General features: G+C 57.3%; 60 protein-coding genes and 4 tRNA genes (1 of these 64 cut by a window edge). 8 read left to right on the top strand and 56 right to left on the bottom strand.

Translation table 11 applies throughout. From position 1 onward, the window contains the following. The 4 genes from ACVW0Y_RS02675 to ACVW0Y_RS02660 all read right to left on the bottom strand — a co-directional run. Positions 1 to 957, bottom strand: the 5' portion of a protein-coding gene (locus ACVW0Y_RS02675; protein ID WP_457435878.1) for a class 1 fructose-bisphosphatase. 54 nt of this gene lie to the left of the window's left edge; the window shows 957 of its 1,011 coding nt (coding positions 1–957); its start codon is at positions 955 to 957; its stop codon lies beyond the left edge, outside the window. A gap of 101 nt (positions 958 to 1,058) precedes the next feature. Further along, entirely contained in the window at positions 1,059 to 2,726 is a 1,668-nt protein-coding gene (locus ACVW0Y_RS02670) for a histidine kinase N-terminal 7TM domain-containing protein (protein WP_457435877.1), read from the bottom strand. Between the two features lie 288 nt (positions 2,727 to 3,014). Further along, positions 3,015 to 4,394 carry a DUF3999 domain-containing protein gene (locus tag ACVW0Y_RS02665; protein ID WP_457435875.1) on the bottom strand — a complete coding sequence of 460 codons (1,380 nt, stop codon included), beginning with the start codon at positions 4,392 to 4,394 and terminating at the stop codon, positions 3,015 to 3,017. After that, entirely contained in the window at positions 4,391 to 8,032 is a 3,642-nt protein-coding gene (locus ACVW0Y_RS02660) for a DUF2339 domain-containing protein (protein WP_457436312.1), read from the bottom strand. Before ACVW0Y_RS02660 ends, ACVW0Y_RS02665 begins: the two co-directional genes overlap by 4 nt. A 311-nt stretch (positions 8,033 to 8,343) precedes the next feature. Between ACVW0Y_RS02660 and ACVW0Y_RS02655 the strand changes: the two genes are divergently transcribed. Then, entirely contained in the window at positions 8,344 to 8,751 is a 408-nt protein-coding gene (locus ACVW0Y_RS02655) for a YkgJ family cysteine cluster protein (RefSeq protein WP_108096507.1), read from the top strand. Positions 8,752 to 8,920: 169 nt separating this feature from the next. On the opposite strand, the gene typA is transcribed toward ACVW0Y_RS02655, so the two are convergent. After that, positions 8,921 to 10,741, bottom strand: coding sequence for a translational GTPase TypA (gene typA, locus ACVW0Y_RS02650; RefSeq protein ID WP_108096508.1), 1,821 nt, complete (start codon positions 10,739 to 10,741; stop codon positions 8,921 to 8,923). A gap of 129 nt (positions 10,742 to 10,870) precedes the next feature. After that, a complete protein-coding gene (thiI, locus tag ACVW0Y_RS02645) occupies positions 10,871 to 12,325 on the bottom strand; it encodes a tRNA uracil 4-sulfurtransferase ThiI (RefSeq protein ID WP_457435873.1) in 1,455 nt (484 codons plus the stop codon). Positions 12,326 to 12,656: 331 nt separating this feature from the next. On the opposite strand from thiI, the gene glnA reads away from it, so the two are divergent. The 6 genes from glnA to ntrC all read left to right on the top strand — a co-directional run bounded on the left by glnA (position 12,657) and on the right by ntrC (position 18,712). After that, on the top strand, positions 12,657 to 14,063 hold the full coding sequence (glnA, locus tag ACVW0Y_RS02640) for a type I glutamate--ammonia ligase (RefSeq protein ID WP_457435871.1): 1,407 nt from the start codon (positions 12,657 to 12,659) through the stop codon (positions 14,061 to 14,063). 198 nt (positions 14,064 to 14,261) lie between these two features. Further along, positions 14,262 to 14,687, top strand: coding sequence for a cupin domain-containing protein (locus tag ACVW0Y_RS02635; RefSeq protein ID WP_457435870.1), 426 nt, complete (start codon positions 14,262 to 14,264; stop codon positions 14,685 to 14,687). Between the two features lie 138 nt (positions 14,688 to 14,825). After that, positions 14,826 to 15,383: a DUF4124 domain-containing protein gene (locus ACVW0Y_RS02630; RefSeq protein ID WP_457435869.1), complete on the top strand. Its 558-nt coding sequence runs from the start codon at positions 14,826 to 14,828 to the stop codon at positions 15,381 to 15,383. Between the two features lie 3 nt (positions 15,384 to 15,386). Continuing rightward, positions 15,387 to 16,004: a DUF4124 domain-containing protein gene (locus tag ACVW0Y_RS02625; RefSeq protein ID WP_457435868.1), complete on the top strand. Its 618-nt coding sequence runs from the start codon at positions 15,387 to 15,389 to the stop codon at positions 16,002 to 16,004. 192 nt (positions 16,005 to 16,196) lie between these two features. Next, positions 16,197 to 17,282 (top strand): nitrogen regulation protein NR(II), encoded by a 1,086-nt coding sequence (gene glnL / locus ACVW0Y_RS02620; protein WP_457435866.1) that lies wholly within the window; start codon positions 16,197 to 16,199, stop codon positions 17,280 to 17,282. Further along, positions 17,279 to 18,712: a nitrogen regulation protein NR(I) gene (gene ntrC / locus ACVW0Y_RS02615; protein ID WP_457435864.1), complete on the top strand. Its 1,434-nt coding sequence runs from the start codon at positions 17,279 to 17,281 to the stop codon at positions 18,710 to 18,712. Before glnL ends, ntrC begins: the two co-directional genes overlap by 4 nt. 172 nt (positions 18,713 to 18,884) lie before the next feature. On the opposite strand, the gene ACVW0Y_RS02610 is transcribed toward ntrC, so the two are convergent. Then, positions 18,885 to 19,283 carry a hypothetical protein gene (locus ACVW0Y_RS02610; protein ID WP_457436310.1) on the bottom strand — a complete coding sequence of 133 codons (399 nt, stop codon included), beginning with the start codon at positions 19,281 to 19,283 and terminating at the stop codon, positions 18,885 to 18,887. A gap of 42 nt (positions 19,284 to 19,325) precedes the next feature. Here ACVW0Y_RS02610 and ACVW0Y_RS02605 point away from each other — a divergent pair, with 42 nt between their 5' ends. After that, positions 19,326 to 19,787, top strand: coding sequence for a tRNA (cytidine(34)-2'-O)-methyltransferase (locus ACVW0Y_RS02605; protein ID WP_457435863.1), 462 nt, complete (start codon positions 19,326 to 19,328; stop codon positions 19,785 to 19,787). Positions 19,788 to 19,845: 58 nt separating this feature from the next. On the opposite strand, the gene ACVW0Y_RS02600 is transcribed toward ACVW0Y_RS02605, so the two are convergent. The 49 genes from ACVW0Y_RS02600 to birA form a co-directional block, all read right to left on the bottom strand. Continuing rightward, positions 19,846 to 21,294 (bottom strand): catalase, encoded by a 1,449-nt coding sequence (locus ACVW0Y_RS02600; RefSeq protein ID WP_457435861.1) that lies wholly within the window; start codon positions 21,292 to 21,294, stop codon positions 19,846 to 19,848. Positions 21,295 to 21,489: 195 nt separating this feature from the next. Then, positions 21,490 to 21,876, bottom strand: a complete 387-nt coding sequence (gene rplQ / locus ACVW0Y_RS02595) for a 50S ribosomal protein L17 (RefSeq protein WP_108096517.1) — start codon at positions 21,874 to 21,876, stop codon at positions 21,490 to 21,492. 42 nt (positions 21,877 to 21,918) lie between these two features. After that, the gene (locus ACVW0Y_RS02590; RefSeq protein WP_108096518.1) at positions 21,919 to 22,920 is read right to left on the bottom strand and encodes a DNA-directed RNA polymerase subunit alpha; all 1,002 of its coding nucleotides are present in this window, start codon (positions 22,918 to 22,920) and stop codon (positions 21,919 to 21,921) included. Positions 22,921 to 22,942: 22 nt separating this feature from the next. Further along, a complete protein-coding gene (gene rpsD / locus ACVW0Y_RS02585) occupies positions 22,943 to 23,563 on the bottom strand; it encodes a 30S ribosomal protein S4 (protein WP_110618216.1) in 621 nt (206 codons plus the stop codon). 17 nt (positions 23,564 to 23,580) lie between these two features. Continuing rightward, the gene (rpsK, locus tag ACVW0Y_RS02580; RefSeq protein WP_002555466.1) at positions 23,581 to 23,970 is read right to left on the bottom strand and encodes a 30S ribosomal protein S11; all 390 of its coding nucleotides are present in this window, start codon (positions 23,968 to 23,970) and stop codon (positions 23,581 to 23,583) included. A gap of 30 nt (positions 23,971 to 24,000) precedes the next feature. Beyond that, positions 24,001 to 24,357, bottom strand: coding sequence for a 30S ribosomal protein S13 (gene rpsM, locus ACVW0Y_RS02575; RefSeq protein ID WP_108096520.1), 357 nt, complete (start codon positions 24,355 to 24,357; stop codon positions 24,001 to 24,003). A gap of 131 nt (positions 24,358 to 24,488) precedes the next feature. Then, complete coding sequence (gene rpmJ, locus ACVW0Y_RS02570; protein WP_002555468.1) at positions 24,489 to 24,605, bottom strand: 50S ribosomal protein L36; 117 nt, start codon at positions 24,603 to 24,605, stop codon at positions 24,489 to 24,491. 28 nt (positions 24,606 to 24,633) lie between these two features. After that, a complete protein-coding gene (secY, locus tag ACVW0Y_RS02565; protein ID WP_271196084.1) occupies positions 24,634 to 25,962 on the bottom strand; it encodes a preprotein translocase subunit SecY in 1,329 nt (442 codons plus the stop codon). After that, positions 25,963 to 26,397 (bottom strand): 50S ribosomal protein L15, encoded by a 435-nt coding sequence (gene rplO, locus ACVW0Y_RS02560; protein ID WP_457435858.1) that lies wholly within the window; start codon positions 26,395 to 26,397, stop codon positions 25,963 to 25,965. Positions 26,398 to 26,400: 3 nt separating this feature from the next. Next, on the bottom strand, positions 26,401 to 26,577 hold the full coding sequence (gene rpmD / locus ACVW0Y_RS02555; RefSeq protein WP_110618213.1) for a 50S ribosomal protein L30: 177 nt from the start codon (positions 26,575 to 26,577) through the stop codon (positions 26,401 to 26,403). Positions 26,578 to 26,579: 2 nt separating this feature from the next. Next, positions 26,580 to 27,101, bottom strand: coding sequence for a 30S ribosomal protein S5 (gene rpsE, locus ACVW0Y_RS02550; protein ID WP_457435855.1), 522 nt, complete (start codon positions 27,099 to 27,101; stop codon positions 26,580 to 26,582). 3 nt (positions 27,102 to 27,104) lie between these two features. Beyond that, entirely contained in the window at positions 27,105 to 27,455 is a 351-nt protein-coding gene (rplR, locus tag ACVW0Y_RS02545; protein ID WP_108096525.1) for a 50S ribosomal protein L18, read from the bottom strand. A gap of 10 nt (positions 27,456 to 27,465) precedes the next feature. After that, on the bottom strand, positions 27,466 to 27,999 hold the full coding sequence (gene rplF / locus ACVW0Y_RS02540; RefSeq protein ID WP_108096526.1) for a 50S ribosomal protein L6: 534 nt from the start codon (positions 27,997 to 27,999) through the stop codon (positions 27,466 to 27,468). A 12-nt stretch (positions 28,000 to 28,011) separates the two neighbouring features. Next, positions 28,012 to 28,404 (bottom strand): 30S ribosomal protein S8, encoded by a 393-nt coding sequence (gene rpsH / locus ACVW0Y_RS02535; RefSeq protein ID WP_108096527.1) that lies wholly within the window; start codon positions 28,402 to 28,404, stop codon positions 28,012 to 28,014. Positions 28,405 to 28,616: 212 nt separating this feature from the next. Beyond that, on the bottom strand, positions 28,617 to 28,922 hold the full coding sequence (rpsN, locus tag ACVW0Y_RS02530; RefSeq protein ID WP_457435852.1) for a 30S ribosomal protein S14: 306 nt from the start codon (positions 28,920 to 28,922) through the stop codon (positions 28,617 to 28,619). 13 nt (positions 28,923 to 28,935) lie between these two features. After that, complete coding sequence (gene rplE / locus ACVW0Y_RS02525; protein ID WP_108096529.1) at positions 28,936 to 29,475, bottom strand: 50S ribosomal protein L5; 540 nt, start codon at positions 29,473 to 29,475, stop codon at positions 28,936 to 28,938. 20 nt (positions 29,476 to 29,495) lie between these two features. After that, the gene (gene rplX / locus ACVW0Y_RS02520) at positions 29,496 to 29,810 is read right to left on the bottom strand and encodes a 50S ribosomal protein L24 (protein WP_010486994.1); all 315 of its coding nucleotides are present in this window, start codon (positions 29,808 to 29,810) and stop codon (positions 29,496 to 29,498) included. Between the two features lie 11 nt (positions 29,811 to 29,821). Beyond that, positions 29,822 to 30,190: a 50S ribosomal protein L14 gene (gene rplN, locus ACVW0Y_RS02515; protein ID WP_003289207.1), complete on the bottom strand. Its 369-nt coding sequence runs from the start codon at positions 30,188 to 30,190 to the stop codon at positions 29,822 to 29,824. 23 nt (positions 30,191 to 30,213) lie between these two features. Continuing rightward, positions 30,214 to 30,480, bottom strand: a complete 267-nt coding sequence (gene rpsQ / locus ACVW0Y_RS02510; protein WP_108096530.1) for a 30S ribosomal protein S17 — start codon at positions 30,478 to 30,480, stop codon at positions 30,214 to 30,216. 2 nt (positions 30,481 to 30,482) lie between these two features. Then, complete coding sequence (rpmC, locus tag ACVW0Y_RS02505) at positions 30,483 to 30,674, bottom strand: 50S ribosomal protein L29 (RefSeq protein WP_002555481.1); 192 nt, start codon at positions 30,672 to 30,674, stop codon at positions 30,483 to 30,485. Beyond that, entirely contained in the window at positions 30,674 to 31,087 is a 414-nt protein-coding gene (gene rplP, locus ACVW0Y_RS02500; RefSeq protein WP_108096531.1) for a 50S ribosomal protein L16, read from the bottom strand. Before rplP ends, rpmC begins: the two co-directional genes overlap by 1 nt. A 12-nt stretch (positions 31,088 to 31,099) precedes the next feature. Beyond that, a complete protein-coding gene (gene rpsC, locus ACVW0Y_RS02495) occupies positions 31,100 to 31,786 on the bottom strand; it encodes a 30S ribosomal protein S3 (protein ID WP_027982006.1) in 687 nt (228 codons plus the stop codon). 13 nt (positions 31,787 to 31,799) lie between these two features. Then, a complete protein-coding gene (rplV, locus tag ACVW0Y_RS02490) occupies positions 31,800 to 32,132 on the bottom strand; it encodes a 50S ribosomal protein L22 (RefSeq protein WP_003103908.1) in 333 nt (110 codons plus the stop codon). A gap of 11 nt (positions 32,133 to 32,143) precedes the next feature. Continuing rightward, on the bottom strand, positions 32,144 to 32,419 hold the full coding sequence (gene rpsS / locus ACVW0Y_RS02485) for a 30S ribosomal protein S19 (RefSeq protein ID WP_003255482.1): 276 nt from the start codon (positions 32,417 to 32,419) through the stop codon (positions 32,144 to 32,146). A gap of 16 nt (positions 32,420 to 32,435) precedes the next feature. Then, the gene (gene rplB / locus ACVW0Y_RS02480) at positions 32,436 to 33,260 is read right to left on the bottom strand and encodes a 50S ribosomal protein L2 (RefSeq protein WP_457435848.1); all 825 of its coding nucleotides are present in this window, start codon (positions 33,258 to 33,260) and stop codon (positions 32,436 to 32,438) included. Positions 33,261 to 33,274: 14 nt separating this feature from the next. Next, positions 33,275 to 33,574: a 50S ribosomal protein L23 gene (gene rplW / locus ACVW0Y_RS02475; RefSeq protein WP_002555488.1), complete on the bottom strand. Its 300-nt coding sequence runs from the start codon at positions 33,572 to 33,574 to the stop codon at positions 33,275 to 33,277. After that, positions 33,571 to 34,173 (bottom strand): 50S ribosomal protein L4, encoded by a 603-nt coding sequence (gene rplD, locus ACVW0Y_RS02470; RefSeq protein ID WP_108096533.1) that lies wholly within the window; start codon positions 34,171 to 34,173, stop codon positions 33,571 to 33,573. The genes rplW and rplD overlap by 4 nt, the downstream gene beginning before the upstream one ends. Before the next feature lie 12 nt (positions 34,174 to 34,185). Beyond that, the gene (rplC, locus tag ACVW0Y_RS02465) at positions 34,186 to 34,821 is read right to left on the bottom strand and encodes a 50S ribosomal protein L3 (RefSeq protein WP_108096534.1); all 636 of its coding nucleotides are present in this window, start codon (positions 34,819 to 34,821) and stop codon (positions 34,186 to 34,188) included. Between the two features lie 83 nt (positions 34,822 to 34,904). Next, entirely contained in the window at positions 34,905 to 35,216 is a 312-nt protein-coding gene (gene rpsJ / locus ACVW0Y_RS02460; RefSeq protein ID WP_003186070.1) for a 30S ribosomal protein S10, read from the bottom strand. Between the two features lie 139 nt (positions 35,217 to 35,355). Next, positions 35,356 to 36,549, bottom strand: coding sequence for an elongation factor Tu (gene tuf / locus ACVW0Y_RS02455; protein WP_108096535.1), 1,194 nt, complete (start codon positions 36,547 to 36,549; stop codon positions 35,356 to 35,358). 32 nt (positions 36,550 to 36,581) lie between these two features. Further along, positions 36,582 to 38,687 (bottom strand): elongation factor G, encoded by a 2,106-nt coding sequence (gene fusA, locus ACVW0Y_RS02450; RefSeq protein WP_108096536.1) that lies wholly within the window; start codon positions 38,685 to 38,687, stop codon positions 36,582 to 36,584. A gap of 30 nt (positions 38,688 to 38,717) precedes the next feature. Then, positions 38,718 to 39,188 (bottom strand): 30S ribosomal protein S7, encoded by a 471-nt coding sequence (gene rpsG, locus ACVW0Y_RS02445; protein WP_002555493.1) that lies wholly within the window; start codon positions 39,186 to 39,188, stop codon positions 38,718 to 38,720. A 150-nt stretch (positions 39,189 to 39,338) separates the two neighbouring features. Further along, entirely contained in the window at positions 39,339 to 39,710 is a 372-nt protein-coding gene (rpsL, locus tag ACVW0Y_RS02440; protein WP_003186084.1) for a 30S ribosomal protein S12, read from the bottom strand. 181 nt (positions 39,711 to 39,891) lie between these two features. Next, on the bottom strand, positions 39,892 to 44,085 hold the full coding sequence (gene rpoC / locus ACVW0Y_RS02435; protein WP_457435846.1) for a DNA-directed RNA polymerase subunit beta': 4,194 nt from the start codon (positions 44,083 to 44,085) through the stop codon (positions 39,892 to 39,894). Between the two features lie 62 nt (positions 44,086 to 44,147). After that, on the bottom strand, positions 44,148 to 48,221 hold the full coding sequence (gene rpoB / locus ACVW0Y_RS02430; RefSeq protein ID WP_457435844.1) for a DNA-directed RNA polymerase subunit beta: 4,074 nt from the start codon (positions 48,219 to 48,221) through the stop codon (positions 44,148 to 44,150). 221 nt (positions 48,222 to 48,442) lie between these two features. Then, on the bottom strand, positions 48,443 to 48,811 hold the full coding sequence (gene rplL, locus ACVW0Y_RS02425; RefSeq protein WP_457435842.1) for a 50S ribosomal protein L7/L12: 369 nt from the start codon (positions 48,809 to 48,811) through the stop codon (positions 48,443 to 48,445). A 78-nt stretch (positions 48,812 to 48,889) separates the two neighbouring features. After that, the gene (gene rplJ, locus ACVW0Y_RS02420) at positions 48,890 to 49,390 is read right to left on the bottom strand and encodes a 50S ribosomal protein L10 (RefSeq protein ID WP_108096540.1); all 501 of its coding nucleotides are present in this window, start codon (positions 49,388 to 49,390) and stop codon (positions 48,890 to 48,892) included. Between the two features lie 200 nt (positions 49,391 to 49,590). Next, positions 49,591 to 50,286: a 50S ribosomal protein L1 gene (gene rplA, locus ACVW0Y_RS02415; protein ID WP_457435841.1), complete on the bottom strand. Its 696-nt coding sequence runs from the start codon at positions 50,284 to 50,286 to the stop codon at positions 49,591 to 49,593. After that, on the bottom strand, positions 50,286 to 50,717 hold the full coding sequence (gene rplK / locus ACVW0Y_RS02410; protein ID WP_108096542.1) for a 50S ribosomal protein L11: 432 nt from the start codon (positions 50,715 to 50,717) through the stop codon (positions 50,286 to 50,288). The genes rplA and rplK overlap by 1 nt, the downstream gene beginning before the upstream one ends. A gap of 116 nt (positions 50,718 to 50,833) precedes the next feature. After that, a complete protein-coding gene (gene nusG, locus ACVW0Y_RS02405) occupies positions 50,834 to 51,367 on the bottom strand; it encodes a transcription termination/antitermination protein NusG (protein ID WP_108096543.1) in 534 nt (177 codons plus the stop codon). A gap of 9 nt (positions 51,368 to 51,376) precedes the next feature. Beyond that, entirely contained in the window at positions 51,377 to 51,745 is a 369-nt protein-coding gene (gene secE, locus ACVW0Y_RS02400) for a preprotein translocase subunit SecE (RefSeq protein ID WP_457435840.1), read from the bottom strand. A gap of 49 nt (positions 51,746 to 51,794) precedes the next feature. Further along, positions 51,795 to 51,870, bottom strand: a tRNA-Trp gene (locus tag ACVW0Y_RS02395). 52 nt (positions 51,871 to 51,922) lie between these two features. After that, on the bottom strand, positions 51,923 to 53,116 hold the full coding sequence (gene tuf / locus ACVW0Y_RS02390; RefSeq protein WP_108096535.1) for an elongation factor Tu: 1,194 nt from the start codon (positions 53,114 to 53,116) through the stop codon (positions 51,923 to 51,925). Between the two features lie 84 nt (positions 53,117 to 53,200). Further along, positions 53,201 to 53,276: transfer RNA gene (locus tag ACVW0Y_RS02385), tRNA-Thr, on the bottom strand. A gap of 27 nt (positions 53,277 to 53,303) precedes the next feature. After that, positions 53,304 to 53,377, bottom strand: a tRNA-Gly gene (locus ACVW0Y_RS02380). 24 nt (positions 53,378 to 53,401) lie between these two features. Next, positions 53,402 to 53,485, bottom strand: a tRNA-Tyr gene (locus ACVW0Y_RS02375). A gap of 141 nt (positions 53,486 to 53,626) precedes the next feature. Continuing rightward, positions 53,627 to 54,307 (bottom strand): SPOR domain-containing protein, encoded by a 681-nt coding sequence (locus ACVW0Y_RS02370; protein WP_457435839.1) that lies wholly within the window; start codon positions 54,305 to 54,307, stop codon positions 53,627 to 53,629. Between the two features lie 7 nt (positions 54,308 to 54,314). Continuing rightward, on the bottom strand, positions 54,315 to 55,061 hold the full coding sequence (locus ACVW0Y_RS02365) for a pantothenate kinase (protein ID WP_457435838.1): 747 nt from the start codon (positions 55,059 to 55,061) through the stop codon (positions 54,315 to 54,317). Then, complete coding sequence (gene birA / locus ACVW0Y_RS02360; RefSeq protein ID WP_457435837.1) at positions 55,051 to 56,004, bottom strand: bifunctional biotin--[acetyl-CoA-carboxylase] ligase/biotin operon repressor BirA; 954 nt, start codon at positions 56,002 to 56,004, stop codon at positions 55,051 to 55,053. Before birA ends, ACVW0Y_RS02365 begins: the two co-directional genes overlap by 11 nt. Between the last annotated feature and the right edge of the window lie 229 nt (positions 56,005 to 56,233).

Here is a 56,233-nt window from a genome sequence, read left to right as displayed (position 1 = left end):
AACCGCCACACGCTGGTGCAGGGAGGTCGGCTGGATATCGAGAATGCGCTGCAGACCGTTGGTGGAAACACCACCGGCCTGCTCGACGATAAAGGACATCGGGTTGGCTTCGTACATCAGGCGCAGCTTGCCCGGCTTGCTCGGCTCGCGGGAATCACGCGGGTACATAAACAGGCCACCACGGGTAAGGATGCGGTGTACGTCGGCAACCATGGCTGCGACCCAACGCATGTTGTAGTTCTTGCCCAGCGGACCCTCTTCACCGGCCAACAGCTCTTCCACGTAACGGCTGACTGGCGGCTCCCAGTGGCGCGAGTTGGACATGTTGATGGCGAATTCGGCGGTGCTTTCCGGGATGCGGATATCGTCGTGGGTGAGCACAAAGCTGCCCAGTTCGCGGTCCAGGGTGAAACCTTTGACGCCATTACCCAAGGTCAGCACCAGCATGGTCTGCGGGCCGTAGATGGCGTAGCCAGCACACACTTGTTTGGTGCCCGGTTGCAGGAAGGCTTGCTCGTCCAGCGAATCGTTCTGGCTCAGGTATTCGTCCGGGCAACGCAGTACCGAGAAGATGGTGCCGACGGAGACGTTGACGTCGATGTTGGAGGAACCATCCAGCGGGTCGAATACCAGCAGGTAGGCACCTTTCGGGTATTTGCCAGGAATCTGGTAGGCGTTGTCCATTTCTTCGGACGCCATACCGGCCAGGTGGCCGCCCCATTCGTTGGCTTCGAGGAGAATCTCGTTGGAGATCACGTCGAGCTTCTTCTGTACTTCACCCTGCACGTTTTCGGTGCCCATGCTGCCCAGTACGCCACCGAGGGCGCCCTTGGATACCGCATGGCTGATCTCTTTGCAGGCACGCGCGACCACTTCAATCAGGAAGCGCAGATCGGCGGGGGTATTGTTGCTTCGGGTCTGCTCGATCAAGTAGCGGCTGAGGGTAACGCGGGACATGGAGTGCTCCAGAGGGTTTGAAATCCCGCGCAGTTTAGCGCGAGTCTGCCTGCAATTCCTCCTGTCAGACCCGGGGGCCGTCAGGAGAGTTCAGTACACGCCTAGGACAAGTCCTCGGACGACGCAGTATCCATGCCACAAACTCGGTTACGACCGCTACGTTTCGCCTGGTAGAGCGCCGCATCAGCCACTTCCAGTAGCTCATCCAGAAACTCGCCCTGCGCCGGCCAGCAGGCCATGCCGGCAGACAGCGTGACAGTTTGCGGGCCATTGCGAGTGAGCACCGGATTCTCCGCCAGCTGCCGGCAGATGGCTTCCAGGCGCTGACGCGCTTCTTCGGGCGAGAGACCGGGCAGAATCAACAGAAACTCTTCACCACCGATGCGGAACACCGCGTCGGTGCTGCGCAGTGCATCGCTGAGCAACTGCGCCACCAGCACCAGCACGTCATCACCGACCAGATGGCCATGGGCATCATTGAGCGCCTTGAAATGGTCGAGATCGATCAAGGCCAGCGCCAGAGGCTTTTTCTCGCGCTGGGCGCGGGCCAGCTCGCGGTCGAAGAATTCGTCGAGATAGCGGCGGTTATACAGGCCGGTGAGCGGGTCGCGCAGTGCCTGTTCCTGTAAACGCTCATGCAGACTGGAAATGGTCCGCAACCGGTCCTCGCTCACCGCCAGGGCCTCGGCCAACTTGCGCTCACTCAAATGGCGCTGAGTGACGTCGCGCAAATAGAGCATCTGCCCCAGCAGTGAAGAGCCGCTGCGAGTGGCACGCTCAATGGCACGGCAGCTGACCTCAAAATGACGGCTGGGGTTTTCCAGGGTGAGCAGGCGGTCACCCGCGCCGCCATCCGGCTGCTGCAACAAGGCCTGCAGCGCGGTGCCGTACCCCGGCCACTCATCCAGCTGCACACCTTGCAGATTGTCACGGACCCCGGCCAGGCGACAGGCCGCGGGGTTGGCTTCGAGCACACGGTGCTGGGTATCGATCACCAGCACCGGATCAACCAACTCCTGCAGCAACAGATGACGCGCCACCGGCAGCAGATCGAACAGGCGCACGCCCACGATCAGCCAGGAGAACGCCAGCAAGGTAAAGGCAAAACAGAAGGGCGTGGGATCGAAACCAAACAGCTGCACATCCCACACCACATAGGAAACGTTAGCGCCCCAGGGCAGCAGGGTGACCCACACAAACGCCAGATAATGCCGACGGTGCACGCCACGGCTGACCACCGCCGCCTTGACCACCACCGCCAGACAAAACAGCACAAACGCGTATTCGTAGATCGCTGCGGCATAGAACAGCGGGCCATGGTGGTAAATCACCGGCGCGCCGGGCAGATCAGAAGCCGCTGCCGTATCCGGGGTATAGAACAGACCGTGCCAGGGGCTGCTCAGCGCCAGCAGCCAGACCAGCACCGGCACTGCCGCGAACATCGCCACTCGGCTCAACGGCAGCGGCGTGCGCTCACTGTTGACGTACTGCCAAAGAAACACCGCCCAGAACGTCGGTAAACCAACGATGCCGGGCCAGGCCATCGCGGCCCAGAATATCTTGCAACTGCTGCCCTGCGCCGCCATCTCCAGGCTGGCCGCCGCCAGCCACCAGAAACTGGCCATATGCAGCAAAAAGAAACTGTCACGACCAGGGAAACCGCGCTGACGAGTAACCCAATGGGCAAGCATAAGCACGCCAATGCATACCAACAGGGTAAACACCATCGGCATGCTCAACGCCCAACCTGAATTACTGCAAAGGCTCATGACGCTACACCTACCGCGCAATGACCTACCACCCGGAACTCGGAAGCCATTTGCGGAATTTCCAGGAGAGTTGTGCGCTGGTTCAGCCAGAAAGGCCCTGTGCCAGCATCGACGCGCGTGCGCAACGATACGCCATCAGAGCAGAAAAACTAAAGATCTTCCGCGTAACGGCGGGGCAACAGGGTGCTGCTGATTTTGCCGTTTCCAGGAATCGAGGCTGAAGCCTCTCCTACAGGGATCGCACAACCTGTGGGAGGCTTCGGCCTTGAGCTTTTGACGTGCAGGGCGCTACGGCTTTTGCGCGCGCAGCAGACTCAACGCCATTCCCACCAGCAATCCCACCCCCACCAGCAACACGGCCCACAGACCATAGCGCTGCCAGTCGATGCTGGCCGCCGGTGCCGCTGCCTGAGCGGTTGGCGGCATCGCCACCAACGCCCCGGCCTTGGCCACTCCCAGTTTGGCCAGACGCTTATCGTCATAGCCCGGAATCAAGGTGGTCAGCGGCAAGCTGTTGGCCTTGCCGTTGGCATTGCCCAGCGCCAGCACATAGGGCGGCGTGCCGCGGGCGAGGAACACCAGTTGCGTGGCGCGCAGGCCTACGCGTACGGTCGGCGCGTTTTTGCCCAGCCCGCCGCCGCGCGGATCGACCTGCAAACGCAGATGCTGCACCCACTGCCCCGGCAACTGCAGCTCATCGTGAACCACATCCTTGCCATTCTCCGGCAAGCGGTACAGCAGCCCACGCGCCAGCGGCTGCCAGCTGTCCTTGCTGTCCCGCCGAGTGCTGACACTGACCGGCGCAAGGGTATTGGCCTGCGCCAACTCCACCCGCAACAATTCCAACGGCAATGGCACCGGCAGATCAAGGCTGTACTCGCCCTCCTTTACCAGCGTGGTCGGCAAACCCTCCGACCAGGACAGTGGCGCCGGCACACTGCTCCGCGAGGTACTGAACAAGTCCGCGCTGATCAGCACTGGTGCCTTTTGCGGTGCCAGCCAAAGCAGCCGCAGATACCGCGTCCGCTGGCCGGGCAAGGTGGTGTCGCGCTGTTCGAGGCGCTCATCGGCAAAGGCCAGACGGGCAATCTGGCCGTCATCCCAGCGTGTCCAGTTCTGCAGATCGTCACTGGCCTCGATGGAAAAGCGCTGGAAACCGTCCTGTTCCGACGTCCAATCCAGACTCAGCTTGTTTAGCGGCGCATCGATGGCGCTGGCATCCAGCAGCCAACCGCGCAGCACTTGCTGCTTGGCGGTGGCGGTCACGACTTCCGGGCCGACTTCGACGATGGTGCCGCTGGTGCTGCGCTCAACCCGCACGCTCGGTGCCCCGGCCGGTGCGTCGACGGCGCTGTACAGCGGAAACCATTTCACCGCCGTGGCCGTGCTGGTTTCATTTTGCTCGGCGCTGCCCAATGTCAGCGCATAGGCCTGGGCCTCGCCTTCGGCATTGAATACGCGCAAATCGCGCAGGTCACCAAAATGCGCGGCCAGGCGCAGGGCCATGGGCACCTCGAGACGGTACCAAGGGCCCTCTCCACTCAGGGTGAGAGGCACTTGGGTGCGGTAGTCCGCACGCTGCTCTGCCAGTGCGCTGGCAGTTGCCAAAGTGACGGCTGCCGCCACCGCTACGCGGCGCAATGCCGCCAGAGAAAACACCGCACTCATGAACTGGCCTGCTCTTTTTCTGCTTCAGATTCCGTCTGCCGAGGCGGCAGCGGCGCGAAATAACCGACGATCAACAACAGCACGCCGACGCCGATAAACGACACGATACGCTCCAGACCGCCACGATTGCCCAGCTCGACAAAGAACAGCTTGGCCACTACCACGGCGATCAGCGCGGCACCCACCAGCCAGATCTCGCGACGGCTGCGCAGGTGGCCGAAAATCATCAGCGCCAGGGCAATCAGGGTCCAGACAATCGACAACCCGGCCTGCACCAACATCGACTCCAGCAACAGGTCCAGCTGATACGGCACCCCACCCCAATGGTGGGCAGCGCGAAATACCAGCGCGGTAAACAAGGCAAACAAGGAAACGCCCGCCACCGCTTGCGGCAACCAGGCGCGTTGCTCGCCATCAGGGAGATACGGCAAGGCGCTGTGCAGCCAACGGCACACGCCGAACAAGGCAAACAACATGCCCAGCTCCAGCGGATTGATCAGCGGCACATAGGGCAGCGGCTCGGCATTGCCATCGCTGGCGATATTGGCCAGCCAGAACCAGCCGAGCATCAGCACCGCCAGCGGCAGCGCCGCATACAGGCGGTACTCACGGGCATAGGCGCGCACCGGCCACGGCCAGTTGCGTGGCGAGGCCATGGCCAACAGATACACGCTTGGCAGCACCGCCCAACCCAGCCAACGCCAGGCGTTGTAGTGCTCCGAGAGCACATACAGCAGATAGCGCAGCTCCAGCGCCAGCACGCCAAGCATCAGCCAGCAGCCCAGTACATGGGCCGCACTCAGGGCATTGGCCGGCAGCAGATTGGCCAAGCGGCGCAGGGCCCACAGGTGCACGACGAACAGCAGCGCCCATCCCAGCCAACCAAAGTGTGCGGCCGGGTGATAGGCCTGCTGCCAGGCGTACAGCAAGGCAACGCCCGCCGCCGGCACCAGCAGCGGACAGAGCAATGCCAGCGCCTGCCAGTTTTCCCGGGCCGCCAGCCAGGCCCACAGGGCCACACTGGCAGCCGCGACGATCAGCAACAACGGCACCTGCAGCAGCGGGTCGGCAAAGCGCAGCACTTCGCTGACCGCCGCCAACACCCACCAGCCGGCACCCCACACCAGCAGCAATTGCGACAAGCGCTCCAGGCTCAGAGAACCCATGGCATCGGCGTCATTGCGCGCCGCGCGGATCAAACGCCAGGCACCGACCATGGCCGCCAGGGCCAGGGTCGCCGGCGTCCAGAAACCGGCATGGGCCAATGGCCGCAGCCCTTCACTGCTGAGCGGACCGAGCAACAGCGGGCTGGCGGCAAGAAAAGCGATGCCGCCCAGAGCTTGCAGCAACAGACCGAAAACAAAACTGGCGCGCTGCTGCAGGTGCAGGCTCAGCCAGACGATCAGCAAACCGCTGCCCGCCCACACCGCACTGGCAGTTTGCCACGGCAGCACAAACAGCACCGCCAGGTTGATAAACACCAAGCCCACCAGCAGCACCAGCGACAGCCCGCGCATCAGCCGCGCATCGCTACGCACCTGAGTATCACGCGCCGCCACCAGCATGCCGCCGATCAACGCCAGGCCGATCAGGGAGGCCACTACCAGGCCACGCCAGCCGGCACTGAATACGCCGCTCTCATCGCCCGTGGCACCGTGCAGTTGCAGCAGGAACAAGGCCCCGCCAAGCAGCTGCACAGCAAAGGCGGTAAACAGGAAGCTGCGCGAATGTATCCGCAGGCCGGCAAACAGAGTCGCCAGCCCCGCCAGCGCCCAGCAGATGGCGGTAGCTTCGGCTTGCAGATGGAGCGGTGCCAACAGGTACAGAAAGCTCAACCCCAGTACAGCCAGCACCGGCAGCCCATGACGCTCCCAGGCCTTGGCCTGCTCAGGGCCGGCCTTGCGCAGTTGGTAATGACTGAACAGCAGCGCCACACCGAGCATCAGTGCGCCCAGCCAGGCACCATCGAGCAGGCTTTGCTCACCAGAGCGCAGATCACCGAGGAAGGCCAGCGCCGCGCCAAATTGCAGGAGCAAGGCAAAGGCACGCGCCAGGGGGCGCTGTTGACGCAGGCCGAGCCAGAAGATACCGGCACCTTCCACGGCCCAGGCGGCGGAGGTCCAGCGCGCATCCAGGCCCAGGGGAATGGCCAGGGAACCGAAGATCACCCCCAGGGCCATGCAGGTTTCCACCAGCAGCAAGGCCCGTCCTGCTCCACGCCCCACCAGCAGGCGGGCAATCAGCATATACAGCAGGCCCATGGCCAAGGCGCTGAACGCGGCGGCGAATTGAATGTGCTGCACCAGCGCGAACTGCAAACCAAAACCCACCAGCGGCGGGCCAAACAGCAGGGTGCCATCGACATAGTCGCCTTGCTGACGCGACCAGCGCAGCAGCGCTTCACGGCTGTCGTCGTCCGGCGCATCGGCGCGTTCGCGCAACTTGCGCCGGGCAAACAACAGACCGATGACCACGTACATCAGGAAGAACAGCACCAGGAAGGGTTCGGTGCTCCACAACAGCTCCGGCGTATAAGAGCGTGCGCCCCAGGCAAAGCCGATCCCGAAGGTGCCGACAAAGCCGATCAGGTTCAGCGGGCGCCACGCCTTGAACCAGGCGATGGCCAGAATGCCGCTGTTAAGCAGGATGAAATAGGAGAACAGTGCGACATGGTTGCCGCTGCCGGTGGAGGTCAGAATCGGCGCGGCAAAACCGCCGAGCGCGGCGACGGCGGCCAGGGCCATGGCGTTCTGGGTGACCGCGAGAATGGCCGAGCAGACCGTGACGACCACCAGCAGACTCAGGGCCATGCTCGGATCGAGCAGCGGATGCAGGCGGAAGGCGGCGAAGGTGGTCATGTACAGCACGGCAATCCCGGTGCCTTGCAGCATCAAGGCGTAGCTCGGATTGCGCCGGCGCAGCCACCAGCCCAGCGCCAGCAAGGCCACGGCGCTGGCCGCGACTCCGGCATAACGCACCTGGATCGGCACCACCATGCCTTCGGTGGCGTAGCGCAACAGGAAGGCCAGACCGAGAAACAGCAGCACCACGCCAATGCGCAGCACGGTGTTGCCGCCGAACAGCCAGCTCTTCGCCGCGCTGAAGCCGCGCTCGAACAGGTTGGGTTCGCGGGGTGTCGGTGGTGCCGGCGGCTGACGGGGTGGCGGCGCGGCTACGGGCTCGCGGGTCCAGTCGTCGACCACCTGCAGCGGCGCATTGGCCACTGGCGTTGGCGGTGTACTGAGCAATTCGGGAGGCAGCTCGAACACCAGGCCGGGGTCGTCGGAAGAGACGGCAATGATCTCGGGGTCCAGCTCCAGGGTGAAGTCCAGCTCATCGGCAGCGCTGCTGGCGGTGGGCGCTGCGGCGGCCATGGCGGGCGCAACGCTCGGCTCAGCAGGCGGCACGACGCCTTTGGCCAGCCGTTCCTCCACCTGGGTAAGCCTGGCAGTGACCGCCAAGGTACCGCGCTCGAAGCGCTCGGCAAAGCCGCTGAGCTTGTTTTGCAGCTCCTCGTTGCGCTGCTGCAGGCTACGCAGTTGCAGCCATTGGCCGACGGCAAAACCCAGCAGTGCGCCCAGCAAACCTTCGGTGATCGACTCATCCAGCGAAACGCCGATAAGCAGACCGACCAGCATGAAAATCCATTGCATGCAGTGCTTCCTAGTCATGAGGTGCCAGGCCAATGACTTTCCCCGCTGCGGCGACGTCACATCGACCGCTCGGGCATCCCTGTCCAGCGCGCGCAGGCCGTGGCCTGCAATGGTGCCGAGTATATCTGCCCGGGCGACAGACGCCGCCACTACCAGCGCACGCTTTGCGACGATTCGGCGGATGGTTGTTCACAATTTCACCAATATCGCTATGATGCCGCCCCCCACACCGCGTAGCGCTTGCCTAGAGCCCTGCCAGACTGTGGCGAGCCAGCGTTTTTACAGGTGTGCAAGTCATGACAAAGCTATTGGTAGTGGGTGCCGAACTCGATCGCACCGACACCTGGATCAAATACGAACGCAGCATGTGCAGCAGCTGCGTTTCCAGCTGCTGCACCATGCCAGTGGAAGTGAAATTCGCCGACCTGCTGCGCATTGGCCTGGTACAGGAATTCGAACGCAGCGAGCCGCCCAAGCAGATCGCCAAGCGCCTGATGAAAGACGGCGTGGTCGAGCGTTTCAATCAGAAGTACGGCATCTACACGCTGACCCGCATGGGCAACAACGACTGCCTGTACCTGGACCGCAAGACCCGCCTGTGCACCATCTACGAACAGCGCCCCGACACCTGCCGCAATCACCCGAAGATCGGGCCTCGGCCGGGGTATTGCGCGTATAAGCCAAAGGCCGCCGCCAAGGTGTAAGCGCCTCTCCATCCCGTAGGAGCGGCTTTAGTCGCGATTTGCAGCGTGATGACGGACAGTGCTAGCGCGGCTAAAGCCACTCCTACAACAATCAAAAGCTTTTAGGCGGCATAAAAAAACGCCCCCGGTCTCGCGACCGGGGGCGTTTTTATTTAGCCGAAGCTAAGTCTTACTTGGCCGCTTTCTTGGCAGCGCGGGTGCGCTCGCCTTCGTCCAGGATTTTCTTACGCAGGCGAATGGACTTTGGAGTCACTTCGCACAGCTCGTCGTCCTGAATGAATTCCAGCGCCTGTTCCAGGGTGAAACGAACCGGCGGAACCAGGGCGATGGTTTCGTCCTTGCCCGAAGCACGCATGTTGTCGAGCTTCTTGCCTTTGGTTGGGTTTACACCCAGGTCGTTGTCACGGCTGTTCAGACCAACGATCTGACCGTTGTAGATGTCCTGACCGTGCTCGACGAACAGCTTGCCGCGCGCCTGCAGGGTTTCCAGGGAGTAGGTCAGAGCCTTGCCGGTTTCCACCGAAACCAGTACGCCGTTCTGACGGCCAGACATGTGGCCCGACTTCATCACGTCGTAACGGTCGAAGATCGAGGTCAGGATGCCAGCACCGTTGGTGAGGGTCAGGAACTGGTTACGGAAACCGATCAGACCACGGGCTGGAATGTTGTATTCCAAACGTACACGGCCCTTGCCATCCGGGGACATGTTGGTCAGGTCGCCTTTACGCAGACCCATCTCTTCCATGACCTTGCCCTGCGATTCTTCCGGGATGTCGATGGTGACGTTTTCGAACGGCTCGTTCTTCACGCCATCAACTACACGGATGATTACTTCAGGACGACCTACACCCATTTCGAAGCCTTCGCGACGCATGGTTTCGATCAGTACGGACAGGTGCAGCTCACCACGGCCGGATACTTTGAAACGGTCAGCCGAGTCGCCTTCTTCAACGCGCAGTGCCACGTTGTACAGCAGCTCTTTGTCCAGACGCTCTTTGATGTTGCGGCTGGTGACGAACTTGCCTTCCTTACCGCAGAACGGCGAGTCGTTAACCTGGAAGGTCATCGATACGGTCGGTTCGTCAACAGTCAGCGGCTTCATGGCTTCGACGTTGTTGATGTCGCACAGGGTGTCGGAGATGAACAGCTGGTCCATACCGCTGATGCAAACGATGTCGCCGGCAGCAGCTTCTTCCACGTCTACGCGGTGCAGACCGTGGTGACCCATCAGCTTCAGGATACGGCCAGTGCGGCGCTTGCCGTCGGCGTCGATGGCGACAACCGGGGTGTTCGGCTTGACGCGACCACGGGCGATACGGCCAACGCCGATAATGCCGAGGAAGCTGTTGTAGTCCAGTGCCGAGATTTGCATCTGGAACGGACCGTCACGGTCAACGGCCGGAGCCGGAACGTTGTCGACGATCGACTGGTACAGCGGGGTCATGTCTTCAGCCATGTCGGTGTGGTCGAGACCAGCAATACCGTTCAGGGCGGAGGCGTAGACGACTTTGAAGTCCAGCTGTTCTTCGGTGGCACCGAGGTTGTCGAACAGATCGAAGATCTGGTCCAGAACCCAGTCCGGACGTGCGCCTGGACGGTCAACCTTGTTGATCACCACGATTGGGCGCAGGCCGGCTTCGAAGGCTTTCTTGGTTACGAAGCGGGTTTGCGGCATCGGGCCGTCTTGGGCGTCGACCAGCAGCAGAACCGAATCCACCATCGACATTACGCGCTCAACTTCGCCGCCGAAGTCGGCGTGGCCGGGGGTGTCGACGATGTTGATGTGGTAGCCGTTCCAGTTGATCGCGGTGTTCTTCGCGAGAATGGTAATGCCGCGCTCTTTTTCCTGGTCGTTGGAGTCCATCACGCGCTCGTCGTTGAGCTCGTTGCGCTCCAGGGTGCCGGATTGGCGCAGGAGTTTATCAACCAGGGTGGTCTTACCATGGTCAACGTGGGCGATGATGGCGATGTTGCGTAGATTTTCGATCACTTTTGCATCTCGATCAGAGGATTCGGTTCGCCGCTAAGTCTAGGCGGCCAGTATGAAGAATGAGTGGCTCAACTGCCCCGTCGGTCGGGGGGGCGGTGGCGGATACTGCCGCCATTCAGACCCGGCGTTTTATGCCGGACGATAAACGCGCACATTGGCATGCCCCTCGCTGAGCAAGTGGTGGGCATGCAGGCGGCTCATCACGCCTTTGTCGCAATACAACAGGTACTGACGGGTGGGGTCCAGTTCCTTGTAGCGACTGTTGAGCGCGAAGAACGGCAAGGCTCTTACTTCGATGCCGTCCAACTCCAGCGGCAGGTCTTCCTGGGCATCCGGATGACGGATGTCCAGCACGATCTGCCCAGGCAAGGCTTCACTCAATTCCTCAACCTGGATGTCTTGGCTTAACTCGTCGATCACCCGGTCGATCGTCACGGAACGGGCGCGCTCAAGGGCACGCTCGAACACGCTCATGTCGATCTGGGCTTCTTCATAGACGACGCGGTCAGGCTTGGCGCGGGTGGTCGGGTTTACCGAAATCACACCGCAATATTCGGGCATGTGCTTGGCAAATTCGGCGGTACCGATGTGCTCAGCCATGTTGATGATGTCTTGCTTGTGGCTGGCGATCAGCGGGCGCATCACCAGCTTGTCGGTGGCGCGGTCGATGACCGACAGGTTCGGCAGCGTCTGGCTGGACACCTGGGAAATCGCTTCACCGGTGACCAGCGCATCGATATCCAGGCCATCGGCCACACGGGTGGCGGCACGTAGCATCATGCGTTTGAGCACGACGCCCATGTGCGCGTTGTCGACCTTGCCGAGAATTTCGCCGAGCACTTCTTCAAACGGCACGCTGACGAACAGCACGCGGTGCGAGCTGCCGTATTGGCTCCATAGATAGTGGGCAACTTCCATCACCCCCAGTTCATGGGCTCGGCCACCGAGATTGAAGAAGCAGAAGTGGCTGATCAACCCGCGGCGGATCATCTGGTACGCCGCCACGGTGGAGTCGAAACCACCGGACATCAGCACCAGCGTCTGCTCGATGGCACCCAGCGGGTAGCCGCCCAGGCCTTCGTGCTGGCTGTGGATGACATATAGAAGCTGATTGCGGATTTCCATGCGCACCAGCAGCTCGGGCTCTTTCAGCGAGATGCCGGCCGCGCCGCACTGGCGACGCAATTGGCTGCCGACGTAGCGCTCGACATCCATGGAACTGAAGCTATGTTTGCCGGCACGCTTGCAGCGCACGGCGAAAATCTTGCCGGCCAGCTGCTCGCCGAAATGGGCTTTACACTTCTCGACCATATCGTCGAAATCGGCCAGCGGGTACTCATTCACTTCGAGGAACTGGCCGATGCCCGGGATGCGGGTCAGGCGCTCTTTGATCTCGACCAGAACCTTGGGCGCGCTGAGCTGGGTCTCGACGTCGATGTTGTCCCACACGCCGTCCACCACGAGATCCGGATCCAGGTCACGCATCACCGCGCGAATGTTCTTCGCAAGCTGGCGGATGAAGCGCGTACGCACCGGCCGGCTTTTAATGGTGATCTCGGGGAAGACTTTAACGATAAGTTTCATGAAAACAGCGCGCGTGAGCCCGGCCGAAATAAAGGGGCGCGGATTATAGCGGAAATTGCTCAGCTTTTAACCAGGCAATCCTTACAAAGATGCGCCGCGCACCAAAATGCATCGCTCCGCTTTGCGACAGATTCATTTTGGTGCATTGCACGCTTTGATTTTACGGTACAGCCCCCGCAGCGCCTGACTTTCGTGCAACAAACCCACTTCGGGGCACTGGCATGCAATTTGCTCCCTTGTGAGGCAGGTTGCCCTGGCGGACTATGCCGCCCGGCTTCACCGTTTTATTTGGGGCTAAAAAACCACAACGCCCCACCATCTGGAGGACACCATGTCGAAGGCGCTTCAACTAATCAAAGAACACGACGTGAAGTGGGTTGACCTGCGCTTCACCGATACCAAAGGCAAGCAGCACCACGTGACCATGCCGGCCCGTGACGCCCTTGACGACGAATTCTTCGAAGTCGGCAAAATGTTCGACGGCTCCTCGATCCATGGCTGGAAAGGCATCGAAGCCTCCGACATGATCCTGCTGCCAGTAGACAGCACCGCTGTGCTCGACCCGTTCACCGAAGAGCCTACCCTGATCCTGGTTTGCAACATCATCGAACCATCGACCATGCAAGGCTACGACCGCGACCCGCGCTCGATCGCTTCGCGCGCCGAGGAATACCTGAAGACCACCGGTATCGGTGACACCGTATTCGTCGGTCCGGAACCAGAATTCTTCATCTTCGACGAAGTGAAATTCAAATCCGACATCTCCGGCTCCATGTTCAAGATCTACTCCGAACAAGGTTCCTGGATGTCCGACGCTGACATCGAAACTGGCAACAAAGGCCACCGTCCAGGCGTTAAAGGTGGTTACTTCCCAGTTCCGCCATGCGACCACGACCACGAAATCCGTACTGCCATGTGTAATGCCATGGAAGAAATGGGCCTGATCATCGAAGTTCACCACCACGAAGTGGCGACTGCCGGTCAGAACGAAATCGGCGTGAAGTTCAACACCCTGGTTGCCAAGGCTGACGAAGTTCAGACCCTGAAGTACTGCGTACACAACGTGGCTGATGCCTACGGCAAAACCGCTACCTTCATGCCGAAGCCGCTGTACGGCGACAACGGTTCGGGTATGCACGTTCACCTGTCGATCGGCAAAGACGGCAAGAACACCTTTGCTGGCGAAGGCTATGCCGGCCTGTCCGATACCGCCCTGTTCTTCATCGGCGGCATCATCAAGCACGGTAAGGCGCTGAACGGCTTCACCAACCCGTCGACCAACTCCTACAAGCGTCTGGTCCCAGGTTTCGAAGCTCCGGTAATGCTGGCCTACTCGGCTCGCAACCGTTCCGCTTCCATCCGTATCCCGTACGTTTCCAGCCCGAAAGCTCGCCGCATCGAAGCGCGCTTCCCGGATCCGGCTGCCAACCCGTACCTGGCTTTCGCAGCTCTGCTGATGGCCGGTCTGGACGGTATCCAGAACAAGATCCACCCTGGCGACGCAGCGGACAAGAACCTGTACGACCTGCCTCCAGAAGAAGGCAAGCTGATCCCACAAGTGTGCGGCAGCCTGAAAGAAGCTCTGGAAGAACTGGACAAGGGCCGTGCGTTCTTGACCAAAGGCGGCGTGTTCAGCGACGACTTCATCGATGCTTACATCGAGCTGAAGAGCGAAGAAGAAATCAAAGTGCGCACCTTCGTGCACCCTCTGGAATACGACCTGTACTACAGCGTTTAAGTAGAACAGCGTCTACGCCAGACACGCCTGCTGTCCTAGCGGCGTGATCGAGAAGGCCTCCTCCGGGAGGCCTTTTTTATGGTCGTTTCATACGCAACAACGCACCGTTGCCCAGCGCAACAGCGCCCGAGCTGATAGGAGTTGCAATCCCGCCCTGGCAATCATCCGTCTGCCCCCATCGCTAGCCGGATATCCACCATGCCTTTCTACAAAGTTGCCACCTCCGCCCTCGCCTGCCTGTGGCTGGCAGGTTGCGCTCACACCGATACCAGCCAAGGTATCGAGTCTGAAATCCTGTTAAAAAGCACCACGTCCTGGGACGGCACGGCCTACACCAGCTATCCGCGCGGCCAACCGGAGCTCACCGTAGTGAAGATCCGCATCCCGCCCCACAGCACCCTGAATTGGCACACCCATCCGGTGCCGAATGCCGCCTATATGCTCGCCGGAGAGCTGACCGTGGAAAGCCGTAAACCCGGCCAGAAACGGCTGCTCAAGCAAGGCGATACGCTCGCCGAAACGGTCGCCATCATTCATCGCGGCGTCACCGGCGAGCAGGCAGCCGAACTGATCGTGTTTTACGCCGGGGTACCGATGCTTCCGCTCTCGGAAAAAGCCAAATAGCGAGGCGGCGGCGTGCAGCGTCCGCAGAGGGGCTTTTATGGCGTGCAATTTTGCTCTCGTGCACAGCGATAACGGGACAAACTTGCCAGCGCCGCGTTGCAGTGCAAGGCTTAGCACACACCCCACGGGACCCTTGCCATGCGCCTGATCGTTTCCTGCCTGCTAGCTGCCCTGGCCCTGCCGGCCAGCGCCGAGATCTACAAGTACACCGATGCCAATGGCAATACTGTTTTCACCAACCAGCCACCCCAAGGCAGCAAAGCCGAATCGGTCAACCTGCCACCGGTGAACACGGTGCAATCGCCACCTCCGCCCACCATGCCAGGCAATGGCCAAGGCAATACCCCGGCGGGCCAGGTGTACAACGTCCTGGAAATCAGCAATCTGCCGGATGAAGAGGCGCTGCGCAGCAACGACGGCAATCTCACCGTCGGCGTGCATATCGAGCCAGCCCTGCGCATAGGCGACAGCCTGCAACTGCTGCTCGATGGTCAGCCCTATGGCGGCCTGACCAATAGTCTTGAATTCCCCCTGAGTAACGTCGAACGCGGCGAACACAGCGTCTCTGTGCAAGCATTCAGCGGCGATCGCTTGATCCAGCAGAGCTCAACTGTCACCTTCAGCATCCAGCGCGTCAGCACCAATAGCCCGGCGCGCAACCCACCGCCCAAACCCACCCCAAAGCCAGCCAACTAAAACATGCGATTCGTTCTGTTCTGCCTGCTGTTGCTGGGCCTGCCAGCCGTGGCCGATGTGTACACCTACATCGACAGTGAAGGTAACCGGGTCTTCACCGACCAACCTCGGGGCAATGCCAAGAAAGTGGAGATCGCACCCACCAATGGCATGAACCAGTCCACTCCACCAACCCTGCGCGCCGCCACCCCGGTTGCACCTGCTGCGGAATTGCCGGCTTATCAGCTGCTGCGCATTCTCGTCCCGGAGCCCGATGCCACCATTCGTGACGGCTCCTCCGGAGACGTGATTGTCACCCTGACCAGCGACCCAACACTGATGGCCGACCACAGCTACCGCCTGCTACTGGATGGCGTGGTCGCCGGCGCGCCCAGCCGCAGCCCGGTATTTCCGCTAAGCAATCTGGACCGCGGCACCCACCAGCTGGCAGCGGAGATCATCGACGGCCAAGGGCGCATTCTGGAACGCACCCCGAGCCAGCCGATGCATATCGTGCGAACCTCCCTGGAGAGCAAGCGCCGCGCAAACCCGTGCAAGAAAGACGACTACGGCGTACGCCCGGAATGCCCTATCGGCGACAAGCCTGAAGACGACGACGTTTCCATCCTTCCATTCTTCTAGGTCGCACAGACAAAGCACCAACATGGTGCTTTGTAGCGCACCAAATTCTATGCTCTCCCTGTTTTGGTTCGCGCTCGTGAGCTAAGGGTGCAGCGAAACGACCCAAATTCAGCATTCCGCCCCCTATCACGCGTCTTTTCGGGGCTTTGGTTTGCTTTTTGCATTTTCAGTCCCATTCTCGGGATCTCATAGATGACCATCAACGACGCACTGCACCGCTTGCTGCTGGACAACCTGACCACTGCGACTCTGCTGCTCAATGCCGAACTGCGCCTTGAGTACATGAACCCCGCAGCGGAGATGCTTCTGGCCGTCAGTGGCCAACGCAGCCACGGACAATTCATCAGTGAGTTGTTTACCGAGTCGCCCGAAGCCCTGGCCTCGTTGCGCCAGGCGGTCGAAGAAGCCCACCCGTTCAACAAGCGCGAAGCGGTGCTGGTGGCGCTGACCGGGCAGACCCTTACGGTGGACTACGCCGTCACCCCGATTCTCAACCGCGGTGCCACCCTGCTGTTGCTCGAAGTTCATCCCCGTGATCGCCTGCTGCGCATCACCAAGGAAGAAGCTCAGCTATCCAAGCAGGAAACCACCAAGATGCTGGTGCGCGGCCTGGCCCATGAAATAAAGAACCCCCTGGGTGGCATCCGTGGCGCCGCGCAGCTGCTGGCACGCGAGCTGCCTGACGAGAACCTCAAGGACTACACCAACGTCATCATCGAAGAGGCTGACCGCCTGCGTAACCTGGTCGACCGCATGCTCGGCTCCAACAAGCTGCCGTCGTTGGCAATGACCAACGTGCACGAAGTGCTGGAGCGGGTCAGCAGCCTGGTGGAAGCCGAGAGCCAGGGCGGCATCACCTTGGTGCGCGATTACGACCCCAGTATTCCGGACGTAATGATCGACCGCGAACAGATGATTCAGGCGGTGCTCAATATTGTGCGTAACGCTATGCAGGCCATTGGCGGCCAAAACGAATTCCGCCAGGGCCGCATCATGCTGCGTACCCGCACCCTGCGGCAGTTCACCATCGCCCACACCCGGCATCGCCTGGTGACCAAAGTTGAAATCATCGACAACGGCCCGGGCATCCCGGCTGAACTTCAAGAAACCATCTTTTATCCCATGGTCAGTGGTCGTCCGGACGGTACCGGACTGGGCTTGGCTATCACCCAGAACATCATCAGTCAGCATCAGGGACTGATCGAATGCGAAAGCCACCCTGGCCACACCGTGTTTTCGATCTTCCTGCCGTTGGAACAAGGAGCTACTTCGTCATGAGCCGCAGCGAAACCGTCTGGATTGTCGACGACGATCGTTCCATCCGTTGGGTACTGGAAAAAGCCCTGCAGCAAGAAGGCATGACCACCACCAGCTTCGACAGTGCCGATGGCGTGCTCAGCCGCCTCAGCCGTCAGCAGCCGGACGTGATAATTTCCGATATCCGCATGCCCGGTGCCAGTGGCCTGGATCTGCTGGCGCGCATCCGCGAGCTGTACCCGCGACTGCCGGTGATCATCATGACCGCCCATTCCGACCTGGAAAGCGCGGTGGCTTCCTACCAGGGCGGTGCCTTTGAATACTTGCCCAAGCCGTTCGACGTGGACGAGGCTGTTTCGCTGGTAAAACGTGCCTTCCAGCACGCCCAGGAACAGCAAGGTCTGCACGTTCCGGTTGAGCAGACCCGCACCCCGGAAATCATCGGCGAAGCGCCGGCGATGCAGGAAGTGTTTCGCGCCATCGGCCGCCTGAGCCACTCGAACATCACCGTGCTGATTAATGGCGAGTCCGGCACAGGTAAAGAGCTGGTAGCTCACGCCCTACACCGGCATAGCCCGCGCGCGGCGTCGCCGTTTATTGCGTTGAACATGGCAGCGATTCCTAAGGACTTGATGGAATCCGAGCTGTTCGGCCATGAAAAAGGCGCGTTCACCGGCGCCGCCAACCAGCGTCGCGGCCGTTTCGAACAAGCCGATGGCGGCACCCTGTTCCTCGATGAAATCGGCGATATGCCCGCAGACACCCAGACCCGCCTGCTGCGCGTCCTGGCCGATGGTGAGTTCTACCGTGTGGGTGGCCACACCCCGGTGAAGGTCGATGTGCGCATCATCGCCGCCACCCACCAGAACCTGGAGAACCTGGTGCAGGCCGGCAAGTTCCGTGAGGACCTGTTCCACCGCCTGAACGTGATCCGTATTCATATCCCACGCATGTCCGATCGCCGGGAAGATATCCCGACCCTGGCCCGTCACTTCCTCGCCCGAGCAGCCCAAGAGCTCGCCGTCGAACCGAAGCTGCTGAAAACCGAGACAGAGGACTACCTGAAAAACCTGCCATGGCCGGGCAACGTGCGTCAGCTGGAGAACACCTGCCGCTGGATCACGGTAATGGCGTCCGGTCGCGAAGTGCATATCGACGACCTGCCTCCCGAATTGCTCACCCAGCCCCAAGACAGTGCTCCGGCGACCAATTGGGAGCAGGCATTGCGCCAATGGGCCGATCAGGCACTCGCTCGCGGGCAGTCCAGCTTGCTCGATAGCGCCGTGCCGACCTTTGAACGGATCATGATCGAGACCGCCTTGAAGCACACCGCCGGGCGCCGTCGCGACGCCGCCGTATTACTGGGTTGGGGCCGTAACACTTTGACTCGTAAGATAAAAGAGTTGGGCATGAAGATCGACGGCGGCGATGACGACGAGGATGAAGGCTGAGTTCTCACCTCACCCGCCCACAAAAAAGCGAGCCTGGTGCTCGCTTTTTTGTGGGCTGCAATAAAACTGGCACACCACCTGCATAGTGTTAAGTGTAGAAAAGAAACACCCCCAGTTTTCGGGGACCTTGGTACAGGCAGGCCGGGGATTCCCCTTTTTTATTCCGCTGTTGTCATTTCGCAGTAAGGCTGATCGCCAGCCGCCAACGCCCACCTTCCGCTGTGCTGTGCCACTCGGCACGCAGCGGACGGGCAGCGACCACATTCAGCAACAACCCTCCCTTATCCCGCAAAAGCCGCCAGTTGACGCTCTTACCCTCTAACTGCAGTTGCCCCTGGCGCGACCTACCCTCCGCATCGAAGCGCATCACCAACGCACCATTGACGTGCTCGGCAGCCATTTTTGGCTCAGCATCGAACACCAGCTGCAGGCCATCGGTCGTTATCTGCACATCGGCCAGCGTCACCGGCTGCGGGTCACCAAGGCGACCGAGCATCATCCCCACCAAAAAGCCGAATAGCGCCAACGACGCCAGAACCCGGAGAAATAATTTCGGCCGCGGATCCGGCACTTCGAGGGTAAAATCCTCGTCGCCCTCAAGTCGGAGTCGTGCATGTTTCACGTGATTCTGTTTCAACCGGAAATCCCCCCCAATACCGGCAACATTATCAGGCTCTGCGCCAACAGCGGATGCAGTCTGCACCTGATCGAGCCGATCGGCTTCGAACTGGACGACAAACGCCTGCGCCGCGCCGGCCTGGACTACCATGAATACGCCACCCTGACGCGCCACACGGACCTCGCCAGCTGTCTGGAAAGCCTCGGACAGCCGCGGCTGTTTGCGTTCACCACCAAGGCGTCCCGACCATTCCATGAAGCCACATTTACCCACGGCGATGCGCTGCTGTTTGGTCCGGAAAGCCGAGGTTTGCCGGGCGATGTGCTGGACGCCCTGTCTGCCGAGCAACGCCTGCGCCTACCGATGCGCCCGGGCTGCCGCAGCCTGAACCTGTCCAATACGGTGGCGGTCGCCGTGTACGAAGGATGGCGCCAGCTGGGCTTTAGTCTCGAATGACGCTCTTTCCAGCATAAAAAAGACGCCCATAGGGGCGTCTTTTTTTGTTCAACCGCAGTTACTCCAGATTAAAACCTAGCGCCTTGGCGATTCCGCGCCCATACGCCGCATCGGCCTGACTGAAGTGAGCCAGCTGACGGCGTTGCACATCCTCACTGACCCCTTGCATCGCACCGGCGATATTGCTGATCAACAAGGCCTGCTGCTCAGCGCTCATCAAGCGGAACAGCGCGCCGGCCTGGCTGTAATAGTCGCTGTCAGTGCGGTGATCGTAACGATCTGCCGCCCCTTCCAGTGCCAAGGCAGGCTCGCGATATTGCGGCGCTTGTTTCGGCGCGCTCGCGTAGCTGTTTGGCTCGTAGTTAGGCGTCGCACCACCATTGCCGTCAAACCGCATGGAGCCGTCGCGCTGATAGTTTTGCACCGGCGATTTCGCCGCGTTTACCGGCAGTTGCTGGTGGTTGGTACCGATACGATAGCGATGCGCATCGGCGTAAGCGAACACACGGCCCTGCAGCATGCGGTCAGGCGACAACCCTACACCCGGCACCAGGTTGCTCGGCGCAAACGCAGCCTGTTCCACCTCGGCGAAGTAATTCTGTGGATTACGATTGAGCTCGATCTCGCCGACCTCGATCAAGGGAAACTCCTTTTGCGACCAGGTCTTGGTAACGTCGAAGGGGTTTTCGCGATGAGCCGCCGCCTGCGCCTTGGTCATTACCTGGATACAGACCTTCCACTTGGGGAAATCACCACGCTCGATGGCACCAAACAGATCGCGCTGCGCGTAATCAGGATCAGTACCCGCCAGGTGCGCAGCAAGGGTCGGCGAAAGGTTTTTGATGCCCTGCTGACTCTTGTAATGCCACTTCACCCAGTGACGCTCGCCGGCGGCATTGATCAGACTGAAGGTGTGGCTACCAAAACCGTGCATAAAGCGATAGCCGTCCGGTATGCCGCGGTCGGAAAACAGAATCGTGACCTGGTGCAGCGACTCAGGCGACAGTGACCAGAAGTCCCACATCATCTGCGGGCTTTTCAGGTTGCTTTGCGGCAGACGTTTTTGCGTATGGATGAAATCGGGGAATTTCAGCGGGTCGCGGATAAAGAACACCGGGGTGTTATTGCCCACGACGTCCCAGTTACCTTCTTCGGTGTAGAACTTAACCGCAAACCCACGTGGATCACGCTCCGTATCAGCGGAACCTCGTTCGCCGCCCACAGTGGAGAAGCGCAGAAACATCGGGGTTTGTTTGCCCATCGATTCGAACAGCTTGGCATGGGTGAGTGCGGTGATATCGCGAGTAACGGTGAACGTACCGTAGGCACCCGAGCCTTTGGCGTGCACTCGACGCTCCGGAATCACTTCGCGGTTGAAGTGGGCCAGCTTCTCCACCAGATGGAAGTCGTCCAACAGCAACGGGCCATGGGCACCGGCCGAACGAGAATTCTGGTTGTCCGCAACCGGTGCACCGCTTGCAGTAGTGAGGATGGGGGACTGGCTCATTTCGCTCTCCTGATCATATTCATCCGGTGTTTCCCGGCACTGGAGGAGAGGTTAAAGAGCGGTATCGATTAGAACTAATTTATTAAATACAACCTATCGATAGGTAAATACTTTGATATTCAAGAATCAATAGAGTCGGATATTTCAGGCATAAAAAAACCGGGCCAAGGCCCGGTTTTTCTTACAACCTACGACTTACTCAGCGTCTACAGCTGCGCCGCCGACCGGACGGTCAACCAGCTCAACATAAGCCATTGGAGCATTGTCGCCAGCGCGGAAACCGCACTTGAGGATACGCAGGTAACCGCCCTGACGGGTGGCGTAGCGCTTGCCCAGGTCGTTGAACAGCTTACCCACGATGGCTTTCGAACGAGTACGGTCGAAGGCCAAACGGCGGTTTGCCAAACTATCTTCTTTAGCCAGGGTGATCAGCGGCTCGGCTACGCGACGCAGTTCCTTGGCCTTAGGCAGGGTCGTTTTGATCAGCTCGTGCTCAAACAGCGACACCGCCATGTTTTGAAACATGGCCTTGCGGTGAGCGCTAGTGCGGCTCAGGTGACGACCACTCTTACGATGACGCATGGTTCAATTCCTTACCAAACTTACGTTCGGTGATTACGACGATCAGGCAGTCGCCTTGTCGTCCTTCTTAAGACTTGCCGGTGGCCAGTTGTCGAGGCGCATACCGAGAGAAAGACCACGAGAGGCCAGCACGTCCTTGATCTCAGTCAGGGACTTCTTGCCCAAGTTCGGAGTTTTCAACAGTTCTACTTCGGTGCGCTGAATCAGATCGCCGATGTAGTAGATGTTCTCCGCCTTGAGGCAGTTGGCCGAACGAACGGTCAGTTCCAGATCATCAACCGGACGCAGCAGGATCGGATCGATCTCGTCTTCCTGCTCGATTACCACTGGCTCACTGTCACCTTTGAGGTCGACGAACGCAGCCAACTGCTGTTGCAGAATGGTTGCAGCACGGCGGATGGCCTCTTCAGGATCCAGGGTACCGTTGGTTTCCAGGTCAATAACCAGCTTGTCAAGGTTAGTACGCTGCTCAACACGGGCGTTTTCAACGACGTACGCAACACGGCGTACGGGGCTGAAAGAAGAGTCCAGCTGCAAGCGACCGATGCTGCGGCTTTCGTCTTCATCACTCTGACGCGAATCAGCAGGCTCATAGCCGCGACCACGAGCCACAGTGAGCTTCATGTTCAGTGCGCCGTTAGAAGCCAGGTTGGCAATAACGTGATCACCATTGACGATCTCGACATCATGATCCAGCTGAATATCGGCAGCGGTAACTACGCCCGAGCCCTTCTTCGCCAGTGTCAGAGTCACTTCGTCACGACCGTGCAACTTAATAGCCAGACCTTTCAGGTTGAGCAGGATTTCAATTACGTCTTCCTGTACACCTTCGATGGCGCTGTACTCGTGGAGCACACCGTCAATCTCGGCCTCGACTACTGCACAGCCAGGCATTGAGGACAACAAAATGCGACGAAGCGCGTTGCCCAAAGTGTGGCCAAAACCACGCTCGAGAGGCTCGAGAGTGATCTTAGCGCGGGTCGGACTGACCACCTGCACATCAATGTGGCGGGGGGTCAGGAACTCATTTACCGAAATCTGCATGGATGCACCTATTTTCTAGCCCTTACTTGGAGTAGAGCTCGACAATCAGGCTTTCGTTGATGTCGGCGGAGAGGTCACTGCGAGCTGGTACGCTTTTGAAAACGCCCGATTTCTTCTCAGTGTCTACATCTACCCATTCAACGCGGCCACGCTGGGCACACAGCTCAAGAGCTTGAACAATGCGCAGCTGATTCTTCGATTTCTCGCGAACTGCAACAACGTCACCAGCACGAACCTGGTAGGACGGGATGTTTACAGTTTTACCGTTGATGCTGATCGCTTTATGCGAAACCAGCTGACGGGATTCAGCACGGGTAGCGCCGAAGCCCATACGGTATACAACGTTATCCAGACGGCATTCGAGCAGTTGCAGCAGGTTCTCACCAGTAGCGCCTTTCTTGCCGGCAGCTTCTTTGTAGTAACCGCTGAATTGACGCTCAAGCACGCCATAGATACGACGGACCTTCTGCTTTTCACGCAGTTGGGTACCGTAGTCGGATTGGCGACCGCGGCGCTGACCGTGGATACCAGGGGCAGCTTCAATGTTGCACTTCGATTCCAGGGCGCGAACGCCGCTTTTCAGGAACAGATCAGTGCCTTCACGACGCGCCAGTTTGCATTTCGGACCAATGTAACGAGCCATTATCTATCGTCTCCTGATTACACGCGGCGCTTCTTCGGCGGACGGCACCCGTTATGCGGGATTGGCGTCACGTCGGTGATGCTGGCGATCTTGTAACCGCAGCCGTTCAAAGCACGGACAGCGGACTCACGACCTGGACCTGGGCCCTTGACGTTAACGTCGAGGTTTTTCAGGCCATATTCCAGCGCAGCTTGACCAGCACGTTCAGCAGCTACTTGAGCAGCGAACGGGGTGGACTTGCGTGAACCGCGGAAACCCGAACCACCAGAGGTAGCCCAGGACAGGGCGTTACCTTGACGATCGGTAATGGTCACAATGGTGTTGTTGAAAGACGCGTGGATGTGGGCGATGCCATCAACCACTGTCTTTTTGACTTTTTTACGAGGACGAGCAGCAGGTTTTGCCATGACTAGATTCCTGTCGATTCGCGGGCGCGATTACTTGCGGATCGGCTTACGCGGACCCTTACGGGTACGTGCGTTGGTCTTGGTACGCTGGCCACGGACCGGAAGGCCGCGACGGTGACGCAGGCCGCGGTAGCAACCCAGGTCCATCAAGCGCTTGATTTTCATGTTGACTTCACGGCGCAGGTCACCCTCGGTGTTTACCTTTGCCACTTCGCCACGCAGAAGCTCAATCTGCTCATCGCTCAGATCTTTGATCTTTGCCGCCGGGTTAACCCCGGTGGTTGCGCAAATTTTCTGCGCAGTTGTGCGACCAACACCGAAGATGTAGGTCAGCGAGATAACAGTATGCTTGTTATCTGGAATGTTGACGCCTGCAATACGGGCCATTCAATGAAACTCCAATTGACAGCTACCTACGCCCCGGAAGCCAAGAAAAGGGCGCGAGATATTAACGCTGTAATAACAAATAAGCAACCCGACAGCGCACTAGCTGCCGGGCTTATAGCTTTTGATCACACTCAGCCTTGGCGCTGCTTGTGACGCGGTTCTGCACTGCAGATGACTCGCACGACACCTTCACGGCGAATAATCTTGCAGTTGCGGCACAGCTTTTTCACCGATGCACGAACTTTCATCACCAACTCCTCGAACCTTATGGACACATTAACGGAGCATGCCGTTGCCGTAGCCCTTCAGGTTGGCTTTCTTCATCAGGGATTCGTACTGGTGTGAAACGAGGTGCGATTGTACTTGCGACATAAAGTCCATCACAACCACTACCACGATCAGCAACGAGGTCCCGCCAAGGTAGAACGGCACGTTTGCGGCAACCACCAGGAACTGGGGCAGCAAGCAAACAGCCATCATGTACAAAGCACCGAACATGGTTAAGCGAGTCAACACGCCATCGATATAGCGCGCCGATTGCTCACCTGGACGGATGCCAGGAATAAAGGCACCAGACTTCTTCAGGTTTTCCGCTACGTCTTTCGGGTTGAACATCAACGCTGTGTAGAAGAAGCAGAAGAACACGATCCCTGCACTAAACAGCAAGATATTCAACGGCTGACCAGGAGCGATAGCCTGTGAAACATCCTGAAGCCAGCCCAAACCTGCAGACTGGCCAAACCAGGCGCCCAGCGAAGCCGGGAACAACAGAAGGCTACTGGCGAAAATAGCCGGGATAACGCCGGCCATGTTCACCTTCAACGGCAAGTGGCTAGTCTGCGCAGCGAAGACCTTGCGGCCCTGCTGACGCTTGGCGTAGTGAACGGCGATACGACGCTGACCACGCTCAATGAACACCACAAAACCGATGATCGCTACCGCGAGCAAGCCGATTGCAACCAGGGCGAAGATATTGATATCACCCTGACGCGCAGACTCGAAAGACTGCCCAATTGCACGCGGCAAACCAGCGACAATACCTGAGAAGATCAACATCGAGATGCCGTTACCGACACCGCGCTCAGTGATCTGCTCACCCAGCCACATCATGAACATGGCACCAGCAACAAAGGTGCTGACTGCCACGAAGTGAAAGCCGAAATCGCCCGAGAACGCTACACCTTGACCAGCCAGGCCAACGGACATGCCGGTTGCCTGCACAAACGCCAGAATCAAGGTGCCGTAGCGGGTGTACTGGCTGATCTTGCGACGGCCAGATTCACCTTCCTTCTTCAACTGCTCCAGCTGCGGACTGACAGCGGTCATGAGCTGCATGATGATCGACGCCGAGATGTACGGCATGATCCCCAGTGCAAAAATGCTCATACGCTCCAGCGCGCCGCCGGAAAACATGTTGAACAAGCTAAGAATGGTCCCCTCATTCTGCCGAAACAGATCCGCCAACCGGTCCGGGTTGATACCAGGAACTGGGATGTGCGCACCTACTCGATAGACGATGATCGCCATAAGGAGAAAGCGCAGACGAGCCCAGAGCTCGGATAACCCGCCATTGCTGAGCGCTGAGAGAGCACCTTGCTTAGCCATTTATTCCTCGAATTTGCCGCCAGCTGCTTCGATAGCCGCGCGCGCACCTTTGGTGGCCGCGATACCTTTGAGGATCACCGCACGAGTAATCTCACCGGACAGCATTACTTTCACGCGCTGTACGTTTTGATTAATCAGGTTGGCATCCTTAAGTGACTGCAAAGTCACAACATCGCCTTCCACTTTATTCAGCTCGGAGGTGCGAACTTCTGCACGATCCATAGCCTTCAGGGAGACGAAGCCGAACTTCGGCAGACGACGATGCAGCGGCTGTTGACCGCCTTCAAAGCCCGGAGCGATGGTGCCACCGGAGCGGGAGGTCTGACCTTTGTGGCCACGGCCACCAGTCTTACCCAAACCGCTACCGATACCACGGCCCGGACGGTGCTTCTCGCGACGGGAACCCGGCGCAGGACTCAGATCGTTCAGGTGCATGTGTTAACCCTCAACTCGCAGCATGTAGTAAGCCTTGTTGATCATCCCGCGGTTAGCCGGAGTATCCAGGACTTCTACAGTGTGACCGATGCGACGCAGACCCAAACCCTTAACGCACAATTTGTGGTTAGGGATACGACCGGTCATGCTCTTGATCAGCGTTACTTTTACGGTAGCCATGATCAGCGGATCTCCTCAACGCTCTTGCCGCGCTTGGCAGAAATAGAACCTGGGGATTGCATAGCTTTCAAACCTTTGAAAGTGGCGTGAACCACGTTTACCGGGTTAGTCGAGCCGTAGCACTTGGCCAACACGTTCTGCACGCCAGCAACCTCGAGGACAGCACGCATAGCGCCGCCAGCGATGATACCGGTACCTTCAGAAGCAGGCTGCATGTACACCTTGGAGGCGCCATGAGCAGACTTCATTGCGTACTGCAGAGTGGTGCCGTTCAGGTCCACTTGAATCATATTGCGACGAGCAGCTTCCATAGCTTTCTGGATAGCGGCTGGCACTTCGCGGGATTTACCGCGACCGAAACCAACACGGCCCTTGCCATCACCCACCACGGTCAACGCGGTGAAAGTGAAGATACGGCCGCCTTTTACGGTCTTGGCTACGCGATTAACTTGTACCAGTTTCTCGATGTAGCCTTCGTCGTTGCCGTTGTCGCGGCTGTCGCGTCTTTGATCGTTATTTGCCATAACTTAGAACTCCAGCCCGCCTTCACGAGCAGCATCAGCCAGCGCCTTAACGCGGCCGTGGTACTTGAAGCCAGAACGGTCGAATGCCACCTGAGTGACGCCAGCGGCTTTCGCACGCTCAGCAACCAGTTGGCCAACTTTCGTGGCCGCGTCGATGTTGCCAGTGGCACCAGCACGCAGATCCTTGTCCAAAGTCGAAGCGCTTGCCAGGACTTTGCTGCCGTCGGCCGAGATGACCTGGGCGTAAATGTGCTGCGAAGAGCGGTACACGCAGAGACGCACGGCTTCTAGCTCGTGCATTTTCAGGCGTGCTTTGCGAGCGCGACGCAGTCGAGTAACTTTTTTGTCGGTCATTTGCTATGCCCTACTTCTTCTTCGCTTCTTTACGGCGGACGACTTCGTCTGCGTAACGCACACCTTTACCTTTGTAAGGTTCTGGCGGACGGAAGTCACGGATCTCAGCGGCCACTTGACCCACCAGTTGCTTATCGATGCCCTTGATCAGGATATCGGTTTGGCTAGGAGTTTCTGCGGTAACGCCTTGTGGCAGTTCGTAGTCCACCGGGTGCGAGAAGCCAAGCGCCAGGGAAAGGATTTCGCCTTTGGCCTGAGCTTTGTAACCAACACCAACCAGCTGCAGCTTGCGCTCGAAGCCTTGGCTGACGCCGATTACCATGTTATTCACCAACGCACGGGTGGTACCGGCCATTGCACGAGTTTGTTGGTCGCCATTGCGAGCCGCGAAACGCAGCTCACCAGCCTCCTCAACAATTTCAACGGACGAATGAACGTTCAGTTCGAGAGCGCCTTTGGCACCCTTCACCGAGAGCTGTTGACCGGCGAGTTTGATCTCTACACCAGCTGGCAGCTTAACGGGGTTTTTAGCAACGCGAGACATGCTTATCCCCCCTTAGAACACGGTGCAGAGCACTTCGCCACCGACACCGGCAGCGCGCGCAGCACGATCCGTCATCACACCTTTGTTGGTGGAGACGATGGAAACGCCGAGACCGCCACGAACTTTCGGCAGGTCATCAACGGACTTGTACTGGCGCAGGCCTGGACGGCTGACGCGCTTCACTTCTTCGATGACCGGACGGCCTTCGAAGTATTTCAGCTCGATGGACAGCTGCGGCTTAACATCGCTGCTGATCTGAAAACCCGCGATATAACCTTCGTCCTTCAGGACTTTGGCTACAGCCACCTTCAACGTGGAAGACGGCATGCTTACGACGGACTTTTCAGCCATCTGGGCATTACGGATACGAGTTAGCATGTCCGCTAACGGGTCCTGCATACTCATGGGCTAGGTGCTCCTGAAACAAAAGAATTAGCCATACGGCTACTGCATATCGCTAGAAATATGCCAGGCATATAAAAGCCAGGCTCAGGCGAGCCGAGCATTCTAGAGACTGATTAAAAATGAATCAAGCCCCAAAAGGGGCTTGATTCATTTTTGCTCACTGCCAGGGCTGAACGGTTAAAGGCTCAGCCTTGGCATGTCGAGACTTTGACTTACCAGCTAGCTTTCACCAGACCTGGTACATCACCGCGCATTGCAGCTTCGCGCAGCTTGTTACGGCCGAGGCCGAACTTGCGGTACACGCCGTGCGGACGACCGGTGATGCGGCAACGGTTGCGCAGGCGCGAAGCGCTGGCGTCACGTGGTTGCTTTTGCAGGGCGATCTGCGCTTCCCAACGAGCTTCCGGACTGGTGTTCGGATTCTGGATGGTAGCTTTCAGCTCAGCACGCTTTTTGGCGTACTTGGCAACCGTTTGCTGACGCTTCAGCTCGCGGTTTTTCATGCTTGTCTTGGCCATGTTCCTACTCCGATCAGTTGCGGAACGGGAATTTGAAAGCACGCAGCAGAGCGCGGCCTTCATCATCCGTACGAGCAGTAGTGGTCAGGGTGATGTCCAGACCGCGCAGAGCATCGATCTTGTCGTAATCGATTTCCGGGAAAATGATCTGCTCTTTAACGCCCATGCTGTAGTTGCCACGACCATCGAAGGACTTGGCATTCAGGCCGCGGAAGTCACGCACCCGCGGCAGGGAGATCGAAAGCAGACGATCCAGGAATTCGTACATACGATCGCGACGCAGAGTAACTTTAACGCCGATCGGCCAACCTTCACGGACTTTAAAGCCTGCGATGGATTTCCGAGCGTAAGTCACAACGACTTTCTGACCGGTAATTTTTTCCAAATCCGCTACCGCGTGCTCGATGATTTTCTTATCACCGATCGCTTCGCCGAGACCCATGTTCAGGGTGATTTTGGTAACGCGCGGAACTTCCATCACGTTCGACAGCTTAAGTTCTTCCTTAAGCTTCGGAGCGATTTCTTTCCGATAAATCTCTTTTAGTCGTGCCATGGTCTTCTACCTAGCAGTGTTCAAGCATCAACCGCTTTTTGGGTCGACTTGAAGACACGAATTTTTTTGCCGTCTTCTACTTTAAAACCAACGCGATCAGCCTTGCTGGTTTCAGAGTTGAAAATGGCGACGTTGGAAGCGTGCAGAGGCGCTTCTTTCTCGACGATACCGCCTTGAACGCCCGACATCGGGTTCGGCTTGGTATGGCGCTTCACCAGGTTGATCCCACCAACGACCAAACGGTCGTCAGCGAGAACCTTGAGCACCTTGCCACGCTTACCTTTGTCTTTGCCGGCGATCACGATGATCTCGTCGTCACGACGAATCTTTTGCATGTCGGATCTCCTTACAGCACTTCAGGGGCGAGCGAGACGATCTTCATGAACTTCTCAGAGCGAAGTTCACGGGTCACGGGCCCAAAGATACGGGTGCCGATCGGCTCTTGCTTGTTGTTCAGCAGAACAGCAGCGTTGCCATCAAAGCGGATAATCGAGCCGTCTGGGCGACGAACGCCGTGACGAGTGCGGACTACAACAGCAGTCATCACTTGGCCCTTTTTCACTTTACCGCGGGGAATTGCTTCCTTAACGGTAACCTTGATGATGTCGCCGATGCCGGCATAACGACGATGCGAACCGCCCAACACCTTGATGCACATAACACGACGAGCGCCGCTGTTATCAGCTACATCGAGCATGGATTGAGTCTGAATCATATAATTTCTCCGACCCCTAGTCCTTAGACTTCCACTGCGCGTTCAACGACTTCAACCAGTGCCCAATTTTTGGTCTTGGCCATCGGACGAGTTTCACGAATAGTGACTTTGTCGCCGATGTGGCACTGGTTGGTTTCGTCGTGGGCGTGCAATTTGGTCGAACGCTTCACGTATTTACCGTAGATCGGGTGCTTAACGCGACGCTCGATCAGTACGGTGATGGTCTTGTCCATCTTGTCGCTGACGACACGGCCAGTCAGCGTACGGACAGTTTTTTCAGCTTCAGCCATGATTACTTACCTGCCTGCTGGTTAAGCACAGTCTTCACGCGAGCGATGTCGCGCTTAACTTGCGAGAGCAGGTGAGACTGCCCCAACTGGCCAGTTGCTTTCTGCATACGCAGATTGAACTGGTCGCGCAGCAGGCCGAGCAGTTGCTCGTTCAGCTGCTGTGCTGATTTTTCACGAAGTTCATTCGCTTTCATCACATCACCGTCCGCTTAACAAAGGAGGTGGCGAGCGGCAGCTTTGCAGCAGCCAGGGCGAAAGCCTCACGCGCCAGCTCTTCGGAAACGCCTTCGATCTCATACAGGACTTTGCCTGGCTGGATCTGGGCTACCCAATATTCAACGCTACCCTTCCCTTTACCCATCCGCACTTCGAGAGGCTTCTTGGTTACAGGCTTGTCTGGGAACACGCGAATCCAGATTTTCCCGCCACGCTTTACGTGACGAGTCAGAGCACGACGGGCGGACTCAATCTGACGGGCGGTGAGACGACCGCGGGCAACAGACTTCAGCGCGAACTCGCCGAAGCTGACTTTGCTACCGCGCTGAGCCAGACCACGGTTGTGGCCTGTCATCATCTTGCGGAACTTCGTACGCTTTGGTTGCAACATTTGGCGTACCCCTTACTTAGCAGCTTTTTTACGAGGCGCTGGTGCTTGTGGTTTCAGTTCTTCTTGGCGACCACCAATTACTTCGCCTTTGAAGATCCAAACCTTCACACCGATCACACCGTAAGTGGTGTGCGCTTCGTACGTGGCATAGTCGATATCGGCACGCAGGGTGTGCAACGGCACACGACCTTCGCGATACCACTCGGTACGGGCAATTTCTGCACCGCCCAAACGACCGCTCACTTGGATTTTGATGCCCTTGGCACCAATACGCATGGCGTTCTGTACAGCACGCTTCATAGCGCGACGGAACATCACACGACGCTCCAGCTGCTGAGCTACGCTCTGCGCAACCAGCATACCGTCGAGCTCCGGCTTGCGGATCTCTTCGATATTGATGTGCACAGGCACACCCATTTGCTTGGTCAGGTCCTGACGCAGCTTCTCAACATCTTCACCTTTCTTCCCGATAACGATACCTGGACGAGCGGTGTGAATGGTGATGCGTGCAGTCTGAGCCGGACGATGGATGTCGATACGGCTTACGGACGCGCTTTTTAGTTTGTCTTGGAGGTATTCACGCACCTTCAGATCTGCGAACAAATAGTCCGCATAAGTCCGACCGTCGGCGTACCAGACGGAGGTGTGCTCCTTGACGATTCCCAGGCGAATGCCAATGGGATGTACTTTCTGACCCATCTCTTCGACTCCGTTACTTGTCAGCAACCTTGACAGTGATATGGCAAGACCGCTTGACGATGCGATCAGCACGGCCTTTGGCACGTGGCATGATGCGCTTCAGCGAACGCCCTTCGTTGACGAAAACAGTAGAGACTTTGAGGTCATCTACGTCAGCGCCTTCGTTGTGCTCGGCGTTGGCTACAGCCGACTCCAGCACTTTCTTCATGATTTCCGCGGCTTTCTTACTGCTAAAAGCCAGCAGGTTGAGCGCTTCGCCCACCTTCTTCCCGCGGATTTGGTCGGCGACCAAGCGGGCTTTCTGGGCGGAGATTCGAGCGCCCGACAACTTAGCGGCTACTTCCATTTCCTTACCCCTTAACGCTTGGCTTTCTTGTCAGCCACGTGCCCGCGATATGTACGGGTACCGGCGAACTCGCCCAGTTTGTGACCGACCATGTCTTCGTTCACGAGAACTGGAACATGTTGACGACCGTTATGCACAGCGATGGTCAGACCGACCATTTGTGGCAGGATCATCGAACGACGCGACCAGGTTTTCACCGGCTTGCGATCGTTCTTTTCCACCGCCACTTCGACCTTCTTCAGTAGGTGAAGATCAATAAAAGGACCTTTTTTCAGAGAACGTGGCACTGTCGTATCCCTCTATTTACTTGCGACGACGGACGATCATGTTATCGGTGCGTTTGTTACCACGAGTCTTCGCGCCCTTAGTCGGGAAGCCCCATGGAGACACCGGATGACGACCACCAGAGGTACGACCTTCACCACCACCATGTGGGTGGTCAACCGGGTTCATGGCAACACCACGAACGGTTGGGCGAACGCCACGCCAGCGTTTGGCACCAGCTTTACCCAGCGAACGCAGGCTGTGCTCGGAGTTCGAGACTTCGCCCAGGGTCGCACGGCATTCGGCCAGTACTTTACGCATTTCACCGGAACGCAGACGCAGGGTCACGTAAGCGCCTTCACGAGCGATCAACTGAGCCGAAGCACCAGCGGAACGAGCGATCTGAGCACCTTTACCCGGCTTCAACTCAACACCATGAATGGTGCTACCGACTGGGATGTTACGCAGTTGCAGCGAGTTGCCCGGCTTGATCGGAGCGAGAGCACCCGAGATCAGCTGGTCGCCAGCGCTCACGCCTTTAGGGGCGATGATGTAACGGCGTTCGCCGTCTGCGTAAAGCAACAGTGCGATGTGAGCGGTACGGTTTGGATCGTATTCAATACGCTCGACAGTGGCAGCGATGCCATCTTTGTCATTGCGACGGAAATCGACCAGACGGTAATGCTGCTTATGACCACCACCGATGTGACGAGTGGTAATACGGCCATTGTTGTTACGACCACCAGACTTCGACTTCTTCTCGAGCAGCGGTGCGTAAGGAGCGCCTTTATGCAGCTCCTGGTTGACCACCTTGACCACAAAACGGCGGCCAGCGGAGGTCGGTTTGCATTTAACGATTGCCATGATGCTCCCCTTCCTTACTCAGCACTGCTGCTGAAGTCGAGATCTTGACCCGGCTGAAGGGAGATAACTGCCTTCTTCCAGTCGTTACGCTTGCCCAGACCGCGAGCGGTGCGCTTGCTCTTACCCAGAACGTTCAGGGTAGTAACACGCTCAACTTTCACGCTGAACAGGCTTTCGACGGCCTTTTTGATTTCCAGCTTGGTTGCATCGGTAGCAACCTTGAAAACGAACTGGCCTTTTTTGTCAGCCAAAACCGTGGCTTTCTCAGAGACGTGCGGGCCAAGTAGCACTTTAAATACGCGTTCCTGGTTCATCCCAGCAGCTCCTCGAATTTCTTCACGGCCGACACAGTGATCAACACTTTGTCGTATGCGATCAGACTGACCGGATCGGAACCCTGTACGTCACGAACATCGACGTGCGGTAGGTTGCGAGCAGCCAGGTACAGATTCTGATCAACAGCATCAGACACGATCAGAACATCAGTCAGACCCATGCCATTCAGCTTATTCAGCAGAGTTTTGGTTTTTGGTGCGTCGACCGCGAAGTCTTCAACCACAACCAGACGATCACTACGCACCAGCTCAGCAAGGATGGAGCGCAAAGCTGCGCGATACATCTTCTTGTTCAGCTTTTGGCTATGATCCTGAGGACGAGCTGCGAAAGTGGTACCGCCGCCACGCCAGATTGGGCTACGGATAGTACCGGCACGAGCGCGGCCAGTACCCTTTTGACGCCATGGACGCTTACCGCCACCGGACACGTCAGAACGGGTCTTTTGCTGCTTGGTACCCTGACGACCGCCAGCCATGTAGGCCACGACTGCCTGGTGAACCAGAGTCTCGTTGAATTCGCCGCCGAAGGTCAGTTCGGAAACTTCGATCGCCTGAGCGCCATTTACATTTAATTGCATGTCAGCTTCCCCTTAACCGCGAGCCTTGGCTGCCGGACGCACAACCAGGTTGCCACCGGTAGCGCCAGGAACAGCGCCCTTAACCAGCAGCAGATTGCGTTCAGCGTCGACGCGCACAACTTCGAGGGACTGCACGGTCACGCGCTCAGCGCCCATATGACCGGACATTTTTTTGCCCTTGAATACACGACCAGGAGTCTGGCACTGGCCGATAGAGCCAGGGACGCGGTGGGAGACGGAGTTACCGTGGGTGTTATCTTGACCGCGGAAGTTCCAGCGCTTGATGGTACCGGCGAAGCCTTTACCTTTGGACTGACCGGTGACATCCACCAGCTGACCTGCTTGGAAAATTTCTGCATTGATCAGATCGCCAGCCTGGTAGTCGCCTTCTTCAAGACGGAATTCCCAGACGCCGCGACCGGCAGCTACGTTAGCTTTAGCGAAGTGACCTGCTTGAGCAGCAGTCACGCGCGAAGCACGACGCTCACCGACAGTGACTTGCACTGCACGATAGCCATCGCTTTCTTCAGTCTTAAACTGGGTGACGCGATTCGGCTCGATCTCAATGACCGTAACCGGAATGGAGACACCTTCTTCGGTGAAAATACGGGTCATACCGCATTTACGACCGACTACACCAATAGTCATGTTGTAAACCTCATGAGTGTACGGGGCTTTCACCCGCTATGGCCGCCCATTTCAGAGCGTTACACGACTAAAACCAGACGGTTTTAGCCGAGGCTGATCTGAACTTCTACACCAGCTGCAAGATCAAGCTTCATAAGAGCGTCAACGGTTTTATCCGTCGGCTGGACGATGTCCAGAACGCGCTTGTGAGTGCGAATCTCGTACTGGTCACGCGCGTCTTTGTTGACGTGCGGGGAAACCAGAACAGTGAAACGCTCTTTGCGAGTGGGCAGAGGAATCGGACCACGCACTTGAGCACCAGTACGTTTCGCGGTTTCCACGATTTCCTGGGTGGATTGGTCAATAAGGCGATGATCAAAAGCCTTCAACCGAATCCGGATTTGTTGATTTTGCATTGTCCACAGACTCCCAGTTGCTATTCCCAACGGACGCAATACGCCCGTTAAAAGGAGGCGCAATTCTATAGACGCCCCCTACAGGTGTCAACCCAATAAAAAAACCCCCGCAAGCGGGGGCTTTTTCACAAATCAACGATTACTCGATGATTTTGGCAACAACGCCGGCACCAACGGTACGGCCGCCTTCGCGAATCGCGAAACGCAGACCATCTTCCATGGCGATCGACTTGATCAAGGTAACAACCATCTTGATGTTGTCGCCCGGCATTACCATCTCAACGCCTTCCGGCAGTTCGCAGCTACCAGTTACGTCGGTAGTGCGGAAGTAGAACTGAGGACGGTAGCCTTTGAAGAACGGGGTGTGACGACCACCTTCGTCTTTGCTCAGGATGTAAACCTCAGCTTCGAACTTGGTGTGCGGCTTAACCGAACCCGGCTTGGCCAGTACCTGACCACGCTCAACGTCTTCACGCTTGGTACCACGCAGCAGAACGCCGCAGTTCTCGCCAGCACGACCTTCGTCGAGCAGCTTGCGGAACATTTCAACGCCGGTGCAGGTAGTCTGAGTAGTATCACGCAGACCTACGATTTCCAGAGCCTCTTGAACCTTGACGATACCGCGCTCGATACGACCGGTAACCACAGTACCGCGACCGGAGATCGAGAATACGTCTTCGATTGGCATCAGGAATGGCTTGTCGATAACGCGAACCGGCTCAGGAATGTAGCTATCCAGAGTCTCTACCAGCTTCTTAACAGCGGTAGTGCCCATTTCGTTGTCGTCTTGGCCGTTCAGAGCCATCAGAGCCGAACCGATGATGATCGGGGTGTCGTCGCCTGGGAACTCGTAAGTGCTCAGCAGGTCGCGAACTTCCATCTCAACCAGTTCCAGCAGCTCTGCGTCATCCACCATGTCAGCCTTGTTCAGGAAGACAACGATGTAAGGAACGCCAACCTGACGGGACAGCAGGATGTGCTCACGAGTTTGCGGCATCGGACCATCAGCGGCCGAGCAAACCAGGATAGCGCCGTCCATCTGAGCAGCACCGGTGATCATGTTTTTTACGTAGTCGGCGTGACCTGGGCAGTCAACGTGCGCGTAGTGACGCACAGCCGAATCGTATTCAACGTGAGCGGTGTTGATGGTGATACCACGAGCTTTTTCTTCCGGGGCGCTATCGATCTTGTCGAAGTCAACGCGAGCCGAACCGAAAACCTCGGAGCAAACACGGGTCAGAGCAGCGGTCAGAGTGGTTTTACCGTGGTCAACGTGACCGATGGTGCCAACGTTGACGTGCGGTTTGTTACGTTCAAATTTTTCTTTAGCCACGACAATAAACTCCTTGCCTAAAGGGGCTGATATCAGCCTTGTTTTTTGATCAGAGCTTCGACGATGTTCGACGGAGCTTCGGAGTATTTGGAGAATTCCATGGAGTAGCTTGCGCGACCCTGAGACATGGAACGGACGTCGGTCGCATAACCGAACATCTCGCCCAACGGCACTTCGGCACGGATAACCTTGCCCGAAACCGTATCTTCCATACCCTGGATCAAACCACGGCGACGGTTCAGGTCACCCATCACGTCACCCATGTAATCTTCCGGGGTTACCACTTCAACTTTCATGATCGGCTCAAGCACAACACCGCCACCCTTCTGGGCCAGCTGCTTGGTCGCCATGGAAGCTGCGATTTTGAACGCCATCTCGTTGGAGTCGACGTCGTGGTAGGAACCATCAAACACGGTAGCCTTCAGGCCGATCAGCGGATAACCGGCAACAACGCCGTTCTTCATCTGCTCTTCGATACCCTTCTGGATCGCCGGGATGTATTCCTTCGGAACCACACCACCCACAACTTCGTTGACGAACTCCAGACCTTCCTGACCTTCGTCAGCCGGTGCGAAGCGAATCCAGCAGTGACCGAACTGGCCACGACCGCCGGACTGGCGAACGAACTTGCCTTCGATCTCACAGCTCTTGGAGATCTTCTCGCGGTAGGAAACCTGAGGCTTACCGATGTTGGCTTCTACACCGAACTCGCGCTTCATGCGGTCGACGAGAATATCCAGGTGCAACTCGCCCATACCGGAGATGATGGTCTGACCAGTCTCTTCGTCGGTCTTGACGCGGAACGACGGGTCTTCCTGAGCAAGTTTGCCCAGAGCGATACCCATTTTTTCCTGGTCATCCTTGGTCTTAGGCTCAACGGCTACGGAAATTACCGGCTCCGGGAAGTCCATACGAACCAGAATGATCGGCTTGTCAGCAGAGCAGAGGGTGTCACCAGTGGTGACGTCCTTCATACCGATCAGAGCAGCGATGTCGCCAGCGCGTACTTCTTTGATCTCTTCGCGGGTGTTTGCGTGCATTTGCACCATACGGCCCACGCGCTCTTTCTTGCCTTTAACCGAGTTGATCACGCCGTCGCCGGAGCTCAACACACCCGAGTAAACGCGAGCAAAGGTCAAAGTACCCACGAATGGGTCAGTAGCGATCTTGAACGCCAGAGCCGAGAACGGCTCGCTGTCGTCTGCGTGACGCTCCATCTCAACAGTCTCGTCATCCGGGTCGGAACCCTTGATGGCAGGAATGTCGACCGGGGCCGGCAGGTAATCAACAACGGCGTCGAGAACCAGGGGAACACCCTTGTTCTTGAACGAAGAACCGCAAACAGCCAGGACGATTTCGCCAGCGATGGTACGCTGACGCAGAGCGGCCTTGATTTCCTCGTTGGTGAGCTCTTCACCTTCGAGGTACTTGTTCATCAGCTCTTCGTTAGCTTCGGCGGCAGCTTCAATCATGTTGCTGCGCCACTCGTTAGCCAACTCTTGCAACTCGGCCGGGATTGCTTCGCGACGAGGAGCCATGCCCTTGTCGGCGTCATCCCAGTAAACAGCTTCCATGGTCATCAGATCGATCTGACCCTGGAAGTTGTCTTCAGCACCGATAGCCAATTGGATTGGCACCGGAGTGTGACCCAGACGCTGCTTGATCTGACCAACTACGCGCAGGAAGTTTGCGCCAGCACGGTCCATCTTGTTCACGTACACAAGACGCGGAACGCCGTATTTGTTGGCTTGACGCCATACGGTTTCCGACTGCGGCTCAACACCCGAAGTACCACAGAACACCACAACCGCGCCGTCGAGTACGCGCAGCGAGCGCTCTACTTCGATGGTGAAGTCAACGTGCCCGGGGGTATCGATGATGTTGAAGCGGTAGCTGTCTTTGTGCTGCTTGACGGAACCAGACCAGAACGCAGTAGTAGCCGCGGAGGTAATGGTAATACCGCGCTCCTGCTCCTGAACCATCCAGTCCATGGTCGCGGCGCCATCATGCACCTCGCCCATTTTGTGGTTCACGCCAGTGTAAAAAAGCACGCGCTCAGTGGTGGTGGTTTTGCCAGCATCCACGTGCGCGACGATACCGATGTTACGGTAGCGGGAAATCGGTGTAAGACGAGCCATAAAGCCCTCGCAATATTAGAAGCGCTGAATTTAGAAGCGGTAGTGCGAAAACGCTTTGTTGGCTTCAGCCATACGGTGCACGTCTTCACGCTTCTTAACTGCAGCACCTTTGCCTTCAGCAGCATCCAACAGCTCGCCAGCCAAACGCAGGGCCATGGATTTCTCGCCACGCTTACGGGCGAAATCCACCAACCAGCGCATAGCCAGGGCGTTACGACGGGACGGACGAACTTCGACCGGAACCTGGTAAGTAGCACCACCTACACGGCGCGACTTCACTTCGACCAGCGGAGCGATGGCGTCGAGAGCTTTCTCGAAGATTTCCAGGGGATCGCTGTTCTTACGCTCTTTAACCTTTTCCAGGGCACCATAAACGATACGCTCGGCAACGGCTTTCTTGCCGCTTTCCATTACGTGGTTCATGAACTTGGCCAGGATCTGGCTACCGTATTTTGGATCGTCAAGCACTTCGCGCTTGGCTGCTACACGTCTTCTTGGCATGGATAAGCCCTCAAACGGTCTTCAGGTTAGCCCGGGAACAATAAAACCCCTGGATGACAATCCTGGGTTGAACGCCCGACCTTACTCTTATCGACTCAGAAAAATGAAAATCTATTTTGGGTGAAACGACCGATTACTCGGGCGCTGCACTTACTTCGGACGCTTGGTACCGTATTTCGAACGGCCTTGGTTACGACCTTTAACACCGGAAGTATCCAGGGAACCGCGAACGGTGTGGTAACGAACACCTGGCAAGTCTTTTACACGACCGCCGCGGATCAGTACCACGCTGTGCTCTTGCAGGTTGTGGCCTTCACCGCCGATGTACGAGGAAACCTCGAAACCGTTGGTCAGACGCACACGGCATACTTTACGCAGTGCCGAGTTAGGTTTTTTCGGCGTGGTGGTATACACACGGGTGCATACGCCACGACGTTGCGGGCAGTTCTGCAGCGCAGGAACGTCGGATTTCTCGACGATACGCTTACGCGGCTGACGTACCAGCTGGTTGATAGTTGCCATCTACTAGCTCCACTGTTGTCTTTCGACGCTATTGTCTTACAAGAAAAACAAAATGGCAGGACAAGAGTCCCGCCAAATTTAGGGGTACAAGAGTCTAAAGAGCTTCTGACACCCCGTCAAGACAAGGCCCGGTGACGCTTACGCTTCACCGGGCCCCGACTCGATTGGCAACCCGTAGTAATTACAGGTTGTTCAATGCTTCCGACAGTTGAGCTTCAGCTTCGCTGGCGCTCACTTGAACCGGCTTGCCGGCATCACGACGACGCTTACGCTCGCTGTGATAAGCCAGACCAGTACCGGCCGGAATCAGACGACCGACCACCACGTTCTCTTTCAGGCCGCGCAGGAAGTCACGCTTGCCGGTAACCGCAGCCTCAGTGAGGACACGGGTGGTTTCCTGGAAGGAAGCCGCCGAGATGAACGATTCGGTGGACAACGACGCCTTGGTGATACCCAACAGAACGCGGTCGAACTTGGAGATGAACTTATCTTCCGTGCTCAGACGCTCGTTCTCGCCCAGGACGTGGGTCAGCTCCATCTGGTCGCCCTTGATGAAACTGGAGTCGCCGGATTCGGTGATCTCAACTTTACGCAGCATCTGACGCAGGATGGTCTCGATGTGCTTGTCGTTGATCTTCACGCCCTGCAGGCGGTAAACGTCCTGGATCTCGTTGACGATGTACTTGGCCAGCGCGCTAACACCCAACAGACGCAGGATGTCGTGCGGATCGCTTGGACCGTCGGAGATAACTTCGCCGCGGTTCACTTGTTCGCCTTCGAAGACGTTCAGGTGACGCCACTTCGGAATCAGCTCCTCGTACGGATCGCTACCGTCGTTCGGGGTAATGACCAAACGGCGCTTGCCTTTGGTTTCTTTACCGAACGCGATGGTGCCGCTGACTTCAGCCAGGATCGAGGCTTCTTTCGGACGACGCGCTTCGAACAGGTCGGCAACACGCGGCAGACCACCGGTGATGTCGCGAGTTTTCGAAGTTTCTTGTGGAATACGAGCGATAACATCACCCACACCCACTTGCGCACCATCCGCCACACCGACCAGAGCGTTCGCCGGCAGGAAGTACTGAGCCGGTACGTCGGTACCTGGCAGCAGCAAGTCTTTGCCATCCACGCCAACCATCTTCACGGCAGGACGGATGTCTTTGCCGGCAGCAGGACGGTCTTTCGGATCCAGTACTTCAATGTTGGTCAAACCCGTCAATTCGTCAGTCTGACGCTTGATGGTGATGCCTTCTTCCATGCCCACGTAGGTCACGGTACCTTTCATTTCGGTAACGATCGGGTGGGTGTGCGGATCCCACTTGGCGACGATTGCGCCGGCATCCACTTTGTCGCCTTCCTTGACGGAAATAACGGCACCGTACGGCAGCTTGTAACGCTCACGCTCACGCCCGAATTCGTCGGCCAGCGCCAACTCACCGGAACGCGATACTGCAACCAGGTTGCCGTCAGCACGCTCAACGTGTTTCAGGTTATGCAGGCGGATTGTGCCGCCATTTTTAACCTGAATACTGTCAGCAGCGGAGGTCCGGCTTGCCGCACCACCGATGTGGAACGTACGCATGGTCAGCTGGGTACCTGGCTCACCGATCGACTGAGCAGCGATTACGCCGACAGCTTCACCGATGTTCACCTGGTGACCACGGGCCAGATCGCGGCCGTAGCACTTGGCGCAGATGCCATAACGGGTTTCGCAGCTGATTGGCGAGCGAACGATCACTTCGTCAATGCTGTTCAGTTCGATGAACTCAACCCACTGCTCGTCAACCAGAGTACCGGCCGGCACGATCACTTCTTCAGTGCCTGGCTTGAATACGTCACGGGCAATAACTCGACCCAGTACGCGCTCACCCAACGGCTCAACCACGTCACCGCCTTCAATGTGCGGTGTCATCAACAGACCGTGTTCAGTGCCGCAATCGACCTCGGTAACCACCAAGTCTTGCGCCACGTCTACCAGACGGCGAGTCAGATAACCGGAGTTCGCAGTTTTCAACGCGGTATCCGCGAGACCTTTACGAGCACCGTGAGTGGAGATGAAGTACTGCAGTACGCTCAGGCCTTCACGGAAGTTCGCGGTGATCGGCGTCTCAATGATCGAGCCGTCCGGCTTGGCCATCAGACCACGCATACCAGCCAGCTGACGAATCTGAGCTGCCGAACCCCGGGCACCGGAGTCAGCCATCATGTACATGGAGTTGAAGGACTCCTGATCCACTTCTTTGCCGTGACGGTCGATCACTTTCTCTTTCGAGAGGTTCGCCATCATCGCCTTCGACACTTCGTCGTTGGCCTTGGACCAGAGGTCGATCACCTTGTTGTACTTCTCGCCCTGGGTTACCAGGCCGGACGCGTACTGACTTTCGATTTCCTTAACTTCTTCGGTGGCCGCGTCAATGATGCGAGCCTTTTCATCAGGGATGACGAAGTCATTCACGCCGATGGAAACGCCGGAGATAGTCGAGTAGGCGAAGCCGGTGTACATCAGTTGGTCAGCGAAGATCACGGTGTCTTTCAAGCCAACGGTGCGATAGCACTGGTTGATCAGCTTGGAGATCGCTTTCTTCTTCATGGACTGGTTGACCACGTCATACGACAGACCGGCCGGTACCACTTGGAACAGCAGCGCGCGGCCGACAGTGGTGTCGACGATGCGGGTGTTCTTGGTGATGCTGCCATCGCGGTCTTTGATGACCTCGTTGATACGCACCTTAACTTTAGCGTGCAGCGCTGCTTCGCCGGCGCGGAATACGCGGTCGACTTCCTGCAGATCAGCAAACACACGACCTTCGCCTTTGGCGTTGATCGCTTCACGGGTCATGTAATACAGACCCAGTACAACGTCCTGCGACGGAACGATGATTGGCTCACCGTTGGCTGGCGACAGAATGTTGTTGGTCGACATCATCAACGCGCGCGCTTCCAACTGGGCTTCCAGTGTCAGCGGTACGTGCACGGCCATTTGGTCGCCGTCGAAGTCGGCATTGTACGCGGCGCAGACCAGCGGGTGCAGCTGAATAGCCTTACCTTCGATCAGAACCGGCTCAAACGCCTGGATACCCAGACGGTGAAGGGTCGGTGCACGGTTGAGGAGTACGGGGTGTTCGCGAATCACTTCAGCGAGAACGTCCCAAACTTCTGGCAGCTCACGCTCAACCATTTTCTTGGCGGCTTTGATGGTGGTGGCCAGGCCACGCATTTCCAACTTGCCGAAAATGAACGGTTTGAACAGCTCGAGGGCCATCTTCTTCGGCAGACCGCACTGATGCAGACGCAGAGTCGGGCCTACGGTAATAACGGAACGACCGGAGTAGTCCACGCGCTTACCGAGCAAGTTCTGACGGAAACGACCCTGCTTACCCTTGATCATGTCGGCCAAGGATTTCAGCGGACGCTTGTTCGAGCCAGTGATGGCGCGACCGCGACGGCCGTTGTCGAGCAAGGCGTCGACCGCTTCCTGCAGCATGCGCTTTTCGTTGCGCACGATGATGTCCGGGGCGGACAGATCGAGCAGGCGCTTCAGACGGTTGTTACGGTTGATCACTCGACGATACAGATCGTTGAGGTCGGAAGTCGCGAAACGACCACCATCCAACGGCACCAACGGACGCAGATCTGGCGGCAGAACCGGCAGAACGGTCAGCACCATCCACTCTGGGTGGTTGCCGGAACCCTGGAAGGCTTCCATCAGCTTCAGACGCTTGGACAGCTTCTTGATCTTGGTTTCCGAGTTGGTTTGCGGAATCTCTTCGCGCAGACGGCCAATCTCGTGCTCCAGATCGATAGCGCTCAGCAGCTCGCGAACAGCCTCGGCACCCATGCGGGCGTCGAAGTCGTCACCGAACTCTTCGATGGCTTCGAAGTACTGCTCGTCGTTCAGCAACTGCCCCTTTTCCAGGGTGGTCATGCCTGGATCGATAACGACATAGCTCTCGAAGTAGAGAACGCGCTCGATATCACGCAGGGTCATGTCCAGCAACAGGCCGATACGGGACGGCAGCGACTTGAGGAACCAGATGTGGGCAACCGGCGAAGCCAGCTCGATGTGCGCCATGCGCTCACGACGAACCTTGGCCAGGGCGACTTCAACGCCGCACTTCTCGCAGATCACACCGCGGTGTTTCAGGCGCTTGTACTTACCGCACAGGCACTCGTAGTCCTTTACTGGGCCAAAGATCTTGGCGCAGAACAGGCCGTCACGCTCAGGTTTGAACGTACGGTAGTTGATGGTTTCCGGCTTTTTAACTTCACCGAAGGACCACGAACGGATCATCTCTGGCGATGCCAACCCAATACGGATGGCATCGAACTCTTCGACTTGACCCTGGTTTTTCAGCAAATTCAGTAGGTCTTTCAAGGCCTTTCCTCCTGGCGGAGCAAGGAGCGGGCTCTACAGCCCCGCTCCCATTGCGCTTCGTGTTATTCGGTTTCCAGATCGATATCGATACCGAGCGAACGGATTTCTTTGATCAACACGTTGAAGGACTCGGGCATGCCCGGCTCCATGCGGTGATCACCGTCCACGATGTTTTTGTACATCTTGGTACGGCCGTTCACGTCATCCGACTTAACGGTCAGCATTTCCTGCAGGGTGTACGCGGCGCCGTATGCTTCCAACGCCCAAACTTCCATTTCCCCGAAGCGCTGACCACCGAACTGCGCCTTACCACCCAGCGGCTGCTGGGTAACCAGGCTGTAGGAACCGGTAGAACGAGCGTGCATCTTGTCGTCCACCAGGTGGTTCAGTTTCAGCATGTACATGTAGCCAACGGTCACATGACGCTCGAACTGGTTACCGGTGCGGCCGTCGAACAGCTGCATCTGGCCGCTTTCTGGCAAATCTGCCAGTTTCAGCATGGCCTTGATTTCGCTTTCCTTGGCACCGTCAAATACCGGAGTTGCCATCGGCACACCGCCACGCAGGTTCTTCGCCAGGTCGAGAATCTCTTGGTCAGACAGGTCTGCCAGAGTTTCTTGACGGCCACCGATCTCGTTATAGATCTGGTGCAGGAACTTACGCAGTTCAGCAACCTTGCGCTGCTCTTCGAGCATGCGGTTGATCTTCTCGCCCAGCCCCTTGGCCGCGAGGCCCAGGTGGGTTTCAAGGATCTGACCGACGTTCATACGCGAAGGTACGCCCAGCGGGTTGAGAACGATGTCGACCGGGGTGCCATAGGCATCGTGCGGCATGTCTTCAACCGGCATGATCACGGAGACCACACCCTTGTTACCGTGACGACCGGCCATCTTGTCGCCCGGCTGGATGCGACGACGGATTGCCAGGTAAACCTTGACGATCTTCAGCACGCCTGGAGCCAGGTCATCGCCTTGCTGCAGTTTGCGCTTCTTGTCTTCGAACTTGTCGTCGAGCAGCTGACGGCGATCAACGATGTAGGCCTGCGCTTTCTCAAGCTGCTCGTTCAGAGCATCTTCAGCCATACGCAGCTTGAACCACTGACCACGCTCGAGGCCATCGAGGAACTCATCGGTGATCTCGGCGCCTTTCTTCAGACCGGCACCGCCTTCGGCTTTCTTGCCAACCAGAGCGGAACGCAGACGTTCGAAGGTTGCACCTTCAACAATGCGGAACTCCTCGTTGAGGTCCTTACGGATCTCGTCGAGTTGCATCTTCTCGATCGACAGCGCACGAGCATCACGCTCAACGCCATCACGGGTGAAGACCTGCACGTCGATAACAGTACCTTTGGTACCGGTCGGTACGCGCAGGGACGTGTCTTTAACGTCGGAAGCCTTCTCACCGAAGATTGCACGCAGCAACTTCTCTTCTGGGGTCAGTTGGGTCTCGCCTTTCGGAGTGACCTTGCCCACCAGAATGTCGCCAGCGCCAACTTCAGCACCCACGTAAACGATACCGGCCTCGTCCAGCTTGTTCAGCGCAGCTTCGCCCACGTTCGGAATGTCCGAAGTGATTTCTTCTGGCCCAAGCTTGGTGTCACGCGCCACACAGGTCAGTTCCTGAATGTGGATCGTGGTGAAACGGTCTTCCTGAACCACACGCTCCGACAGGAGGATGGAGTCTTCGAAGTTGTAACCGTTCCAGGCCATGAACGCGATGCGCATGTTCTGACCCAGAGCCAGCTCACCCATGTCGGTGGACGGACCATCAGCCAGGATGTCGCTGCGCTCAACCTTGTCACCTTTGCTCACCAGCGGACGCTGGTTGATGCAGGTGTTCTGGTTCGAACGGGTGTATTTGGTCAGGTTGTAGATGTCGACACCGGCTTCGCCAGTTTCAACTTCGTCATCCGCAACACGAACCACGATACGGCTGGCGTCGACGGAGTCGATCACGCCGCCACGACGCGCTACGACGCAAACGCCGGAGTCGCGCGCAACGTTGCGCTCCATGCCGGTACCAACCAGCGGCTTGTCCGAACGCAGAGTCGGAACAGCCTGACGCTGCATGTTCGAACCCATCAACGCACGGTTGGCGTCGTCGTGCTCGAGGAACGGAATCAACGAAGCGGCGACGGACACAACCTGCTTCGGCGAAACGTCCATCAGCGTGACGTCTTCCGGCACCTTGACGGTGAACTCGTTCAAGTGACGAACAGCTACCAGCTCGTCGACCAGCTGACCTTTCTGGTTCATCGTTGCCGATGCCTGAGCGATCACGTGGTCTGCCTCTTCGATAGCCGAGAGGAACACGATTTCGTCAGTAACCAGAGTGTCCTTCACCACACGGTACGGGCTTTCCAGGAAGCCGTACTGGTTGGTGCGGGCATAGGCTGCCAGGGAGTTGATCAGACCGATGTTCGGACCTTCCGGCGTTTCGATCGGGCATACGCGACCGTAGTGGGTCGGGTGTACGTCACGAACTTCGAAGCCTGCGCGCTCACGAGTCAAACCACCCGGGCCGAGTGCAGAAACACGGCGTTTGTGGGTGATCTCGGACAGCGGGTTGTTCTGGTCCATAAACTGCGAGAGCTGGCTGGAACCGAAGAACTCTTTCACCGCGGCAGCCACTGGCTTGGCGTTGATCAGATCTTGCGGCATCAGGCCTTCGCTTTCAGCCATCGACAGACGCTCTTTGACCGCACGCTCTACACGCACCAGGCCAACGCGGAACTGGTTCTCGGCCATCTCGCCAACACAACGCACGCGACGGTTACCCAGGTGGTCGATGTCATCGACGATGCCTTTGCCGTTACGGATGTCGACCAAGGTCTTGAGAACTTCGACGATGTCTTCCTTGCTCAACACGCCCGAACCTTCGATCTCGGTACGACCGATACGCCGGTTGAACTTCATGCGACCTACAGCAGACAGGTCGTAGCGCTCGGCGCTGAAGAACAGGTTGTTGAACAGGGTCTCGGCAGCATCCTTGGTAGGTGGCTCGCCTGGACGCATCATGCGATAGATCTCGACCAGCGCTTCCAATTGATTGGTAGTGCCGTCGATTTTCAGGGTGTCGGAGATGAACGGACCGCAGTCGATGTCGTTGGTGTACAACGTTTCGATACGCACGACCTGAGCCTTGGCGATTTTTGCCAGGATTTCAGTGTTCAGCTCGGTATTGCACTCAGCCAGGATTTCACCAGTAGCCGGGTGAACAATCGCCTTGGCACTGGTACGACCAATGACGTAGTCCAGCGGCACTTCCAGGGTCTTGATCCCGGATTTGTCCAACTGATTGATGTGGCGCGCGGTAATACGGCGGCCTTGCTCAACGATGACCTTGCCCTTCTCGTCTTTGATATCGAGAACAGCAATTTCGCCACGCAGACGATGCGGTACCAGTTCCAGGCTGAGATTCTCACCCTGGACATGGAACACGTTAGTCTCGTAGAACGCATCGAGCACTTGCTCAGTGGTGTAACCCAGCGCGCGCAGCAGTACGGACGCCGGCAGCTTGCGGCGACGGTCGATACGTACGAATACCGCGTCTTTCGGGTCGAACTCGAAGTCCAACCACGAACCGCGGTAAGGAATGATGCGCGCGGAGTACAGCAGCTTGCCCGAGCTGTGAGTCTTGCCACGGTCGTGGTCGAAGAACACGCCTGGGGAGCGGTGCAGCTGGGAAACGATGACGCGCTCGGTACCGTTGATAACGAAGGTACCGTTCTCGGTCATCAGGGGGATTTCCCCCATGTAAACTTCTTGCTCTTTGATGTCCTTGATCGCTTTGTTCGACGATTCCTTATCGAAAATGATCAGACGGACTTTTACCCGCAGCGGCACGGCGAATGTCACGCCACGCAGCACGCACTCTTTCACATCAAAGGCCGGTTCGCCCAGGCGATAACCGACATATTCCAGAGCAGCATTGCCGGAATAGCTGATAATCGGGAAAACGGACTTGAAGGCCGCATGCAGGCCGATGTCGCGGAACTGATCCTTTGTAGCTCCCGCCTGCAGGAATTCGCGATACGAATCCAGCTGGATGGCCAGGAGATAAGGCACATCCATGACATCCGGCAACTTGCTAAAGTCCTTGCGGATACGTTTTTTCTCAGTATATGAGTAAGCCATCAGCGTTCCCCAGCTTGGTCACCTGCTTATTTGGCTCCTCCCGACGGGAGCAGCCAGAAAATCTTGCAAACTCTCGGTTTGCGCCACCCCTCGGGGCGGTTACTGCTTCAGCTACAGGCCAACCCTCGAAGGTCGGCCTATAACGGAAAAAGGCCGGTGGCAAAAGCCACCAGCCATCAGCCTTTCGCTCAACGCTTGGGCTGTAGACGCAAGGTCGTCGCTTACTTGAGCTCGACTTTGGCGCCTGCTTCTTCCAGGGCTTTCTTAGCAGCTTCAGCTTCGTCTTTCGACACAGCTTCTTTGACGATGCCAGGAGCGCTGTCAACAACGGCTTTAGCTTCTTTCAGACCCAGACCGGTCAGTTCACGAACGACCTTGATCACGTTTACTTTCTTCTCGCCGGATTCAAGCAGCATTACGTTGAATTCGGTTTGCTCTTCAGCAACAGCAGCTGGGCCAGCAGCTGGGCCAGCGGAAGCAGCAGCAGCGCTAACGCCGAACTTCTCTTCCATTGCTTTGATCAGCTCAACGATTTCCAGAACGGATTTCTCGCCGATTGCGTCGATGATTTCTTGATTAGACAGAGCCATGACTCTAATTCCTGTATTGGGGTGACAGCCTACGCGGCCATCGAAATAAACAATAAACGCGAAAGGAGATGCTCAGCCTCAGGCTGCGGCAGCTTCTTTCTGGTCGCGAAGGGCCGCCAGAGTACGAGCCAATTTGCTGGTAGCGCCTTGAATCACGCTCATCAGCTGAGAAATTGCTTCGTCACGGGTCGGCAGGCTTGCCAGTACGTCGATCTGATTAGCTGCGAGGAACTTGCCCTCGAACGCAGCTGCCTTGATCTCGAACTTATCCTGACCTTTGGCGAACTCTTTGAACAAACGGGCAGCAGCGCCAGGATGTTCGTTCGAGAATGCAACCAGGGTCGGGCCAGTGAACACGTCGTTGAGCACGTCATATTGAGTGCCGGCAACAGCGCGCTTGAGCAGGGTGTTACGTACAACACGTACGTAAACGCCAGCTTCACGAGCCTCTTTACGGAGTCCGGTCATTGCGCCTACTGTCACACCACGGGCATCAGCCACGACAGCGGACAGAGCGACTTTGGCAGCCTCGTTGACTTCAGCGACGATGGCCTTCTTGTCTTCGAGTTTAATTGCCACGGGTTAACTCCTGCTTGTTACGTTTCATCCAACCGAAGCCGGATGTCGTTTGGTGTCAGATTCCGTAAGGAACCGGGAGCACCATCTGCGTAGGCTTGAGGTTTAAGACTTGCGTCGCCTACGGTCTTGGATAGCCCCCGCCAGGCAGGGACCCCAATCTTTCAACAGTCGGAACAATCGCTTGCTCCAGCTGATTTGTCTTACGCGTCGAGCGAGCTCTGATCGATAACCAGACCTGGGCCCATAGTGGTGCTCAGGGTTACGCGCTTAACGTAGATACCTTTCGAGGAAGCTGGCTTGATGCGCTTCAGATCAGCGATCAGGGCTTCAACGTTTTCCTTCAGCTTGATGGCGTCGAAGCCAACTTTGCCGACGGAAGTGTGGATGATGCCGTTTTTGTCGGTGCGATAACGAACCTGACCAGCCTTGGCGTTTTTCACGGCAGTGGCTACGTCCGGAGTTACGGTACCGACTTTCGGGTTAGGCATCAGGCCACGTGGACCGAGAATCTGACCCAGCTGGCCGACAACGCGCATGGCGTCCGGGGAAGCGATCACTACGTCGTAGTTCAGCTCGCCAGCTTTCATTTCAGCAGCCAGTTCGTCCATACCTACGCGGTCAGCGCCGGCGGCCAGAGCAGCTTCAGCAGCCGGACCCTGGGTGAACACAGCAACGCGTACGGTTTTACCGGTGCCGTGCGGCAGAACGGTAGCGCTACGTACGACCTGGTCGGATTTACGTGGGTCAACGCCCAGGTTCACAGCGACGTCGAACGATTCGGTGAACTTAACTTTCGACAGCTCAGCCAGCAGAGTGGCCGCTTCTTCGAAGCCGTAGGACTTGCCAGCAACGATTTTCTCGCCGATAGCCTTTTGGCGCTTGGTCAACTTAGCCATCACACACCCTCCACGTTGAGGCCCATGCTGCGAGCAGAACCGGCGATAGTACGCACGGCTGCATCCATATCAGCAGCGGTCAGATCAGCCTGTTTGGTTTTGGCGATCTCTTCGAGCTGAGCACGGGTAACGGTGCCAACTTTGACGCTGTTCGGGCGAGCCGAACCGCTAGTCAGACCAGCAGCTTTCTTCAGCAGAACCGAAGCAGGGGTGCTTTTGGTTTCAAAGGTGAAGCTACGGTCGCTATAAACAGTGATGATCACTGGAGTCGGCAGACCAGGTTCCATGCCTTGGGTCTTGGCGTTGAACGCCTTGCAGAATTCCATGATGTTCACGCCATGCTGACCGAGAGCCGGGCCGACGGGCGGGCTCGGGTTGGCTTGTGCAGCCTTTACTTGCAGCTTGATATAAGCCGTGATTTTCTTAGCCATTAGCTACTCCAGTTCGGGTTCTAGCGCCTTGCGGCTCCCCGGGTTACTTACGTGTTTATCCCAGTGACGACAAAACCCCGCAGCCTAAGGCTGCGGGGTACGGGATGCTTTGTCAGTTATGCCTTTTCGACCTGACTAAACTCCAGCTCAACCGGGGTGGAGCGACCAAAAATAGTCACAGCCACCTGAATCCGGCTTTTCTCATAGTTCACTTCTTCGACAACACCGCTGAAGTCAGCGAAAGGACCGTCAATTACGCGGACCATCTCACCTGGCTCAAACAGGGTTTTCGGCTTCGGCTTGTCACTACCATCAGCAACGCGACGCAGAATTGCATCAGCCTCTTTATCAGTGATTGGCGCTGGCTTATCGGCGGTACCGCCGATGAAACCCATAACGCGAGGCGTATCCTTGACCAAGTGCCAAGTGCCTTCGTTCATGTCCATCTGCACCAGAACATAACCGGGGAAGAACTTGCGTTCACTTTTGCGCTTCTGGCCATTACGCATCTCAACCACTTCTTCAGTGGGGACCAGAATCTCGCCGAACCCATCTTCCATGCCGGCCAGCTTGACGCGCTCAATCAGAGAGCGCATTACATGCTTCTCGTAACCCGAGTAAGCATGCACAACGTACCAACGCTTAGCCACGGGACACCTTCAACCAACAATCATGGAAACAAGCCAGCCTAGCAGGGAGTCAAGCCCCCACAGCAACAACGCCATCACCAGCACAACAGCCACGACGATAAGCGTGGTTTGCGTGGTTTCCTGACGAGTTGGCCAAACGACTTTGCGAATTTCAACCCGAGCCTCTTTAGCGAGCCCGAAAAATGCCTGCCCCCTAGATGTTTGCAGACCAACAAATGCAGCCACAGCCGCAAGAGCCAGCAAACCCAGGACACGGTACAGAATCGGCTCACCAGAGAAGAACTGATTGCCAACCACGCCAACCACCACCAAAGTAGCGACAACAAGCCACTTGAGCAGATCAAAGCGCGATTCTTTGGCTTCAGCCTTAACAGTCATTTACGAGGATCCTGTGAAAGACGTGCCAGTTTTAACTTCTTGGTAAAACTGGCAGGTCAGGAGGGAATCGAACCCCCAACCTACGGTTTTGGAGACCGTCGCTCTGCCAATTGAGCTACTGACCTAAAACAAAATCAGGCCGACCATTATGCCGGCCTGATGGGGACTTATCAACGATTACTCGATGATTTTGGCAACAACGCCGGCACCAACGGTACGGCCGCCTTCGCGAATCGCGAAACGCAGACCATCTTCCATGGCGATCGACTTGATCAAGGTAACAACCATCTTGATGTTGTCGCCCGGCATTACCATCTCAACGCCTTCCGGCAGCTCACAGCTACCAGTTACGTCGGTAGTACGGAAGTAGAACTGAGGGCGGTAGCCTTTGAAGAACGGGGTGTGACGACCACCTTCGTCTTTGCTCAGGATGTAAACCTCAGCTTCGAACTTGGTGTGCGGCTTAACCGAACCCGGCTTGGCCAGTACCTGACCACGCTCAACGTCTTCACGCTTGGTACCACGCAGCAGAACGCCGCAGTTCTCGCCAGCACGACCTTCGTCGAGCAGCTTGCGGAACATTTCAACGCCGGTGCAGGTAGTCTGAGTAGTATCACGCAGACCTACGATTTCCAGAGCCTCTTGAACCTTGACGATACCGCGCTCGATACGACCGGTAACCACAGTACCGCGACCGGAGATCGAGAATACGTCTTCGATTGGCATCAGGAATGGCTTGTCGATAACGCGGACCGGCTCAGGAATGTAGCTATCCAGAGTCTCTACCAGCTTCTTAACAGCGGTAGTGCCCATTTCGTTGTCGTCTTGGCCGTTCAGAGCCATCAGAGCCGAACCGATGATGATCGGAGTGTCGTCGCCTGGGAACTCGTAAGTGCTCAGCAGGTCGCGAACTTCCATCTCAACCAGTTCCAGCAGCTCTGCGTCATCCACCATGTCAGCCTTGTTCAGGAAGACAACGATGTAAGGAACGCCAACCTGACGGGACAGCAGGATGTGCTCACGAGTTTGCGGCATCGGACCATCAGCGGCCGAGCAAACCAGGATAGCGCCGTCCATCTGAGCAGCACCGGTGATCATGTTTTTTACGTAGTCGGCGTGACCTGGGCAGTCAACGTGCGCGTAGTGACGCACAGCCGAATCGTATTCAACGTGAGCGGTATTGATGGTGATACCACGAGCTTTTTCTTCCGGGGCGCTATCGATCTTGTCGAAGTCAACGCGAGCCGAACCGAAAACCTCGGAGCAAACACGGGTCAGAGCAGCGGTCAGAGTGGTTTTACCGTGGTCAACGTGACCGATGGTGCCAACGTTGACGTGCGGTTTGTTCCGTTCAAACTTTTCTTTAGCCATCAGAGCGTCTCCCATCGATTAAGTGCGCGAACCACGCGACCATTAAAACAAAGGCAGATATCTGCATATCTGCCTTCTTAATAATGGAGCTCTTGAGCGGATTCGAACCGCTGACCTCACCCTTACCAAGGGTGTGCTCTACCAACTGAGCTACAAGAGCGAACTCTTTTTACACAAACCACAAACATGGAGCGGGTAGCGGGAATCGAACCCGCACCATCAGCTTGGAAGGCTGAGGTTCTACCGTTGAACTATACCCGCGGAGCTTGCAGCTCACGCTAAATATGGTGGAGGGGGAAGGATTCGAACCTTCGAAACTCGCGTGTCAGATTTACAGTCTGATCCCTTTGGCCACTCGGGAACCCCTCCAAAGTGAGGCGGCATTCTCTTCGTATGCCACCCTGCTGTCAAGCAATTCCTCATAAAAAACTTGAGGTTAGCGCAATCGACAACAACTTTTCAGATTCACCCCAAGAGCAACCCTGCAAAGCGGGCGCTATTCTATTCAAACTAATTCGACGATGCAACGCTTTCGCATGGCATTAATTGATGTTGTAAGCCATTGAAGTCTCGAGCCAAGGATTGCAGCAGCGAATCGTCAGCCAGGCGGCGACTTTCAGGTGCGATACGCACCCAGAAATTGCGATGCGCCCTCGGTAATTCACGCATTTGCGGCTCATAACCCACCTCGCGTAAACGCTGCATAACGCTTTCCGCTGATTCACTGCGCGGAAACATTCCCAGCGAAATCCCGTTGGAAAGGTCACCAGTGGTAATGATGTAGCTGTCGATTTTTCGAGCCTGCAGCTCTTTAAGTTGCCGCAGCGACGCCTGACGAGAAGCAAGAGGTGGTAGATAAACCCAGTAATCCAACCCTGCCGGGGCATCTACAACTCTTACTTGAGACTGGATATCTAAAGTGATCAGGCGCTGCTCTACCAATTTGGCAGCTTCCTCCTGGTCGAAACCACCTAAAAACATGCACACCTCAGAGGAGCCTGCTGCCGCCTCTACGGGATGCTCGCGTCGACTTTGCGCGCCGCCAGACTCACTCAACAGCCGAATATCCTGGCGCACCTCCTGATGCAAGGATAACGGTGCCACCTCTTTAGCCCGCAGCGGTGCCTGCTGTTGGTGCCAAACGTAATAGAAGAGATTCAAAACAAGAAAAAGCAGGAACAACCAACGCATAACGACCTCAAGGCAAAGGACACGCGATAGCCAAACCGATAAAGATCAGATCAGGCATCACGCGCGCGGCGGGCAGGATTTCTTCCACGGAGCCAGCATCCCCTCCTGTGAGAAACACTTCAAAGGACTCCCCCCAATACTCTCGAGCAAGCTCCAGCTGGGTTTGCACAAAGCCACGGAGCATCAACGAACACCCTCTCTCGACAGCCTCGACAGTGGAACGACCCGGCGAGAGCGCTTGCAGCGCCTTCTCCGCCGCATCATCGTCATAGCGAATTCGTCGAGTGTGGGTGCGCAACTGATTGCGCATGAGCGGCACACCTGGGCAGATGAAGCCACCAAGATGATTACCATCTACCGCAACAAAATCCGATGTCACCGCCGTACCAAGGTCAAGCACCAGGCACGCCTTCCCCGCCAATTGGTAGGCGGCCAGTATAGCGAGCCACCTATCCAACCCAAGGCGCTGGTAATCGCTGTAACCGTTACGGACGCCCGCCACAATCTCGGCGGAGCGAGCGCACATCGAAGCAATGCCAAAGCGCTCGCGCAAAAGATCCACGAGCGCCGATGTTTCTTCATCGCTACGCACACTCACCAGACGCGCCGCGCGCAAGGCCAGCGCAGGTATAGCGAAAAGATCTGCCAGCAATTCCTCGGCCGAGCCAACTACACCGCCACCCACGACGAGCGATTGCGTGCCGAGCACCCGCCACTTGATAAAGCTGTTTCCGCAGTCGAGCTCAAGAATCATCGCGCAGCCTCAAACTAAGCTCTCCACCACTGTACTGGCGCTCCTCACCATTCACCAAAAGCCGTAACGCTCCTCGAGAATCGATCCCCAGCACGTGTCCATCAATGTATTGCGCGCCCGCAGAGAGACGAACATCTCTTCCCTGCCAAAGATGAGCAGCCTCCCACTCGGCGCTAAGCACCTGAAAACCATGCTGCCGGTGCAGATAGAGATAACGATTGAGGTGGGCGCTCAAGCTATTGATAAGCGCATTTCGATCAACCAAGCCACCAACCTCGTTGCGCATGGAAGTCCATGGCTGATCGATCAGTTCCTCACGGCGCATATTGGCGTTGATGCCCACACCTATCACTACATGGCAAACGTCTGCCGGATCACCCGTTATTTCTAACAGTATTCCGGCAATTTTCCGCCCTGCAACCAAGAGGTCGTTCGGCCACTTCAACCCAACGTTCGCCACACCCAACTCCCGTATAGCCGCCAGCACTGCCAGCCCGACCACCAAGCTCAGACCGTCCAACTGGCTCGCCCCTCCTTCGACACGCAGCAGCAAGCTGTAATAGATGTTTTCCCCAAAGGGACTTATCCACTGACGCCCACGGCGACCGCGGCCTGCTGTTTGTCGCTCAGCTACGACAAAAAAAGGTGGCTTCTCACCGTTTTCTAAAAAGCGAAGGGCCGCTGCATTGGTTGAGTCAACACTCTCCAACACGTGCACTTGCCAGCCACCTGGATTACCCAGCAGTTTTTCAGCCTCAAGCAGCACCATTGGATCCGCCAGACAGTAGCCTCGCCCACGCACCTTATGGACCGACAAACCAGAGGAATCCTCAATCTCCTGCAACTGCTTCCATACAGCCGCACGACTGACGCCCAGGATTGCACCAAGCGCCTCACCCGAATGAAATCGTCCATCTTGTAGAAGCGCCAATAACTTCAGCATTTGCGATCGCCAAATCAAGAGGCACGCATCATAGCGGCGCACTCGTTCATTTCATAGAAAGCATCTCCGACAAGACACAGGGCTATTTGCTGTTATCAAGGATGCCCATTCGCGACGGAAGCCCCCATGAGAGCAACTTTTTCGCGGACAAAAACAAACCCCCTACCCGTTTTCACGGATAGGGGGTTTGGAATTTAAGCTTGACGATGACCTACTCTCACATGGGGAA

The sequence above is a fragment of the Pseudomonas sp. TE3786 genome, from assembly GCF_054057335.1.
This window is presented reverse-complemented; position numbering and strand designations above follow the sequence as displayed.

Bases quoted from the DNA above. Each gene is read 5' to 3' on its own strand.
- ACVW0Y_RS02635 (WP_457435870.1), top strand. From the start codon at position 14,262: ATGCCTTTCTACAAAGTTGCCACCTCCGCCCTCGCCTGCCTGTGGCTG.
- rpsM (WP_108096520.1), bottom strand. From the start codon at position 24,357: ATGGCCCGTATTGCAGGCGTCAACATTCCAGATAACAAGCATACTGTT.
- ACVW0Y_RS02660 (WP_457436312.1), bottom strand. From the start codon at position 8,032: ATGCTGGTCGGTCTGCTTATCGGCGTTTCGCTGGATGAGTCGATCACC.
- rplL (WP_457435842.1), bottom strand. From the start codon at position 48,811: ATGGCTCTGTCTAATCAAGAAATCATCGACGCAATCGGCGAGAAATCC.
- rplC (WP_108096534.1), bottom strand. From the start codon at position 34,821: ATGACTATTGGTGTAGTCGGTCGTAAATGCGGTATGACCCGTATTTTC.
- birA (WP_457435837.1), bottom strand. From the start codon at position 56,004: ATGCTGAAGTTATTGGCGCTTCTACAAGATGGACGATTTCATTCGGGT.
- rplF (WP_108096526.1), bottom strand. From the start codon at position 27,999: ATGTCTCGCGTTGCTAAAAACCCCGTTAAGCTGCCAGCTGGTGTAGAG.
- rpsJ (WP_003186070.1), bottom strand. From the start codon at position 35,216: ATGCAAAATCAACAAATCCGGATTCGGTTGAAGGCTTTTGATCATCGC.
- ACVW0Y_RS02665 (WP_457435875.1), bottom strand. From the start codon at position 4,394: ATGAGTGCGGTGTTTTCTCTGGCGGCATTGCGCCGCGTAGCGGTGGCG.
- rplE (WP_108096529.1), bottom strand. From the start codon at position 29,475: ATGGCACGACTAAAAGAGATTTATCGGAAAGAAATCGCTCCGAAGCTT.
- ACVW0Y_RS02630 (WP_457435869.1), top strand. From the start codon at position 14,826: ATGCGCCTGATCGTTTCCTGCCTGCTAGCTGCCCTGGCCCTGCCGGCC.
- rplA (WP_457435841.1), bottom strand. From the start codon at position 50,286: ATGGCTAAGTTGACCAAGCGCCAAAAGGCTATCGGCGAGAAAATCGTT.
- glnA (WP_457435871.1), top strand. From the start codon at position 12,657: ATGTCGAAGGCGCTTCAACTAATCAAAGAACACGACGTGAAGTGGGTT.
- rpsC (WP_027982006.1), bottom strand. From the start codon at position 31,786: ATGGGTCAGAAAGTACATCCCATTGGCATTCGCCTGGGAATCGTCAAG.
- ACVW0Y_RS02625 (WP_457435868.1), top strand. From the start codon at position 15,387: ATGCGATTCGTTCTGTTCTGCCTGCTGTTGCTGGGCCTGCCAGCCGTG.
- ACVW0Y_RS02600 (WP_457435861.1), bottom strand. From the start codon at position 21,294: ATGAGCCAGTCCCCCATCCTCACTACTGCAAGCGGTGCACCGGTTGCG.
- ACVW0Y_RS02605 (WP_457435863.1), top strand. From the start codon at position 19,326: ATGTTTCACGTGATTCTGTTTCAACCGGAAATCCCCCCCAATACCGGC.
- rplQ (WP_108096517.1), bottom strand. From the start codon at position 21,876: ATGCGTCATCGTAAGAGTGGTCGTCACCTGAGCCGCACTAGCGCTCAC.
- rpsD (WP_110618216.1), bottom strand. From the start codon at position 23,563: ATGGCTCGTTACATTGGTCCGAAATGCAAACTGGCGCGTCGTGAAGGC.
- fusA (WP_108096536.1), bottom strand. From the start codon at position 38,687: ATGGCTCGTCTTACACCGATTTCCCGCTACCGTAACATCGGTATCGTC.
- secE (WP_457435840.1), bottom strand. From the start codon at position 51,745: ATGACTGTTAAGGCTGAAGCCAAAGAATCGCGCTTTGATCTGCTCAAG.
- ACVW0Y_RS02670 (WP_457435877.1), bottom strand. From the start codon at position 2,726: ATGAGCCTTTGCAGTAATTCAGGTTGGGCGTTGAGCATGCCGATGGTG.
- rplK (WP_108096542.1), bottom strand. From the start codon at position 50,717: ATGGCTAAGAAAATCACGGCTTATATCAAGCTGCAAGTAAAGGCTGCA.
- ACVW0Y_RS02370 (WP_457435839.1), bottom strand. From the start codon at position 54,307: ATGCGTTGGTTGTTCCTGCTTTTTCTTGTTTTGAATCTCTTCTATTAC.
- rplX (WP_010486994.1), bottom strand. From the start codon at position 29,810: ATGCAAAAGATTCGTCGTGACGACGAGATCATCGTGATCGCCGGCAAA.
- rplW (WP_002555488.1), bottom strand. From the start codon at position 33,574: ATGAACCAGGAACGCGTATTTAAAGTGCTACTTGGCCCGCACGTCTCT.
- ACVW0Y_RS02590 (WP_108096518.1), bottom strand. From the start codon at position 22,920: ATGCAGATTTCGGTAAATGAGTTCCTGACCCCCCGCCACATTGATGTG.
- rplD (WP_108096533.1), bottom strand. From the start codon at position 34,173: ATGCAATTAAATGTAAATGGCGCTCAGGCGATCGAAGTTTCCGAACTG.
- ntrC (WP_457435864.1), top strand. From the start codon at position 17,279: ATGAGCCGCAGCGAAACCGTCTGGATTGTCGACGACGATCGTTCCATC.
- rplR (WP_108096525.1), bottom strand. From the start codon at position 27,455: ATGACCGACAAAAAAGTTACTCGACTGCGTCGCGCTCGCAAAGCACGC.
- rpmD (WP_110618213.1), bottom strand. From the start codon at position 26,577: ATGGCTACCGTAAAAGTAACGCTGATCAAGAGCATGACCGGTCGTATC.
- rpsK (WP_002555466.1), bottom strand. From the start codon at position 23,970: ATGGCAAAACCTGCTGCTCGTCCTCGTAAAAAAGTCAAAAAGACAGTG.
- glnL (WP_457435866.1), top strand. From the start codon at position 16,197: ATGACCATCAACGACGCACTGCACCGCTTGCTGCTGGACAACCTGACC.
- rpmC (WP_002555481.1), bottom strand. From the start codon at position 30,674: ATGAAAGCGAATGAACTTCGTGAAAAATCAGCACAGCAGCTGAACGAG.
- thiI (WP_457435873.1), bottom strand. From the start codon at position 12,325: ATGAAACTTATCGTTAAAGTCTTCCCCGAGATCACCATTAAAAGCCGG.
- rpsG (WP_002555493.1), bottom strand. From the start codon at position 39,188: ATGCCAAGAAGACGTGTAGCAGCCAAGCGCGAAGTGCTTGACGATCCA.
- rpsQ (WP_108096530.1), bottom strand. From the start codon at position 30,480: ATGGCTGAAGCTGAAAAAACTGTCCGTACGCTGACTGGCCGTGTCGTC.
- rpsL (WP_003186084.1), bottom strand. From the start codon at position 39,710: ATGGCAACTATCAACCAGCTGGTACGTCAGCCGCGTAAGCGTATCGTC.
- secY (WP_271196084.1), bottom strand. From the start codon at position 25,962: ATGGCTAAGCAAGGTGCTCTCTCAGCGCTCAGCAATGGCGGGTTATCC.
- rplN (WP_003289207.1), bottom strand. From the start codon at position 30,190: ATGATTCAGACTCAATCCATGCTCGATGTAGCTGATAACAGCGGCGCT.
- ACVW0Y_RS02655 (WP_108096507.1), top strand. From the start codon at position 8,344: ATGACAAAGCTATTGGTAGTGGGTGCCGAACTCGATCGCACCGACACC.
- rpsE (WP_457435855.1), bottom strand. From the start codon at position 27,101: ATGGCAAATAACGATCAAAGACGCGACAGCCGCGACAACGGCAACGAC.
- rplO (WP_457435858.1), bottom strand. From the start codon at position 26,397: ATGCACCTGAACGATCTGAGTCCTGCGCCGGGTTCCCGTCGCGAGAAG.
- rpsH (WP_108096527.1), bottom strand. From the start codon at position 28,404: ATGAGTATGCAGGACCCGTTAGCGGACATGCTAACTCGTATCCGTAAT.
- ACVW0Y_RS02365 (WP_457435838.1), bottom strand. From the start codon at position 55,061: ATGATTCTTGAGCTCGACTGCGGAAACAGCTTTATCAAGTGGCGGGTG.
- rpoB (WP_457435844.1), bottom strand. From the start codon at position 48,221: ATGGCTTACTCATATACTGAGAAAAAACGTATCCGCAAGGACTTTAGC.
- tuf (WP_108096535.1), bottom strand. From the start codon at position 53,116: ATGGCTAAAGAAAAGTTTGAACGGAACAAACCGCACGTCAACGTTGGC.
- rpmJ (WP_002555468.1), bottom strand. From the start codon at position 24,605: ATGAAAGTTCGTGCATCGGTGAAAAAGCTGTGCCGCAACTGCAAGATT.
- rplV (WP_003103908.1), bottom strand. From the start codon at position 32,132: ATGGAAGTAGCCGCTAAGTTGTCGGGCGCTCGAATCTCCGCCCAGAAA.
- rplP (WP_108096531.1), bottom strand. From the start codon at position 31,087: ATGTTGCAACCAAAGCGTACGAAGTTCCGCAAGATGATGACAGGCCAC.
- rplB (WP_457435848.1), bottom strand. From the start codon at position 33,260: ATGGCAATCGTTAAATGCAAACCGACCTCCGCTGGCCGCCGTTTTGTG.
- rpsN (WP_457435852.1), bottom strand. From the start codon at position 28,922: ATGGCCAAGACAAGCATGAAAAACCGCGAGCTGAAGCGTCAGCAAACG.